Annotated in this window: 47 protein-coding genes, 2 tRNA genes, 3 pseudogenes and 1 riboswitch (2 of these 53 running past the window's edge); of the genes and pseudogenes, 30 read left to right on the forward strand and 22 right to left on the reverse strand. The window is 70.0% G+C overall.

What is annotated here, in order from left to right; translation table 11 throughout:
• From ACZ7OU_RS16870 to ACZ7OU_RS16900, 7 genes and pseudogenes are all read left to right on the forward strand, one after another.
• On the forward strand, positions 1 to 708 hold the 3' portion of the coding sequence (locus ACZ7OU_RS16870) for a medium chain dehydrogenase/reductase family protein (protein ID WP_470255947.1). Its footprint begins 312 nt before the window's first position; 708 of the gene's 1,020 nt are visible here — the last part of the coding sequence; the start codon falls outside the window, past its left edge; the stop codon is at positions 706 to 708.
• Between the two features lie 59 nt (positions 709 to 767).
• Positions 768 to 1,277 (forward strand): nuclear transport factor 2 family protein, encoded by a 510-nt coding sequence (locus tag ACZ7OU_RS16875; protein WP_470255681.1) that lies wholly within the window; start codon positions 768 to 770, stop codon positions 1,275 to 1,277.
• Positions 1,278 to 1,414: 137 nt separating this feature from the next.
• Positions 1,415 to 2,803, forward strand: coding sequence for a serine hydrolase domain-containing protein (locus tag ACZ7OU_RS16880; protein WP_470255682.1), 1,389 nt, complete (start codon positions 1,415 to 1,417; stop codon positions 2,801 to 2,803).
• 37 nt (positions 2,804 to 2,840) lie between these two features.
• Positions 2,841 to 4,433, forward strand: a complete 1,593-nt coding sequence (locus tag ACZ7OU_RS16885; RefSeq protein WP_470255683.1) for an ABC transporter substrate-binding protein — start codon at positions 2,841 to 2,843, stop codon at positions 4,431 to 4,433.
• 19 nt (positions 4,434 to 4,452) lie between these two features.
• Positions 4,453 to 5,448 carry an ABC transporter permease gene (locus tag ACZ7OU_RS16890; protein ID WP_470255948.1) on the forward strand — a complete coding sequence of 332 codons (996 nt, stop codon included), beginning with the start codon at positions 4,453 to 4,455 and terminating at the stop codon, positions 5,446 to 5,448.
• 3 nt (positions 5,449 to 5,451) lie between these two features.
• A complete protein-coding gene (locus tag ACZ7OU_RS16895; protein ID WP_470255684.1) occupies positions 5,452 to 7,371 on the forward strand; it encodes a dipeptide/oligopeptide/nickel ABC transporter permease/ATP-binding protein in 1,920 nt (639 codons plus the stop codon).
• Positions 7,368 to 8,084 (forward strand): annotated as a pseudogene (locus ACZ7OU_RS16900) (ABC transporter ATP-binding protein); the annotation flags it as partial. The gene ACZ7OU_RS16895 and the pseudogene ACZ7OU_RS16900, both read left to right, overlap by 4 nt.
• Before the next feature lie 62 nt (positions 8,085 to 8,146).
• On the opposite strand, the gene ACZ7OU_RS16905 reads toward ACZ7OU_RS16900, so the two are convergent.
• A complete protein-coding gene (locus ACZ7OU_RS16905; protein ID WP_470255685.1) occupies positions 8,147 to 8,815 on the reverse strand; it encodes a TetR/AcrR family transcriptional regulator in 669 nt (222 codons plus the stop codon).
• Here ACZ7OU_RS16905 and ACZ7OU_RS16910 point away from each other — a divergent pair.
• The 6 genes and pseudogenes from ACZ7OU_RS16910 (at position 8,808) to ACZ7OU_RS16935 (ending at position 18,041) form a co-directional block, all read left to right on the forward strand.
• Positions 8,808 to 9,911 carry an FAD-dependent monooxygenase gene (locus ACZ7OU_RS16910; RefSeq protein WP_470255686.1) on the forward strand — a complete coding sequence of 368 codons (1,104 nt, stop codon included), beginning with the start codon at positions 8,808 to 8,810 and terminating at the stop codon, positions 9,909 to 9,911. The genes ACZ7OU_RS16905 and ACZ7OU_RS16910 overlap by 8 nt on opposite strands.
• A gap of 899 nt (positions 9,912 to 10,810) precedes the next feature.
• Positions 10,811 to 13,018, forward strand: a complete 2,208-nt coding sequence (locus ACZ7OU_RS16915) for a glycoside hydrolase domain-containing protein (RefSeq protein WP_470255687.1) — start codon at positions 10,811 to 10,813, stop codon at positions 13,016 to 13,018.
• Between the two features lie 28 nt (positions 13,019 to 13,046).
• Positions 13,047 to 13,703, forward strand: a complete 657-nt coding sequence (locus tag ACZ7OU_RS16920; protein ID WP_470255688.1) for a M15 family peptidase — start codon at positions 13,047 to 13,049, stop codon at positions 13,701 to 13,703.
• A 57-nt stretch (positions 13,704 to 13,760) separates the two neighbouring features.
• Positions 13,761 to 14,096: a hypothetical protein gene (locus ACZ7OU_RS16925; protein WP_470255689.1), complete on the forward strand. Its 336-nt coding sequence runs from the start codon at positions 13,761 to 13,763 to the stop codon at positions 14,094 to 14,096.
• 693 nt (positions 14,097 to 14,789) lie between these two features.
• A pseudogene (locus ACZ7OU_RS16930) lies at positions 14,790 to 15,266 on the forward strand (glutamate-cysteine ligase family protein).
• Positions 15,267 to 15,389: 123 nt separating this feature from the next.
• Entirely contained in the window at positions 15,390 to 18,041 is a 2,652-nt protein-coding gene (locus ACZ7OU_RS16935; RefSeq protein WP_470255690.1) for an ATP-binding protein, read from the forward strand.
• 457 nt (positions 18,042 to 18,498) lie between these two features.
• On the opposite strand, the gene ACZ7OU_RS16940 is transcribed toward ACZ7OU_RS16935, so the two are convergent.
• The 5 genes from ACZ7OU_RS16940 to ACZ7OU_RS16960 all read right to left on the reverse strand — a co-directional run bounded on the left by ACZ7OU_RS16940 (position 18,499) and on the right by ACZ7OU_RS16960 (position 24,145).
• Positions 18,499 to 19,152, reverse strand: a complete 654-nt coding sequence (locus ACZ7OU_RS16940; RefSeq protein WP_470255691.1) for a DUF2278 family protein — start codon at positions 19,150 to 19,152, stop codon at positions 18,499 to 18,501.
• Between the two features lie 14 nt (positions 19,153 to 19,166).
• On the reverse strand, positions 19,167 to 20,810 hold the full coding sequence (locus tag ACZ7OU_RS16945; RefSeq protein WP_470255692.1) for a phospholipase D-like domain-containing protein: 1,644 nt from the start codon (positions 20,808 to 20,810) through the stop codon (positions 19,167 to 19,169).
• Positions 20,811 to 21,354: 544 nt separating this feature from the next.
• Positions 21,355 to 22,818: an MFS transporter gene (locus tag ACZ7OU_RS16950; protein WP_470255693.1), complete on the reverse strand. Its 1,464-nt coding sequence runs from the start codon at positions 22,816 to 22,818 to the stop codon at positions 21,355 to 21,357.
• 58 nt (positions 22,819 to 22,876) lie between these two features.
• On the reverse strand, positions 22,877 to 23,227 hold the full coding sequence (locus tag ACZ7OU_RS16955; RefSeq protein WP_470255694.1) for a fibronectin type III-like domain-contianing protein: 351 nt from the start codon (positions 23,225 to 23,227) through the stop codon (positions 22,877 to 22,879).
• Positions 23,228 to 23,587: 360 nt separating this feature from the next.
• Positions 23,588 to 24,145, reverse strand: coding sequence for a copper resistance CopC family protein (locus tag ACZ7OU_RS16960; protein ID WP_470255695.1), 558 nt, complete (start codon positions 24,143 to 24,145; stop codon positions 23,588 to 23,590).
• A 394-nt stretch (positions 24,146 to 24,539) separates the two neighbouring features.
• Here ACZ7OU_RS16960 and ACZ7OU_RS16965 point away from each other — a divergent pair, with 394 nt between their 5' ends.
• The 7 genes from ACZ7OU_RS16965 to ACZ7OU_RS16995 all read left to right on the forward strand — a co-directional run bounded on the left by ACZ7OU_RS16965 (position 24,540) and on the right by ACZ7OU_RS16995 (position 30,673).
• Complete coding sequence (locus tag ACZ7OU_RS16965; RefSeq protein ID WP_470255696.1) at positions 24,540 to 25,130, forward strand: hypothetical protein; 591 nt, start codon at positions 24,540 to 24,542, stop codon at positions 25,128 to 25,130.
• A 3-nt stretch (positions 25,131 to 25,133) separates the two neighbouring features.
• Positions 25,134 to 26,042, forward strand: a complete 909-nt coding sequence (locus tag ACZ7OU_RS16970) for a copper resistance D family protein (RefSeq protein WP_470255698.1) — start codon at positions 25,134 to 25,136, stop codon at positions 26,040 to 26,042.
• Between the two features lie 24 nt (positions 26,043 to 26,066).
• A complete protein-coding gene (locus ACZ7OU_RS16975; RefSeq protein ID WP_470255699.1) occupies positions 26,067 to 27,029 on the forward strand; it encodes a cupredoxin domain-containing protein in 963 nt (320 codons plus the stop codon).
• Positions 27,030 to 27,085: 56 nt separating this feature from the next.
• Positions 27,086 to 27,607 carry a YceI family protein gene (locus ACZ7OU_RS16980; protein ID WP_470255700.1) on the forward strand — a complete coding sequence of 174 codons (522 nt, stop codon included), beginning with the start codon at positions 27,086 to 27,088 and terminating at the stop codon, positions 27,605 to 27,607.
• Positions 27,604 to 28,227: a cupredoxin domain-containing protein gene (locus ACZ7OU_RS16985; RefSeq protein WP_470255701.1), complete on the forward strand. Its 624-nt coding sequence runs from the start codon at positions 27,604 to 27,606 to the stop codon at positions 28,225 to 28,227. Before ACZ7OU_RS16980 ends, ACZ7OU_RS16985 begins: the two co-directional genes overlap by 4 nt.
• A gap of 592 nt (positions 28,228 to 28,819) precedes the next feature.
• Complete coding sequence (locus ACZ7OU_RS16990) at positions 28,820 to 29,251, forward strand: MarR family winged helix-turn-helix transcriptional regulator (RefSeq protein WP_470255702.1); 432 nt, start codon at positions 28,820 to 28,822, stop codon at positions 29,249 to 29,251.
• Positions 29,252 to 29,311: 60 nt separating this feature from the next.
• On the forward strand, positions 29,312 to 30,673 hold the full coding sequence (locus ACZ7OU_RS16995) for an alpha/beta fold hydrolase (protein WP_470255703.1): 1,362 nt from the start codon (positions 29,312 to 29,314) through the stop codon (positions 30,671 to 30,673).
• A gap of 397 nt (positions 30,674 to 31,070) precedes the next feature.
• On the opposite strand, the gene ACZ7OU_RS17000 is transcribed toward ACZ7OU_RS16995, so the two are convergent.
• From ACZ7OU_RS17000 to ACZ7OU_RS17010, 3 genes and pseudogenes are all read right to left on the reverse strand, one after another.
• Positions 31,071 to 31,760: a sugar phosphate isomerase/epimerase family protein gene (locus ACZ7OU_RS17000; protein ID WP_470255949.1), complete on the reverse strand. Its 690-nt coding sequence runs from the start codon at positions 31,758 to 31,760 to the stop codon at positions 31,071 to 31,073.
• 48 nt (positions 31,761 to 31,808) lie between these two features.
• Positions 31,809 to 31,934, reverse strand: a pseudogene (locus ACZ7OU_RS17005) (VOC family protein); the annotation flags it as partial.
• A gap of 264 nt (positions 31,935 to 32,198) precedes the next feature.
• A tRNA-Lys gene (locus ACZ7OU_RS17010) sits at positions 32,199 to 32,271 on the reverse strand.
• Between the two features lie 166 nt (positions 32,272 to 32,437).
• On the opposite strand from ACZ7OU_RS17010, the gene ACZ7OU_RS17015 reads away from it, so the two are divergent.
• Positions 32,438 to 33,622: a L,D-transpeptidase gene (locus ACZ7OU_RS17015; RefSeq protein WP_470255704.1), complete on the forward strand. Its 1,185-nt coding sequence runs from the start codon at positions 32,438 to 32,440 to the stop codon at positions 33,620 to 33,622.
• On the opposite strand, the gene ACZ7OU_RS17020 is transcribed toward ACZ7OU_RS17015, so the two are convergent.
• A complete protein-coding gene (locus ACZ7OU_RS17020; RefSeq protein ID WP_470255705.1) occupies positions 33,619 to 33,957 on the reverse strand; it encodes a winged helix-turn-helix transcriptional regulator in 339 nt (112 codons plus the stop codon). The genes ACZ7OU_RS17015 and ACZ7OU_RS17020 overlap by 4 nt on opposite strands.
• Before the next feature lie 74 nt (positions 33,958 to 34,031).
• On the opposite strand from ACZ7OU_RS17020, the gene ACZ7OU_RS17025 reads away from it, so the two are divergent.
• On the forward strand, positions 34,032 to 34,718 hold the full coding sequence (locus tag ACZ7OU_RS17025) for an alpha/beta fold hydrolase (protein ID WP_470255706.1): 687 nt from the start codon (positions 34,032 to 34,034) through the stop codon (positions 34,716 to 34,718).
• Here the strand turns inward: ACZ7OU_RS17025 and proP are convergent.
• From proP to orn, 3 genes are all read right to left on the reverse strand, one after another.
• On the reverse strand, positions 34,715 to 36,145 hold the full coding sequence (gene proP / locus ACZ7OU_RS17030; RefSeq protein ID WP_470242375.1) for a glycine betaine/L-proline transporter ProP: 1,431 nt from the start codon (positions 36,143 to 36,145) through the stop codon (positions 34,715 to 34,717). The genes ACZ7OU_RS17025 and proP overlap by 4 nt on opposite strands.
• 176 nt (positions 36,146 to 36,321) lie before the next feature.
• Positions 36,322 to 36,397: transfer RNA gene (locus ACZ7OU_RS17035), tRNA-His, on the reverse strand.
• Between the two features lie 76 nt (positions 36,398 to 36,473).
• Positions 36,474 to 37,082 carry an oligoribonuclease gene (gene orn / locus ACZ7OU_RS17040; RefSeq protein ID WP_470255707.1) on the reverse strand — a complete coding sequence of 203 codons (609 nt, stop codon included), beginning with the start codon at positions 37,080 to 37,082 and terminating at the stop codon, positions 36,474 to 36,476.
• A gap of 102 nt (positions 37,083 to 37,184) precedes the next feature.
• Between orn and ACZ7OU_RS17045 the strand changes: the two genes are divergently transcribed.
• Positions 37,185 to 38,720, forward strand: a complete 1,536-nt coding sequence (locus ACZ7OU_RS17045; RefSeq protein WP_470255708.1) for a helicase HerA-like domain-containing protein — start codon at positions 37,185 to 37,187, stop codon at positions 38,718 to 38,720.
• Between the two features lie 70 nt (positions 38,721 to 38,790).
• Entirely contained in the window at positions 38,791 to 39,168 is a 378-nt protein-coding gene (locus ACZ7OU_RS17050; RefSeq protein ID WP_470241008.1) for a DUF3224 domain-containing protein, read from the forward strand.
• Between the two features lie 113 nt (positions 39,169 to 39,281).
• Here the strand turns inward: ACZ7OU_RS17050 and ACZ7OU_RS17055 are convergent, their stop codons facing one another.
• The 3 genes from ACZ7OU_RS17055 to ACZ7OU_RS17065 all read right to left on the reverse strand — a co-directional run bounded on the left by ACZ7OU_RS17055 (position 39,282) and on the right by ACZ7OU_RS17065 (position 42,547).
• Positions 39,282 to 40,334: a S1C family serine protease gene (locus tag ACZ7OU_RS17055; RefSeq protein WP_470255709.1), complete on the reverse strand. Its 1,053-nt coding sequence runs from the start codon at positions 40,332 to 40,334 to the stop codon at positions 39,282 to 39,284.
• 98 nt (positions 40,335 to 40,432) lie between these two features.
• The gene (locus ACZ7OU_RS17060; protein ID WP_470241006.1) at positions 40,433 to 41,755 is read right to left on the reverse strand and encodes a M20 family metallopeptidase; all 1,323 of its coding nucleotides are present in this window, start codon (positions 41,753 to 41,755) and stop codon (positions 40,433 to 40,435) included.
• Between the two features lie 39 nt (positions 41,756 to 41,794).
• Complete coding sequence (locus tag ACZ7OU_RS17065; RefSeq protein ID WP_470255710.1) at positions 41,795 to 42,547, reverse strand: class I SAM-dependent methyltransferase; 753 nt, start codon at positions 42,545 to 42,547, stop codon at positions 41,795 to 41,797.
• Positions 42,548 to 42,690: 143 nt separating this feature from the next.
• On the opposite strand from ACZ7OU_RS17065, the gene ACZ7OU_RS17070 reads away from it, so the two are divergent.
• From ACZ7OU_RS17070 to ACZ7OU_RS17080, 3 genes are all read left to right on the forward strand, one after another.
• The gene (locus ACZ7OU_RS17070) at positions 42,691 to 43,593 is read left to right on the forward strand and encodes a DNA-3-methyladenine glycosylase family protein (protein WP_470255711.1); all 903 of its coding nucleotides are present in this window, start codon (positions 42,691 to 42,693) and stop codon (positions 43,591 to 43,593) included.
• Positions 43,594 to 43,708: 115 nt separating this feature from the next.
• Positions 43,709 to 44,467 carry a M50 family metallopeptidase gene (locus ACZ7OU_RS17075; RefSeq protein ID WP_470255712.1) on the forward strand — a complete coding sequence of 253 codons (759 nt, stop codon included), beginning with the start codon at positions 43,709 to 43,711 and terminating at the stop codon, positions 44,465 to 44,467.
• A gap of 55 nt (positions 44,468 to 44,522) precedes the next feature.
• Positions 44,523 to 45,755 carry an aldehyde dehydrogenase family protein gene (locus ACZ7OU_RS17080; RefSeq protein WP_470241003.1) on the forward strand — a complete coding sequence of 411 codons (1,233 nt, stop codon included), beginning with the start codon at positions 44,523 to 44,525 and terminating at the stop codon, positions 45,753 to 45,755.
• 6 nt (positions 45,756 to 45,761) lie between these two features.
• Here ACZ7OU_RS17080 and ACZ7OU_RS17085 read toward each other — a convergent pair whose 3' ends face one another.
• On the reverse strand, positions 45,762 to 46,013 hold the full coding sequence (locus ACZ7OU_RS17085) for a hypothetical protein (protein ID WP_470241002.1): 252 nt from the start codon (positions 46,011 to 46,013) through the stop codon (positions 45,762 to 45,764).
• Positions 46,014 to 46,062: 49 nt separating this feature from the next.
• Here ACZ7OU_RS17085 and ACZ7OU_RS17090 point away from each other — a divergent pair, with 49 nt between their 5' ends.
• Positions 46,063 to 47,154: a dihydrofolate reductase family protein gene (locus tag ACZ7OU_RS17090; protein WP_470255713.1), complete on the forward strand. Its 1,092-nt coding sequence runs from the start codon at positions 46,063 to 46,065 to the stop codon at positions 47,152 to 47,154.
• Positions 47,155 to 47,211: 57 nt separating this feature from the next.
• On the opposite strand, the gene ACZ7OU_RS17095 is transcribed toward ACZ7OU_RS17090, so the two are convergent.
• The 4 genes from ACZ7OU_RS17095 to ACZ7OU_RS17110 all read right to left on the reverse strand — a co-directional run bounded on the left by ACZ7OU_RS17095 (position 47,212) and on the right by ACZ7OU_RS17110 (position 52,365).
• Positions 47,212 to 48,420 carry a chitinase gene (locus ACZ7OU_RS17095; protein ID WP_470241000.1) on the reverse strand — a complete coding sequence of 403 codons (1,209 nt, stop codon included), beginning with the start codon at positions 48,418 to 48,420 and terminating at the stop codon, positions 47,212 to 47,214.
• Positions 48,421 to 48,764: 344 nt separating this feature from the next.
• Positions 48,765 to 49,847: a sensor histidine kinase gene (locus ACZ7OU_RS17100; RefSeq protein WP_470255714.1), complete on the reverse strand. Its 1,083-nt coding sequence runs from the start codon at positions 49,845 to 49,847 to the stop codon at positions 48,765 to 48,767.
• On the reverse strand, positions 49,844 to 50,500 hold the full coding sequence (locus tag ACZ7OU_RS17105; RefSeq protein ID WP_470240998.1) for a response regulator transcription factor: 657 nt from the start codon (positions 50,498 to 50,500) through the stop codon (positions 49,844 to 49,846). Before ACZ7OU_RS17105 ends, ACZ7OU_RS17100 begins: the two co-directional genes overlap by 4 nt.
• Before the next feature lie 35 nt (positions 50,501 to 50,535).
• Entirely contained in the window at positions 50,536 to 52,365 is a 1,830-nt protein-coding gene (locus ACZ7OU_RS17110; RefSeq protein WP_470255715.1) for an ArnT family glycosyltransferase, read from the reverse strand.
• Between the two features lie 173 nt (positions 52,366 to 52,538).
• Between ACZ7OU_RS17110 and ACZ7OU_RS17115 the strand changes: the two genes are divergently transcribed.
• Positions 52,539 to 52,865 (forward strand): hypothetical protein, encoded by a 327-nt coding sequence (locus ACZ7OU_RS17115; protein ID WP_470255716.1) that lies wholly within the window; start codon positions 52,539 to 52,541, stop codon positions 52,863 to 52,865.
• On the opposite strand, the gene cobN is transcribed toward ACZ7OU_RS17115, so the two are convergent.
• Positions 52,866 to 56,429: a cobaltochelatase subunit CobN gene (gene cobN / locus ACZ7OU_RS17120; protein ID WP_470255717.1), complete on the reverse strand. Its 3,564-nt coding sequence runs from the start codon at positions 56,427 to 56,429 to the stop codon at positions 52,866 to 52,868. It abuts the gene before it with no gap.
• A gap of 49 nt (positions 56,430 to 56,478) precedes the next feature.
• Positions 56,479 to 56,591, reverse strand: a riboswitch (cobalamin riboswitch).
• A gap of 91 nt (positions 56,592 to 56,682) precedes the next feature.
• Between cobN and ACZ7OU_RS17125 the strand changes: the two genes are divergently transcribed.
• Positions 56,683 to 57,041, forward strand: partial view of a hypothetical protein gene (locus ACZ7OU_RS17125; protein ID WP_470255718.1) — the 5' portion only. The gene runs 370 nt beyond the window's last position; only the first 359 of its 729 coding nucleotides appear in the window; the start codon lies at positions 56,683 to 56,685; the stop codon falls past the right edge of the window.

The following is a 57,041-nucleotide window of genomic DNA, read 5'->3' on the forward strand; positions in this document are numbered from 1 at the left end:
GACGGCGTCGACGCGGACGACGCCGAGACGCTGATCGTCAACGGGTTGACCGCATACCAGATGCTGCACCGCACCGCGAAGGTGAAGTCCGGGCAGACGGTGCTGGTGCTGGGTGCGGGCGGCGGCGTCGGCACGATCCTGGTGCAGCTGGCCCGCCACGCCGGCGCCCGGGTGATCGGCACGGCCGCCCCACGCCACCACGAGGCGCTGCGCGAGCTGGGCGTGGAGCCGATCGACTACCGCGACCCGGACCTGGGCGCGAGGGTCCGGGCACTGGCCCCGGACGGGGTGGACGCCGTGTTCGACCACCTGGGCGGCGCGAGCATCGACCTGTCGTACCGGCTGCTCAACCGCACCGGAACGCTGGTGTCGTACAGCCTCGCGAGCAAGATCGACGAAACGGGCCCGGTGCTGCCGGTCTTCCTCAGACTGGTCACGAAGCTGGCGGCGTGGAACTACCTGCCGAACGGCAGGCACGCGAGCTTCTACAACGTCTGGGCCGGCGCGGGCAAGCCGGACTCGCCCAAGCGCGCCGAGTTCCGCACCCGCACGCGCACCGACCTGTCGCACATCTTCGCTCTGCTGCGCGACGGCGTGCTCACGGCGAAGATCGCGGCCCGCTTCCCGCTGTCCGAGGCGGCCGCGGCGTTGGAGCTGTCCGAAACTTCCGGCCGCACGGCGGTCGGCAAGATCATCCTGGTCCCCTGAGCCGCTCCCAACCGGCCGCCTACCGCTCGACCACTTCCGAACCCAGTGAGGAACCAAAAATGAAGATCTCCGTAGTGAAGCGCGTCCTGGCCGTGTTCGCGGCCGCCATCCTCGGCGTCGCGGCGGTGAGCGGCAGCGCCGCCGCCGGCCAGGGAAAGGACGGACGCGGGTCGTCCGGCATCGTGGCGGCCTGGGCCGCCGCGTGGAGCGGCACCGACCCCCAGGCGCTGGCCAAGCTGTTCACCCCCGACGCCACCTACACCGACTTCGCCGTCAACGTGGTCTCGACGGGGCGGGACGGGGTGGCGTCCTGGAAGCAGCGCACCGACCTGTTGATCGAGGACGTGCACGTCACGGTCAAGGATTCCTTCCGCGGCGGTGACCACATCGCCATCGAGACGATCTACTCGGGACACATCCACGGCGCCCCGGCGCCGTTCGCCGTGCCCACCACGACGATCCTCGAACTGTGGCACGGCCTGATCGCCACCGACAGGGACTACTACAGTCTCGCCACGCTGCTGGCCCAGTCCGGCCTGCCCGCCGACTGGACCCCGCCCGCCGCCTGACCTCGACCTCGCGCGCCCGATCGAGGTACCGCCCGCGCGAGCAGGGCTCCCGTTCGTCGGGAACCACCAAGTCGACGCCGTCCGCTCGTCGGCCAGGACGAACATCGGCATTCGTGTCATTCCTAGGATCGTCCGGCATGAGCAACCTTGACGACGTCCGCGCCTGGCTCGACGAGCGATTCCCTCTGCTGCTTCAGAAGCACGATGTCCCAGGTGCGGCGTGGGCCGTGCTGCAGGGCGACCGGGTGGTCGACGGCGCCGCCGGCTTGCTCAGCAAGGCGACCCGGGTCGAAGCGACCGCCGACTCGGTCTTCCAGATCGGGTCGGTCACGAAACTCTGGACCAGCACCCTGGTCCTGCAGCTGGCCGACGAGGCCGCGATCGACCTCGACGAGCCCGTGCGCACCTACCTGCCGGAGTTCCGCATCGCCGACGAAGCGGCGGCCGCGCGGATCACCGTCCGGCAGCTGCTCGACCACACCGCCGGGTTCGAGGGCGACATCTTCACCGACACCGGCGTCGGCGACGACTGCCTCGAGAAGTACGTCGCGACGCTCGCCGGGACGCCGCAGCTGTTCCCGCCCGGCGAGCGGTTTTCCTACAACAACGCGGGATTCTGCGTGCTCGGCCGGCTGGTCGAGGTGCTGCGCGGAAAGCCGTACGACGCCTGCCTGCGCGAGCACCTCGCCGCGCCGCTCGGGCTGACCCACACCGCGACCGGGCCGTACGAGGCGATCATGTTCCGGGCCGCGGTCGGTCACGTCGAGCCGGAGCCGGGCGCCGGGTACGTCCCGGCCCCGATGTGGGCGATGGCGCGGTCGAACGCGCCGGCCGGCTCGATGCTCGCGATGCGGCCGCGGGACCTCGTCACCTTCGCCCGGATGCACCTCGAAGACGGCGTGGCGGGCGACGGAACCCGGGTGCTGGCCCCGGGGACCGCCGCGCGGATGCACGCCAAGGAGGTGGAGCTGCCCGACCTCGGCCTGATGGGAACGTCGTGGGGGCTGGGTTTCGAGCGGTTCGACACGCCGGCCGGGACGATCATCGGCCACGACGGCAGCACCATCGGCCAGGGCGCCTTCCTCCGGATGGTGCCCGAGGCCGGGCTGGCCGTGGCCCTGCTGACCAACGGCGGTGACGTCGTTTCGCTGTACCGCGACGTCGTGGGCCACGTCCTCGCCGAGCTCACCGACTTCGCGTTGCCCGCGCTGCCGGCGCCGCCCGCGTCACCCGAGCGGATCGACGCCGAGCGGTACCTCGGCACGTACTCCGCCGACGTCTTCGACCTCACCGTGAGCCAGGACGACGACGGCCGCATCTGGATCGACCAGGTCCCCAAGGGGATCTTCGCGGAGATGGGCGCGAAGGCCGAGCGGACCGAGCTCGTCCACTACCGCGAAGACATGCTGATCCCCGTCCGGCCCGACCGCGGCATGCACATGCCGCACGCCTTCCTGGGCGACGACGGCTCCGGGCACGCCCTCTACCTCCACCTCGGCCGGGCCGTCCGCCGCGCCGGCGCCTGACCACCCCCTTCACCGGAACGCACGGAACGGAACCGCCATGAAGCTGACCACAGCAGGCACCTACGGCTTGTGCCTCGGCTTGGCCGCCGCGCTCACCGGCTGCGGAGGCGCCTCGGACCCCGCCGGGAAGGCCGCGGTCGTCGACGGCGGCACGTTCACGCTCGGGCTCTCCTCGGACCCGGGCAACCTCGATCCGCAGATGGGCGCGGGAACCTCGCTGTTCACCGTCACGCAGTTCGCCTACGACGCGCTGCTCAGCGTCGACGGCAAGACCGGGGAAGTCCACTCCGGACTGGCCAAGACGTGGAAGGCCGACGGCACCACGGTTTCCCTCACCCTGGCTCCCGGCATCACCTGCGCCGACGGGGCGAAGCTCACCGCCACCGACGTCGCGCACAACCTCGACTTCATCACCGACCCGAACAACAAGAGCCCGTTCCTCGGCACCTTCTTCCCACCGGGCGCCAAGTCCGTCGCCGACGACGCCGCCGGCACGGTGACGGTCACCCTGGCCCAGCCGGCACCGTTCGTCCTCAATGGACTGGCCAACCTGCCGATCGTCTGCCCGAGCGGCCTGGCCAAGCGGGACGCGCTGAAGACGGCCACGGCGGGCACCGGGCCGTACAAGCTCGTCGAAGCCGCGCCGGGCGACCACTACACGTACGCCCTGCGCGACGGCTACTCCTGGGGCCCTTCCGGCGCGACCACTGCGACCAAGGGAATGCCGAAGACGGTCGTGGTGAAGGTGGTGCAGAACGAGACCACCGCGGCGAACCTGCTGCTGTCCGGCGGCCTCAGCGCCGCGCAGATCGCGGGCCCCGACGCGGACCGGCTCGAGAAGGCGAAGCTGTACTCCGCTGAAACTCCGGCGCTGGTGGGAGAGCAGTGGTACAACCACGGCGCCGGCCGGGTCACCGCCGACCCGAAGGTCCGGATGGCGCTGACCCAGGCCCTCGACCTCGGCCAGCTGCAGAAGGTGCTGACGTCCGGCCAGGGCACCCCGGCGACGACGCTGGCCGCGAACGAACCCGTCGCCTGCCCCGGTGACTCGGTGTCCAAGGCCCTGCCGGCGAGCAATCCGCAGGCCGCGGCGGCCCTGCTCGACCAGGCGGGCTGGACGGCGGGTGCCGACGGCAAGCGCACCAAGGGCGGCAAACCGCTGTCCCTGGTCTTCCTCTACCAGAACAACAACGGCAGCAGCGGGGACGCCGCGGCCGAGCTCGCGGTGAAGCAGTGGAAGGCAGTCGGCGCCGACGCCACCGCGCGCAGCGCGGACGAGACCACGTTGACCAGCACCATCTTCGGCGCGGGCGACTGGGACGTCACCTGGGTCTCGCTCAACGTCAGCACCCCGGACCAGCTCGTGCCGTTCCTCTCCGGACCGGCGTCACCGCAGGGCAACAACTTCTCCGCGATCGCCGACCCCGACTACGACAAGGCCGTCAAGGCCGCGATGACGACCCAGGGCGTCGCCGGCTGCCGCGACTGGCTCGCCGCGGAGTCCGGCCTGATCGCCAAGGCGGACATCGTGCCGTTCGCCGGCAAGGTCGTGCGCACGTTCGGGAAGGCCGCGGAGTTCCAGGCACCCGGCCAGCTGATCCCGACGAGCATCCGCATGCTGGCGAAGTAGCGGGGACGGCGACATGTCGATGACGTCGGCGGCGCCGAGCCCGCCCGCGGCCCGGCCGCGGCTGGTGGCGCACCCCTGGGTGCGCTTCTGCGGGCGGCGCCTGACCCGGCTGCTGGTCTCGTTGTGGGTGCTGGTGACGGCGTCCTTCGCGATGATCCACCTCATCCCCGGCGACCCGGTGCGCGGAGCGCTCGGCCCCACCGCGCCGGCGGACCTGGTCGAGGCGCGCCGGCAAGCTCTGGGCTTGAACGACCCGATCCTCACCCAGTACTTCCACTACCTGAAGGGGTTGTTCACCGGCGATCTCGGCACGTCGCTCTCCTCGCAGCTGCCCGTGGCCGACGTCGTCGGGCAGCGGCTGCCGGCGACGCTGCTGCTGGCCGTGCTGGCATTCGTCGCCGCGGTGGTCGTGGCGATCCCGGTGGGTGTCGCCGCGGGCGTGCTGACCCGGCGGGGCCACGGGCGGCGCACCGAGCTCGTCTTCACCACGACCAGCATCGTCGTGGCGACCGTGCCGGACTTCCTGATCGGTGTCGCGCTCGTCTACGTCTTCGGGATCCGGCTCGGGTGGCTCCCGGTGGCCGGCAACGACAGCGCGGCGGCGTACGTGCTGCCCGTGTTCTCGCTGGCGATCGGGCCCGCGGCGATCCTCGCGCGCATCGTCCGCGTCGAGCTGGTCGGCGTGCTCGAAGCGGACTTCATCCGCACGGCCCGGGCGAAACGGCTGCCCGCGCGGACCGTCTACTTGGGACACGCGCTGCCCAACGCCGTGACCGCCGCGCTCACGCTGGGCGGGCTCCTGCTGAGCGCGCTGGTCGCCGGCACCGTCCTGGTGGAGAACGTCTTCGCGTGGCCCGGCCTCGGCAGCACGATCGTGCAGTCGATCCTCACCAAGGACTACCCGGTGGTGCAGGCGATCGTCCTCGTCTACGGCCTCGGGGTGCTCCTCACGAACCTCGTCGTCGACGTCGCCCTCGCCCTGCTCGACCCCCGTTCGAAGATCCGGGAGGACTGACGGATGCAAGGACGCTGGACGCGGGTCGTCCGCACCCCGCTGGGTTTCGCGGCGACCGTGCTCGTGGTCGCGACCCTCGCCCTGGCCTGCTTCGCGCCGCTGCTGTGGGGAGACGGCGCCGAGGCCGTCGACACCGACGGCATCCTGGCCCAGCCCTCGGCGGCGCACTGGGCCGGGACGGACAACCTCGGGCGGGACATCCTGCTGCGCGCGCTCGTCGCGACCCGGCTGTCGATCGTGCTGGCCCTGCTGGCGATCGTGATCGCCGTGGTGGCCGGTCTGCTGCTCGGGTCCGCGCCGTTCGTGCTCGGCCGGCGGACCGGGCGGACGGTGTCGGCGGCGGTCAACATCGCGGTCGCGTTCCCCGGGTTGCTGCTGGCGCTGTTCTTCGCCGTCGTGTTCGGGGCCGGCGCGACCGGCGCGGTGCTGGCCATCGGGCTCGCCGGCGCCCCGGCGTTCGCGCGGCTGACCCAGACGCTCGTGGCCGGGATCGCGGCCAGGGACTACATCGCCGCCGCCCGGACGGCGGGGATCGGGCGGCTCCGCATCCTCGTCCGGCACGTGCTGCCGAACATCGCCGAACCCCTGATCGTCAACGCCACCATCGGCGCCGGCAGCGCGCTGCTCTCCTTCGCGGGGCTGTCGTTCATCGGTCTCGGCGTCCAGTCACCCTCCTACGACTGGGGCAGGCTGCTCTACGACGGTATCGGCGCGATCTACGTGAACGCGTCCGCGGCGTTCGCGCCGGGCGCCGCGGTGCTGGTGGCGGGCTTGGCTTTCAACCTCTTCGGCGAGTCGGTCGCCAAGGGGCTCGGCGTCCCCGTCGGGATCGGCCTGCGCACGGTCGCGACGACGCGCACCGCGCGGGCGAGCAAGCCGGAACCCGCCGTCCACGGGGAGGCCGGCCCGGCCCGGGCGTCCGACGTGGTGCTCGACGTCCGCGACCTCGAAGTCACCTTTCCCGGGCCGGTCCGACCGGTGCGCGGGGTCTCCTTCGAGGTGCGCAGGGGCGAAGCGGTCGGCATCGTCGGGGAGTCGGGCTCGGGCAAGTCGATGACCGCGCTGGCGATCACACGCCTGGTCGCCGAGCACGGCCGCGTCGACGCCACGCGGCTCGAGCTGCTGGGCAACGACCTCCTGGCGGCGGACACCGCGGTGCGGCGCCGGATGCTGGGCACGTCGCTGGCGATGGTCTTCCAGGACCCGATGACCGCGTTCAACCCCACTCGCCGGATCGGGAGCCAGCTGGCCGAGGTGGCCACCCACCACCAGGGCATGAACCGCCGCGAGGCGATGGCCCGTGCCGTGGACCGGCTGGCCGCCGTCCGGATTCCCGGCGCGGACACGCGTGTCCGGCAGTACCCGCACGAGTTCTCCGGCGGGATGCGCCAGCGGGCGATGATCGGCATGGGGCTGATGGGGTCGCCGGCGCTGATCGTCGCCGACGAGCCGACCACCGCGCTCGACGTCACGGTGCAGCAGCAGGTGCTGGACCTGCTCGCCGCGATCCGGGCGGCGGACGACGTCGCGCTGATCCTGATCAGCCACGACGTCACGGTGGTCGGCGAGGTCTGCGACCGGGTCATGGTGATGTACGCGGGCCGGATCGTCGAGGACCTGCCGGCCGCCGAGCTGACCACCGCCGCCCGGCACCCGTACACCCGCGCGCTCGTCGACGCGGTGCCCGACATGGCCACGGACCCGGCGGAGCCGCTCGCGACGATCCCGGGCCGCCCGGTCGCCCCGGCCGACGTGCCGCCCGGCTGCGCCTACGCCGACCGATGTCCCCTGGCCGACGCCCGGTGCCGGGCCGAAGACCCACCGCTGGCGGCCGACGCGCGGCACCACCGGGTGGCGTGCTGGCACGCCGGCGAGCCGCTGCCCGCCGACCGCAGTCCCGACGAGCTGGTGGAGTCACCGTGAGCGAGCTGCGCTTCGAGAACGTCACGATCCGCTACGGCCGGACGACCGCGGTGGACGGAGTCAGCCTGACCGTGCCGGAGGGGACGGTGGTCGGGCTGGTCGGCGAGTCCGGTTCGGGCAAGTCCACGCTGGCCAGGGCCGCGGTCGGCCTCGCCCCGCTGTCGGGCGGCCGCATCACCCTCGACGGCGCGCCGGTCCCGACCCGAGGCAGGCCGCGCCCGCTGCAGATGGTCTTCCAGGACCCGTATTCCTCCCTCGACCCGCGGATGACGGTGGGGGAGAGCGTGGCCGAGTCGATGCCCCCGGGCGGTTCGCGAGCCGGGAGACGGGCCGAGGTCGCCCGCCTCCTCGACCTGGTCCACCTCGACCCGGAGTGCGCCGGCGCGGTCCCGTCCAGGCTGTCGGGCGGCCAGCGCCAGCGAGTCGCACTGGCCCGCGCGCTCGGGGCGCGGCCGAGGGTGGTGATCGCCGACGAGATCACGTCCGCACTGGACGTCTCGGTGCAGGGGGCGGTGCTCAACCTCGTCCGCGAGCTGCAGCGCGAACTCGGTCTGTCGATGTTGTTCATCTCCCACAACCTGGCTGTGGTCCGGTACGTGGCTTCGCACGTGGCGGTCATGCGGGGTGGCCAGATCGTCGAGCAGGGGCCGACGGCCCAGGTGCTCACCGAGCCGGGCCACGACTACACCCGCGAGCTGCTGGCCGCCGTACCCGGGCGGTCCAAAGCATGACGGTGCGGCTGTCGATCACGAGCCCGGCGGCGCTGCTGACCGTCCTAGGTGGTCGCTCTGATCCCCGCGAGCACGACGTCGGCGATGCGCTCGGCTTCAGCGCGACCGAACGGAACATCGACCCCACTGCGGCTGAGGTGCACCGGCCCGGAGACGAGCTGAGCGAAGAAAAGCGGGTCGACGGGCGGTAGCTCGCCACGTTCGGCAGCCCGTTCAAGCCGCACGCGCACGAGTTCGAGACGGCGTTCGAAGACACCGCGCACGGTCTGAGCCACGGCCTCGTGCTCACGGCTCTGCGCCGCACTCGTCAGGGCGCGCCCGAGCGGCGTGTCCAGCTCGGCCGCCAGGGTCAGCAGGAACTGCGCGAGGTCGGCGCGCAGGTCGCCGGTGTCGTCGAACGGAACCTCCCGGTCGGCAAGGTGGCTCAGAGCTTCGATGGCCAGCTCGTGGCGCTGCGGCCAGTTGCGATAGACGCTGGCTTTGTTCACCCCGGCCCGCTCGGCCACCTCCTCGTAGCGGAACCCCATGACGCCGTCCCGCGCGATCAGCTCGACGGTCGCCTGAAGGATCTGCGCGCGCACGCGAGCGGTGCGCCCGCCTGGCCTCCTCGTGTCGGTCACGGTCACCTCCTCGTGCGGTGATTCTTCCAGGTGCGCTACGCTACCATTAAAGCGACGAACCGTTGCTTTAAGCGGAGGGATCACGATGAACATCCTCATCTCCGGCGCGGGTGTCGCCGGACTCTCGGCCGCGGTCGAACTAGGAGCCCGGGGCCATCACGTGACGCTCGTCGAGCGTGCGTCGCACTTCCGGGTCAACGGCTCCCCGATCGACATCCGAGGCGACGCGATAGCGGTCACGGAAAAGATGGGCCTGCTGGAGAAGATTCGCGACAGGCGGCTGCGAATGACCGAGAACACGGTCTTCGTCGACGCGGAGGGCACGGTCCGCGCGGCACTGCCCCTAGCGGAAACAAGCGACTCCGACGACGACATCGAGATCGCCCGCGAAGACCTGGCGACGGTGCTGACGGAGGCCCTGCCCGCCGACGCAACGGTCCGTTTCCGCGACTCGGTGGAGCAGCTCACGGAAGACGGCACCGCCATCGACGTGCGCTTCGTTTCAGGCGGAACCGAGCGTTTCGACCTGGTGATAGGCGCAGACGGCCTCCACAGCACAGTGAGGCGCCTGACGTTCGGCCCCGAGTCCGACTTCGCCAAGCACCTCGGGGTGTACGCGGCGATCGCAGACCTGCCCTCAGAGGCCGGCCAGGAAGGTCCGAACCCGACGTACAACTTCCCGGGCCACATGGCAAGCATCATGCGCTACGGCAACCGCGCGCTGGCGGTGTTCCTGTTCCGCTCAGACCCGATCGACTACGACTACCGAGATCTGAGGGCCCAGAAGAAGATCCTCGCCGAGGCATTCGCCGGCCACGACGAGTGGCGAATCCCCGAGCTGATCGAGGCAGCGAAGGCGGACCCAGAGCTCTACTTCGACGCGGCAAGTCAGATCCACCTGCCAACCTGGCACGAAGGCCGAGTGGTCCTGATAGGCGACGCCGCCCACGCGGCGTCAGGCTTGTCGGGCAGGGGAACGTCCCTTGCGTTGCTGGGTGCGAGTTTCCTCGCGGAGGAACTGGACGAGTCTGACCTCACGGCAGGTTTCAAGCGCTACGAGAGCCGCCAGCGCCCGTACGTAGCGACCGCCCAAGCCTTCGTCAACGGCGGCGCGGACTTAGTGGTACCCGCAACATGGGAAGCGATCACAACCCGCAACGCGCGCCTCCAGACGGCCGCCAGGTCCTGACCGCCTGCGGCAGAAACCGTGTACCGGCAGCCAACGGCGAGGTTCGAGACCTACTCGGCAGAGTGGTGATCTTGAGGTTTCGGATGGTGCCGAGTGATGCCGGACAAGGTCGTTTCCTCGGTCGGCGAGTAGCGGCGGTGTCGGTCTGTGTCGGGGTCAGTCCGTGCGCTCTCGGCTCGCAAATGTCGGTCCGTGTCGCCTGGTCCAAGCTCCTCGTCAGCGCCGCTTGATCGGTCGGACGGGCGCGTTCGGGAAGCCCGCGAGCCCGCGAGCCCGCGAGCCGGCTTGCTCAAGTCCTTGCCCTGTCTGTCCAGTGCGCTTCGGCGCGGACGCGGTGGCGGCGTCGATCTGGCCGGAACGCGCTCGGCGGCGACGGGCGTAGCAACGACGTCTGCGAAAGCGATCGTCTACTCGGGTCCGCCGTCGTGATGTCGATATGCCGCTACTCCCGCACTGCCGCGACGCCGCCTTCCGTAGAGGCGGCATGAGCTCAAGCGCCTCGGCCGAGCATGCGACCCGCCCGCCGGAGGTGCGGAAGAGCCGGGCCAATCCGATACGGCGGCAGTGGGCACCGGCGAACGGGCGACATCGAAGGCGGTGGCCTATGGCGGTGCTCGCCTGTGGGTCGCCCAGACGAAAGCTGCGATGGACTCGCGAGTTTCGCCGAAACAGACATACTGGCACGTAACAGTCATTGTGCCAATAGGGGCGTTGTGATGACACTCGGTTGATTCAGCCGAATGCATCTACCCGGCCTGCGTAGTTGACCATAGATTGACAAGTGCGGGTGCGACGGGAGGCGCGCCCTTCTGATGCGGTCCCCACCAGGCGCACCCCCGGCGAATCACATCGAGGCTGATCGCCGTTTTCCTGCGCGCCCAAAAAGCCGAGGAACAACCATGGTCGACGAAGCCGTAATCAGGGCTCAGCAGTTCGTGAACTCATACACCGTGTCGGGCATCCCGCGTGTTGAAGAAAACGGGAAAACAAGCTGGTCGGTGATGTACGCCCTCACTCGAATCCTCCAGTACGAACTCGGGATAACCACGCTCTCCGACAACTTCGGCCCGACGACGATGTCAACCCTTCAGGCCAAGTACCCCGTCATCAATGCGGCTACCAACCACGTCAACCTCTACCGGGTGATTCAATCCGGCCTGTATTGCAAGGGTTACGACGGCGGCGAAATCGATGGAACCTACAACTCCCGGGTTTCTGCTGCGGTCCTCAAGGCGAAGCAGAACATGGGTGTAGCTGCCGTCTACTCCGTCGACGGAGTAACCCCCAAAGTCCTGAAGGCGTTGCTCAACATGGATGCCTACGTCGTCACGTCCGGCGGCGACGAGCAAACCAGGTCGGCGCAGCAGTGGCTGAATTCCAAATACATCAACCGAAGAGACTTTTCCATCATACCCTGCGACGGGAACTTCTCTCGTGACGTGCAGAAAGCTCTCGTGTACGCGATCCAGTACGAACTGGGGATGTCCGACGACGTTGCCACCGGAGCGCTCGGCCCGATGACCGAGAACGGTCTCCGCGGCCACGTGCTCGCCGTCGGCTCGACCGGTACATGGGTCAATCTGTTCAGTTCCGCCATGATCTTCAACAAGCGCCCGAACGTAGCGTTCTCGTCGACATTCACGTCGGAGATCTCAGCCGCGGTCTCGGCGTTCCAAAACTTCGTCAGACTGCCGGCCACGGGCAACGGCGACTTCCCGACCTGGGCCTCGTTGCTCGTCTCCCATGGTGACACCAGCCGCCGCGGGACCGCCTGCGACACCGTGACCCGGATTACCGACGAGAAGGCCCTCGCGTTGTTCAACGCGGGCTACCGGACAGTGGGCCGCTACCTCTCCAACGTTCCCGGATCGGCGCTGGACAAGGCGATCCACGAGGGGGAACTCGCGCTGATGGCCCGGTACGGGCTCTCCGCCTTCCCGATCTACCAGACCTACGGCGGCGAGGCCTCTTACTTCAACCGCTCCCAGGGGGTCGCGGACGCCCTGGCCGCTCTCGAACGAGCACGACACTTCGGTTTCCAAGGCGGCACACGGATCTACTTCGGCGTCGACTTCGACGCACTCGACTTCCAGATCACGGACAACGTCCTTCCGCACTTCACCGGAATCCGGGACACCTTCGCGAGATATGGCACCGTCTACGGCTACAGCATCGGCGTCTACGGCCCGCGGAACGTCTGCAGCAGGGTCGGGGCGGCAGGGTTGAGCTCCGCGAGCTTCGTGTCGGACATGTCGAGCGGATACTCGGGAAACCTGGGCTACACGATGCCGGCCGATTGGGCCTTCGACCAGTTCGTCACGCTCACCGCGGGGACAGGCGACGGGGCAGTGGAGATCGACAGTGACATCGCGTCCGGTCGAGACGCGGGGCAGAACAGGTACGACCCCGGGGGGTCGGACGTCGAACTGGACGTCTCGTTCGACAGGACCATGCGAAACGCGCTGCTTGCTGACGTCCAGGCCTATTTCGAAGGCCTCGGCGTGCCCGAGTCCGGGGGCTCGGGCGCCCAGGCTTTCACGGTGTGGACGACAACGCAGTCGCTGGACCAGGTCCTCAACATCGACTGGCTCGCGACCCGCCTGGCCCGGCAGTTCGGGATCCGCAAGGCGATGATCCAGTGCCCCTTGCTCTGGGAGCTTCGCGCGCTCCGCACCGACGATGCGGTCGCAGACGACCTCGTCATCGACCACTACTCCGGCACCGGCCTCAGTTCGAGCACGGACAGCAGTACCGGACCGGGCCAGATCTTCGCGGCGACCGCGATCAGAGCGCAGAACTTCTGCATCGGTCGCAATCTGATCTCGGGCACGTTGCTGGATCCGGCGAACGAGGCCGATCTCTGGCAGGTGTGGCAGCAGCTTCACAACGACGACGTATTCAACGTGAGCACGATTCCACTGGTCCTCATGCACGCGGCAAGTCTCATCAGCGTCCCGCTGCCGGGGCTGCACACCTCAGAGGAGGACATGCGGCAGATCATGGCTCGCTACAACGGCACCGCACCGAGCGCCCAAGGCTACGGAACGGTCATGCTCGGCCTGTATCGGATCTACGAGAAGTACTACGCGCCGCAGCGCGCCCTCTGAACCTTCCCGAAGCCAACCCGAGGACGAAATGAACCCATCAGCGAGACAGCTGCGCCGTCGCCTGGTCATCGGCGCGGCCATCGCGACCGTGTCGACGGCCGGCTGGGCGCCCATCGCCGCCGCGGCTACCGCTGCACCGGCGCCATCAGGCAAGCCGCGCGCCGCGGCAGATCCCACCGCGCTCAGCACCAACGGCTGGCCCATCGAACCGGCGGCCGACTCCGGCGGTGCGATCTGGACCAGGTCCGTACCCGGAACGGCTGTCGAGTTCGCCGTGCGGCTCGGCAGTGTGGCAGCCATCCTGATCCACGTCGTCCGGCGCTACCACTACGAGATCGACAACCTGATAGCAGGTGAGGTGGTGGGTCATCACCCGGTTGCTTCGATCCCCGCAGGGCCCGAAAGCAACTACTGCTCGGGAACGGCGGTGTCAATCCGGCCCGGGTGGTTCCCGCCCGCCGCGGCCGACGGCCACACCGCTCGCCAGAAACTCCTCATCGCCGACATCGTGTCCGAACTTTCCGCCGTGGTCCGCTGGGGCGGTACCTTCGACCGCGCGTGGGAATCGCACTTCCAGATCGACGTGGCTCCCGACGACCCACTGCTCGACGTCGTCGCATCCCGGATCAACAACTGGCGGGACCATCCCGACCAAGGCGCTGGTGCACTGGCGAAGGGAAGCTGACCGCGGCACGAGAGATAGCCGTCCGACGCCCGTTCGGCCGCCGGTAGGCTATCGAACGTGCGAGACGACGGCGCCCGGAGCGTAGGTGTGGCGAGAGCGGTGGTCCTGACGTCGGGTCTCGTCCTGATCGCTTTGGGAGTCGTCGCTTCGGGCGCGCTTCTTCTTTTCTTCGCGTTGGCGCACGGCGGTCGCGACTGGGCTGGTTCCCAGGCGACGTTCACGATGTTCATCGCGGGTGCGGGGTGGACGGTGATCGCCGGCGGGTTCGCGGTGTGGGTGTCGCGGCGGGCGCGTAGCCGTACGATCTGGCTCGCCGGATTGTCCTGCATCGCACTCGGTGCGATTCCTGCCGCCATCGTGGCGGTGGACCTGCTCTTCCTGCTCCCGCACTGATCTCCGAGATCGCGGCCTCACGGTGCCGGGCGGACGCGACACGGAAGCGGCTGGCCACGCGCGGTGGTGTGTACCGACGCGCGGGTAGCGCATTGGCGTGCGACCGGTCAGCGACCGCCGGTGGTGGTGTGGACAGCCCGGCAGACGGCAGAGTTCCTTGAGCATGCTTGTGGTCATCCGAAATACGTGCTGTATCTGACTGTCGCGTTGCTCGGGATTGCGGCGGGGCGAGGCGCCGGGCTGCGCTGATGCGACACCTGCACGACCTCGATGCCGGGGTCCGCACATTGGCGCTGGACCACGGCTTTGATGTCGACGTTGACCTGGGGAGACGCTCGGTGAGCGCTGTGTCTCTGCGGGCGACGGCCACTAGCGCGCCGAATAGCGTCAGTGGGGCCGTAGCCGCGAAGGCCGCGTGCTGCCGTGTAAGTCACCCGGCGCCGGCTGCCGGCCACCGGACAGGGTGGTTGCGACGGCGACGCCGACGCTGTCCGCGAAGCGGCCGGGGGCACCGTGAGCAGAGAGCCCGGAGGACAGTTGGAGCGGTCGGCGCCGCCGAGGACGGGCGTATCTGCAGCTGTTACCGCATCACGCGCCGACCTCGACCGTGTCCGGGCCACTGCTTCCGTTCAGGTCAACCTGGACGCGGCTCCGCGACGAGTCTGGCCGGACCAGGTTGCCCACGCCTAACGGCTGAGCCCCGCTCTCGTAGCGATCTCGGCCGCTTCGCCGTGGTTGCGCGGCGCGGCGACTGGGTGGCAGTCGTCGCGTCTGCGCGCGTAGCTCGGCCTGGACCAGCGGAGGTGTCGGCCCTTTTCGACGCCGAGAGCCGGAGGACAGCTGCCGACCCGGCGACCGCGTGGACCCAGATCGCGTGGCCGGTCGCCCACGGTCGCGGACCTCGACCTCCACCTGACCAAGGTTCCGCCAGTGCGGCTGCGCGGCTACCTCGAGCTGCGGTATCTCGACGCACTGCCCACCCGGTGGTGGCCCGCGGTCGTCGCCGTCCCCCCCCCCCCACGCTCATGGACGACGCCGTCGCCGCCGCGCGCCTGGGCCTGGCTGATCCACGTCTCGCCGACGCCGCCTCCGGTTGCCCGCACACCGCCGCCGACCGGCTGCCCACTGAACTGCGTCCAGCGGTCCAGTGGGAAGCGGCCATTCGAGTGAGAACAGCCCATTGGAGCGTGAATCACGTTCATCATTGTCCGAACGGTGATCTCGTGTGGGACCGGCGAAACCGGCGGGGGCAGGGTGATGACGAAATCGACGGCAGCGGTTCACCGTACGATCGTGGTGGTCGACGTCGAGGGGTTCGGCGCATGGCAACGGACGAATCACCACCAGCTCGCGGTCCGGCGCGGGCTCTACAGCTGCCTGCGGACCTCTTTCGACAGAGCCGGCATCCCTTGGGAATCCTGCGAAACGGAAGACCGTGGTGACGGCGTCCTCATCCTTGCGCCGCCGGAAGTGCCGAAAAGCCTCTTCGTGGAGTCACTTCCCGCCCGGGTGGTGGACGCATTCGCGGAGCACAACCACCTGCACGGGCCCGAATCCCGCATTAGGTTGCGGCTCGCGGTGCACGCAGGAGAAATCAACTACGATGACCACGGCGTCACAGCCACGTCAGTGAACCTGACGTTTCGCCTCGCGAACTCTTCTGAGTTGAGGGCCGTTCTAGCAGGGTCGCGAGGCATACTCGCACTCATAACGTCGAACTGGTTCTTCGACGAGGTGGTGCGGCACAGCATCACCGCCAGGCCTGACACTTACCGAAACGTGACTGTCTCAGCCAAAGAGACCGTTACTTCGGCGTGGATCGCCCTGCCAGACAACCCCTACAGCGGCATCGTCGACCCAGCGAGACAACCAAGTTCCGCAGCAGGCGCCGAACTCCGCGTGCTACCTGTACCCCGGCATCTCCCGGCGACCACCGCCCATTACACCGGCCGCCTCGCCGACATCGCAAAGCTCGACTCGTTGCTTGTCGGGCCCGGGGCGAGCGGGCCCGGAGAAACCACAATATGCCTGATCGTCGGCGCTGCCGGTATGGGTAAGACCGCGCTTGCCGTTCACTGGGCACACGCTGTGAGAAGCCAGTTCACCGACGGCGACATCTACATCGATCTGCACGGCTACGACCCGGTCGTGCCCACACCGCTCGAGCAGATCCTGGAACGGGTGCTCAGAGCGCTGGGTGTCGCCACCCGGAACATGCCGGCGGACCTCGAGGGACAGACGGGGCTCTACCGCTCGCTGCTGGCCGACCGGCGTGTCCTGATCGTTCTCGACAACGCCGCCACACCAGAGCAAGTCCGCCCGTTGCTCCCCGGATCGGCCACGTGCCGAGTGCTGATCACCAGTCGCCACCGGATGTCCGGTCTGGTCGCCCGAGAGGGCGCCGCCCGGTTGACTCTCGATCCGCTTCACCCGACGGAGGCGTACTCCCTCCTCGAGCAAATCGTCGGTGAAGACCGGGTCGCAGTCGAGGGTGCTGCGGGTGCCGAGATCACGCGCGCATGCGCATACCTTCCGCTCGCGCTGCGCATCGCCGCCGAACGCGTCGCCGCGCACCCCAGACTTGCCCTTGCCGAACTCGCTCGCCAACTGTCCGGCGAACGCGACCGGCTAGACCTGCTGGCCGCGGACGACGACGAGAGCACGGCCGTGCGCGTCGTGTTCTCCTGGTCCTATCGGGCGCTGCCGCCGGCCGTTTCCCACGTGTTCCGCTTGCTCGGCTTGCACGCCGGCCCGGACATCTCGATCCCGGCCGCCGCGGCGCTGACCAACCTCACCATCGAGCACACTCAGCGCGACCTTGACGCTCTCGCCAGCGTGCATCTCGTGGAGGAGGTCGACCACAACCGCTACCGTCTCCACGACCTGCTTCGGTTGTACGCTGCGGAACGCGCCAGTGAGGACGAAACCGAAGCCGACCGCAGTGACGCCAAACTGCGTCTGCTGACGTGGTACCTGCATTCCGCCGACGCCGCCGACCGTCAACTCGCACCACGTCGACGACATGCCCCGCTCGGCGAACCACCCGTCGGCTGCCGTCCTCTGACCTTCGAAACCCAGGGGCGGGCTTGGCAGTGGTGCGAGGCAGAACGCCTCAACCTCGTCGCCGCGACTCGACAGGCCTCGGCCGAGTCGCACCTGGACATCGCTTGGCAACTCCCGACCGCGCTATGGGGCTATTTCACCTTGCGCACTCCCTGGGTCGACTGGATCAGTGCCTACCGTATCGGGCTCGCCGCGGCTGAGCAGCAGGCCGCCCGGAGCGGATACGCGTGGCTGCTCGCGGGTCTGGGAATCGCATACCGCAACCTCCGCCGGTACGACGATGCGATCGACAGCTTTGAGCACTCACTCGATGTTTGGCGCGAACTGGGCGACCGTTACGCCGAGGCGTGGACCCTGGGAAGTCTGAGCATCGCCTTGTGGGAGCTGGAGAGGTTCACCGATGCCTTAGCCCGTTCCCAGGAGGCTCTCACCCTGTTTCGTGCAGTAGACAGCCCGTACGGCGAGAGCCAGGCCCTGCACTGCTTCGGCGACGCCTGCCGCGGTCTCGGACGGTACGTCGAGGCGATCGACTATCTCCAACAGGCACTGCACTTGCGACGTGGGAGCGGCGACCCGGGCGGTGAATCCCAGATCCTCAAAAGCCTCGGGGACACCTACCGGGACCTCGACGAACTCGACAAGGCCGAAGAGCACTACCGGCAGGCGCTCGGGATGTGGCGTGAGGTCGGCGACCGCTGGAGCGAAGCGAGAAGCCTCACCTCCATCGGTGACATAGCGAAGATCCTCGGCAACATCGACACGGCGGTTGAATGCTGGCGGGCAGCACTTGCGATCTGCGAGGAACTCGGCGCCCCACAGACCGCGGAGATCCACGCCCGGCTGAAACACGCGGCAAACGCATCTTCGGACAAGAGGCAATGAAATGACGAACCGGACCCGATATCGAGAAGCTGGCCAAGACTTCATCATGTCCGCTCATCGACCTGACCGGACGTTCAGGAGCGGATCTCCCTCGGACAAGCACCAGATTCAACGGTGTGGGCTCGCTCCGTCGTTTGTCCCGTCCGGGGACCCGGAGCTACCGGACCGGCCGCACAGGCGAGCCTTCGCCGCTGTTCGAGCTAACCGAACCGGTGTCAGTCCGCGTTGGCGGGGAGTTGGTCGGCGATCTCCTCCGCAGGCGTGAGGAACACCGCAGCGAATCGGACCCGCAGCGGACAACGCGATGTTCAAGCGCATCCGACCACTCGGCGACCTGTCGGCACAGGGCGTCAGCCACGGGACCGGGAGGCCATCGCCCCGCGGTCGTGGCCAGCCGGCGGACTACCCGCGTCATGAACGAGCACAGCATGCCGCCAGGCCCGCGATGAATCGTGCTTCAGGCAGGAAGACCGTTGTCGTCGGTGTCGAGGACCTGGGTCTTGAACTTCGTCAGGAACGCGGTGAGCTCGCCGGTCACCGACTGGATGATGGTGCCGCCGTCTTGCCAGATGCCGTCGAGGTGCTGGAATTGCCCGGGTGGGTCGCCTTGGTTGTAGTGGATGTCGTGGACGCCGAGCCCGTGGCTGTAGGGCGCGCCGAAGACGTAGACCCGTTGGCAGCCGGTGAGCCGCTGTTCGAGCAGGTTCAGCGCGTTGTCGGCGGTGCTCTCGACCCACCCGAACCGGGGTGAGCGCAGGATCGCGTTGACCAGCGTGGCCAGCGGACTGGCGATCAGCGTCAGGCAGCCGCGGCCGCGCAGCAGCGGTGACCGGAGATAGTCGAGCGCGCCGGAGGTGGCGTCGCGAGTCAGGCGATGCCAGCCGAGTCCGAGGCCGGAAACCGTCGCGAACAGCGTGGCATCGAGGTTGCGCACTTCGCGGTACTGCACCGGAACACCGCTCGGTGTCGACACGTCGACCGCACACTCGTACTGGCCCTGCGGCGTCTGGATCAGCATTTTGCCGTGGTACCAGGACCCGAAGTCGGTGGGGTCTTCGCGGGTGAACGAGATCAGCGTGCCGATCAGGACGCCGTAGTCGGCCAGCGGCATCGTGGCTCCTCGGGTCAGCGGAACAGCAGGCGTTGGCGGTAGCTGGGGGTGGCCGGGTCGTAGTAGCGGTGGGTCCAGCTGTCGTCGGGGGCGAGGTAGGCGGTGTCGCGCTGGGAGGCGTCGTGGAGTTTCTGCTGGAGGTAGCGGAAGTAGTAGTGGTTGAAGATGCGCATGAACTCGCCGAGGTAGATGTCGGCGACGCGGGTGTCGCCTTGGATCATGAGCATGTTCTCGTCGTTTTCGTGGACCGAGGCGTCGCTGAAGTTGCCGGAGCCGGTGATGACCAGCGGGTCGTCGCCGAGGGGGTCGACGAGCATGAACTTGGTGTGGGTGTAGCGGACGTGGACGTCGAGGCCGGTCAGCTGTTCTTTGGTCCAGCGGTCGAGGATGTCCGCGCTGAGCAGGGATCCGACGGCGACTTTGACGTCGTGGTCGCGGGTGAATTCGACGTCTCCGGTGTCGGGCGGTTCTTCGAGGACGAGGTAGCGCAGCACGTCGGACTCGGGGGCGATGGCGTCGGCGATCTTGTCGTGCACCCCGAAAGCCGCGGTCATGAAGAACGACTTCTGGGCCCGCCCGGCTTGGGTGGCGTACCAGTCGATCAGGTCGAGGGTGGTTCTCGGGCTGACCGCGGGGGAGATGCCGGCCGGTGGCGGGGTGGTCGGCGTGGGTGTCGCGTCGGTGTTGGCGGACCGGATCTCGGCGTAGTCCGGGTCGGCCGACAGGCGGGTCCAGTAGTCGAGGTACTCGGCGGCGACGTCGCCGTCGCGGACGAGGTGCCCGACGTTGGACTGTCCGAACAGGCCGCCCCAGGTGATGTTGGTCGATCCGGTCCAGACGGCTTGCGGCTTGCCTTCCTGCAGCAGGACGAGGAACTTGTTGTGCGAGATGGCGCTGTTGGTTCTACGCGGGATCATGCACGGGTCCAAGCCGGCGGTGGTGACGGCGGGCTCGGTCTGCTGCCAGACTTTGGCGCGTTTCGGGTCGCTGCTGGCGCGTCCGCGTCGGTCGTAGACGATCTTGACGTCGACCCCGCGGTCCGCGGCGGCCTTCAGCGCGTCGAGGACCGGCGGGTAGGAGAATTCGTAGACCGATCCGCGCAGTGCGAACTCGGGCCCGGTGGCGGAGGCGATGTAGGTCAGGAGCGCTTCCTCGAGTCCGCGGGAGAGCCAGTCGTAGGCGGGGTCGGTGCGGTCGTCGGTGCGGGGTGGGCGGCCGAACTCCTGTGCGTAGGCTTGGCTGGCGGCGACACCGCGGTTGAAGTGGATCGCGTGGGTGCCGGCGTCGACTGGTTCCGTCCGGACGGTGACGGTGACGTCACGGCCGATGGTGAGGTTCTTCGGTTTTCCGTAGAGCGCGACGACGCGGTACTCGTAGTCGTGGTCCGGCTCGACGGTGTAGTCGCCCCATTGGAAGGACTGCAGTGGGTGCTCAAGAAGGCTGACAGACGAGCCCGGCGGGATCCCGCGGGAGGTCTCTTTGAACACCTTCATGCCGCGAAGCCAGTAGCGTTCTGCTTTGGCCGGGTCGGACCGTTGGATGGCGAAGCCGAGCAGGTCTTTGGTGGCTTGCTCCGGGAGGTCGATTCCGAGCAGCACGACGTAGGAACCGGCCACGGCGTGGACTTGCAACGAATCAGCGGTGTTGCGGCTGCGCATGGTGGTGCCTCCACGCTCGCTGGGCCCGGCTGCCATCCCGGCACTCATGGGTCGCAACGGACACGTCGGCTGTTACCGGATCGGCTTCATGAGCAGGGCACGCAGTCGTTGGCCTCGGCGTCGACGGAGCGTTCGCGGGCGGTCGCTGGAACAAGACATCTCCTGCTCGGAGGAGTTTCGGACAGTGTGTCGAATGCCGACATGTTCCCCTCCCGTGCACGGCCACCAGGCCGTGGTGGAACACAGGGCGCCGAAGACGCGCCGTCGGGGTGTCGTGATCGCGTGCGGCGCGTTCGGCCGGGTGACTACCGCAGTCGTTGCGATGCTGTCGGTCTCGGGCTCACCGCCGGCGTCTGGCCCGGTGTCGACCTCGAGCTTCGCATCTCGGACCGCAAGTGGCGTGGCCTGACCGATGTGATGCGGCAGGCACCCGTGCGGTGTGGGTCGCCGCAATCATCGAAATCGCGGCGGCGCGTGTCGGTCGATGTCGTCGCCGACGCCGCGAAGGGCTGTCCACTCAGTGCTGTGCTCAGCACTCCGACGATCAGATGTCAGCGTGTGCCGAATCGAAGGCGTGCTGCGGACGATTGTTGCGTCGCACCACGATCGCGGCCAGCGCGGCCATGACCGCCGTTACGATCCCGAGGACAGCGAGCGCGCCCCGGATGCCGCCGGTGCCGGTGCTGATCGCCGAGAGCGCGAGAGGGGAGGCGAACTCGCCGAGGAACAGCGTGCTCGTCCACAGACCGGTGCCGCGGCCTCGTTGCTCGAAGGCGAGCCGCTTCACCGCCCAGGTCACCAACGTGGGCAGCAGCATTCCGGTGCCGAAACCGGTGAGTACCGCGCCGATCGTGATGATCACCGGGGATGCGGATGCGAAGACGAGGAGAAAGCCGGCGGCGGACAGCCCGAACTCGAAGGGCAGCAGGACGCGCGGGGATTTCCCGGCCAGGGGACCGAACACGATCGAGCCTGCAGCTGTTCCCAGGGACATGATCACCGAGACCAGCCCGATCGTGGCCGTGGAGGAGACTCCGACGTCGGTGAGCACGAAGGACAGTTCGACGATGAGGGCGTAGAAGACGACGCCGCCGAAGAGCGTGACCAGGCATGGTGCGGCCAGTTGTCGCCAGGGGAGCTTCGGGAGGTGCCTGGTCGCGCCCGGCTGGTCCGGGGACTCAGGCTGCCACAACTTGAGCGCCATCGGGAGCGCGAGCGGCGCGGCGATGGCGTACATCCAGAACGGCGTCCGCCAGCTCGACGCGCCCAGCACCCCGCCGAGGGCCAGGAAGGCAGTGGCCGACAGCGTGGCGACCAGCGTCTGCAGGCCGAGGTAACGCGCCCGGCGCGCGCCTGACCAGTAATCACCGATCAGCGTCGTGCAGCAGGTCATGATCGCGCCTTCGCACAGTCCTACCAGGACACGGCTGGCGAGGACGGCCCCGATCGAGTCGAGGTAAAGCGGTGCGGTGCCGAACAGGGCGTAGGCCAGCATCGCCACGATCAGCAGGCGCTTCCGGTCGATCTTGTCGACGGCGATGCCGGCCAGCGGCGCGGTGAGGCCGATCAGCAGGGCCGGCGCGGTCAGGACGAGGGGGACGAGCACGCCGGCGCCGGGGGTGTCCGCGAACGTCTTGGTCATCTGCGGCAGCACGGGGGCGATGAGGACGGCTCCGAGCACGGACATGCAGCTGCCGGAAAGCAGCAGGAGAAGCTGGGTGGTCCCGGCTGATCGTTCCGTGGATCTGCCCTGCCCGGCAGCATGATGCGCACGTCCGGTGGTCGGGTCCGGTGGCAGGTTCAGCGCGGGGCTGTCGGGCATGTCGGCACCTAGATTCGTCGTTGGTCCAGGAGGGCGGCGCGGCCACCGTGCGCCGGCGTCGCTGCCGGTTCGCTGTCGAAGAAGTGTGAGTTCCGAGGCCCGGGAACGGAAATCACGATTCGTGAAGCGGCCCATCACCGCGATGGATGGCGGCGATTCACCAGGTGCCGAAGTGGAAACGGGCACGTTGCGACCGGGAGTCGCCAGGTCCCGGTCACAACGGTGCGCCGGGGTCAGGCGAGCGTCAACCCGCGCTGGACCGGAAGCGACCGGGACGATGTCCCGGCCCAGAAGGTCTCGCTGCCTTGGGGCAGTACTCAGCACTGGTCGCCGAGTTCCAGATCGACAGCGCGGGAGCGGGAGCGGTGATCGTAACCAGTGTCCGCGCGCCCGGGGCGAGGTTGACCTTGGCGAAACCGACCAGGCGCCGGATTTCTGCGTTGGCTGCCAGGGGAAGGCCGGCGTAGAGCTGGATGGTCTGCCGGCCGGCGCGGGATCCGGTGTTGGCGACCGTCGCCGTCGCGGTGAGCGTGCGTGCAGTCGATTTGTAAGTCGTGTTCAGTTCGCCGATGGCGAAGGCGACCGCGGACCGCACTCGGGCTGGACACCGACCTCGCGACCATCATCGACGACGGCGAGGCTTACGGCGCGGTTCTCGCGGCGATCGTGTCCATCGACTCGGAACGAGCCGCTGCCTTCCGCCGCACGACCCGGTGGATGCCGGGTCGTCAGCTGCGCGATCCCTTGAGCCACACGCCTCTGGACATCGTGGAGGCCATCGAGAAGGCCCTCGCCGCGCTTCCCGCGAAGGAACTCAGCGCGGAGGAGCGGTACGGGTTCTTGAGGGTTCCGGCTCCACGGTGCGTCCGGCTCACGGCTGGTGGCCCCAGCTTGACCGTCATGCCCGGGCCCTCCTTGGACCGAAAGGTGCGGTACTGCACGCACTCTGGGCGGTTCAGCGGTTCGAACTCGTTGCCCGTCCGGTGGGATGCGCCAAGCGCCGGGCGACCGCGAAGCCGGTGCCCAGCAGGACCGCGCCGCCGGAAAGCCAGGGCCAGAGCGGCATCGAACTGTCGCTGACCGGACCTGCCGTCATCGCTGCCGCCGGTGTCGCGGCTCCCGGCCCCGCGACCGTGAGCTCGAAGGAGACGGACCCCGACACCGGATGGCCGTCGGCGGAGGTGACGCGGTACCGGATCGCATAAGCACCCGCCGGGCCGAGCGGGCGCAGGGGTGCGGAAACCCGTGCGTCCACAACGGACGCCGGACCGGCCTCCCAGTGCGACTTGCCGTCCGGCCCGAGGACCGCGAGCTCGGTGAACGAGTTCTCCACCGGCTCGTCGAAGACGAGCACCGCCTCGGCCGGCGACGTGGGGATCGCCGCGCCCCCGGCCGGCGAGCTGGACACCAGGACGCTGTGCGCGTCCGCCGTGGGGGCGTCGAGCAGGACCGCGCAGCCGGCGGCCGCGAGCACGGCGGCGATCCGGACGGGAAAAGGCAAGCGGGCAGCCATGTTGTCCTCGCGTTCTCGGGAATTCGAGCAATACGCGGACCGTAGCGAGCGCGAAGCGCGCGACAATCGGAGTCGTGAAACGGCTGCGTTAAGCAATTCTCACCGCCGGCGGGAGCCGCTCGTCGTAAACCGGGCAAAACGGGCGGCTGTGCCACTGGTTTGCCGACACTCTCACCCGGACGGCCTAGTGAACCGGCTGTCCGGCGTAGCAACTCACCGTGCCGGTCCGGCTGACGGCCGAAGGACTTTACGTGGGCTTCATGTGAGGATCACGCCCGGAAACGTGGCAGCTGGTTTTCTGCTCCCCACATCCCGTTCCTGTTCCCTTGCCCCGCATTCCGGCGGATCTCTTTTACCGGCAGGGCGAATTCCCGTTTCTTTGGAGGACGAAACCGTGCGAGGACCCGCACTGCGCCGCGACCACGTCATCGCCGCGAGCCTGGCCGGCGCGGTCGTGGTCGTCGTCGGCTACGCATCCGGCATCGGCCTGCGACCCGGCAGTTCCGCCGACGCGGCCACGCCGCCCGTGGTCGCGGACGGTGGACACCAGTCGACCCCGGAAACGCCGGACACGCAACAACTTCCGTCGGCGATGCCACCGTCGGACGTCCCGGTGTCCCCGCTGCCCGCCGTCCCGGTCGGCGACCAACCGATCATGACGACGCCTTCGATGCCCGCCGACGTCGTCGTGACGCCGGTTCCGGATCCCGGGCCTCCGGAACCGACCTCTCCGCCGGAGTCGACGACCCCGCCGGGAACCGACGTCCCCGCCTGTCAGCCCGGTGCGGCGCAACAGGTCCTGGACACCGTCGGCGGGCTGCCGCTCCTCGGCGCCGTGACCACCGGCCTCGGCGTCACCGGCCCGGACGGGCTCGGCGCGCTCGTCCTGGGCTACTGCCGCACCGCCGACGGCAGCCTCGAACCGGCGATGGTTCCCGCCGATACCGTGGGCATTCCGCCCACCACCGTCGCGAGTGGACGGTGACGCGTGGACGACGTCAAGGCGTGGTACGTGTTCGCGCGCACCGTCGACTACACCGGCCTGACCCTGTTCGCCGGCGGCCTGCTGTTCCTGGCCGCGCTCTGGCCCGCGGGCGCCGGCCACCGAGGCGCCCGGTCGGTGCTCGTGACGGGCTGGCTGCTGGGCCTGCTCGGTACGCTCGCCGGACTCGGCCTGCAGGCGGCGTGGGCCGCGCAACGGCCCGCCGGTGACCTCCTGACCTGGGACCTGCTCGGCCAGGCGCTGGACAGTCAGTTCGGCCGCATCTGGTTCGCCCGGGCGCTGCTGTGGCTGCTCGGCGGGGTGGTGCTGGCCTGGCTGCTGCAACGCGGCCACGCCGCCGCGACGGCGTTGCCCTGGCGCGTCGGCACCGGTGCCGTACTGCTCGGATTGCTGCGCACGACCGGCCTCACCGGCCACGCCGTCGAGAGCACTTCGCCGTGGCTGACCCAGCTCGCGGACCTCGCCCACCTCGCCGGCGCCTCCGCGTGGATCGGCGGCCTGGCCGTGCTCCTGTTCGGCGTCCTGGCCCGCCGCGACCCCGGCGAACTCGCCGCGGTGATCCCCCGGTACTCGAAGCTCGCCATGACCTCGGTCGCCGTGGTCGTCGCGGCGGGCGTCGTGCTCGCCTGGCAGACCATCGGCAGCATCGGCCGGGTCTTCAGTACCGCGTACGGGCAGACCCTGCTGGTCAAGCTCGGCGTGCTCGCCGTCGTGCTCCTCGCCGCCCAAGCCAGCCGCAGCTGGGTCGCCCGCCGCCTCGACTTCGCCGTCGTCCTGCGCGGGGTCGCCGGCACCGTCCGCCCGTTCGTCTACTCCGTCGCCGCTGAGACCACCCTCGTCATCGTGGTCCTCCTCGCGGCGAGCTTCCTCGTCACGGCCAGCCCCGGCCGCTGATCACCCCCTCGAAAGGAATCCTCAGTGGACAACCCCACCCCCGCCACCCCCGAGCAGCCGGAGGCGGTGCGGCGACGACGGAACTGGCCCGTCGCCGTCGCGATCGTCGCCCTGGCCGCCGCCTTGTTCAGCCTCGCCACGCTCCGCGGCGGGCAGAGCGAGCAGGCCGCACCGGCGGCAGCCACGAACGTCGACCTCGCCGCACTGGCCAAGCAGAGCCCCCTGGCCGTCCCGCTTTACCAGGGCCTGTCCCAGGAGCAGGCGGGAGGCGCCGCGGCGCCATCGACGAAGTCCGTCGAGGCGATGGGCTACAAGTTCAGCCCGGCGAGCCTGACCATCTCGCTCGGCGACACGGTCACCTGGACCAACCACGACACCGCACCGCACAACATCGTCGTCACCGACGGCCCGGAGAAGTTCACGTCCCCGACACTGCAGACCGGGCAGACCTTCAGCCACACCTTCACCCAGGCCGGGACCTACTCCTACTACTGCGCCATCCACCCGGACATGAAGGCCACCATCACCGTCACCGGTGCGGCCCCGACCAGCGCCCCGCCGACCACGGCTCCGACGTCCGCCCCGACGTCGGAACCGACCCACTCGATGCCGATGCCCTCCACCCCGGCCGGTGGCGGCTCGTGCGTGCCGAAGGCGGTCCTGCAGCCGATCATCGACCACATCAAGAGCGCGCACCTGGAGACCTCACCGGGTCAGCAGGTGCAGGACATCCTCAACCTCGACCAGTACATCAAGACGCACACGGTGTGGCTGGAAACCGTGCTCGCCCCGGCGCTCGACGGCTCGGCGGACAAGGTCGTCACCGACACGCTCGCGCCGATCATCGCGCACATCAAGAGCGCCCACCTCGAAACGTCGCTGGGGCAGCAGGTGACCGACCTGCTCAACTTCGACCAGTACATCAAGACGCACACGGTGTGGCTCGAAACCGTGCTCACACCGCTGCTGAACCAAGCCGGCTGCTGACCGACGCGGTGGCCCGCCCGGCCGGGCGGGCCACCGCACCCCGGACGGAGACACCCATGCCCGACACCGAAGTCCTGCCCGCGGTCGGCGAGCCCCCGTCCGTCGCCGCGGCCCGCACCCTGCGCCGCGACCGCTGCGTCGTCGAGCCCTCGCTTCGCCTGGCTCGTGTTCCCGTGCTCCGCGGCCGCCTCACCGCGACCGGCGGCCACCTCGACCTCGACGCCCGGCGGCTCTCGCTCGTTCTCGACGCGACCTCGTTGCGGCCCAGCATCACGCTGCTGCGCCGCGCGCTCACCAGGGCGCTGAGCGCCGGCGACCACCCGGACATCACCTTCACCAGTGAGGACATCGAGATCGACGACGTCATCGACATCACCGGCAAGCTCGACGTCGCCGGCACCACCCGGGAACTGCGTCTCCGAGGCGACCTGCGCCACGTCGACGACGACCGAATCGTGCTGTGGGCCAGGGGAATCCTTCCCGCGCCGCGCCGCAAGCCCCGTGGCCTCGGGCTCGTCCCGCGGCTGCTCGCGGCCCGCCGGATCCACGTCGAGATCGCCGCCGAGTTCGTCCGATGAGGCGCGCCGCCTCGCTGGCCGCGGCCGGGCTGATCGGTCTGCTCCACGGAGTCCTCGTCACGACACCGGCGCAGGCCGCCACCCAGCAGGTCATGATGGCGAACTACGCGTTTTCGCCGGCGGCGCTCACCGTCCACGTCGGCGACACGGTCACCTGGATGCAGCACGACCAGGCCCCGCACGACGCGACCACCACCAGCGCGCCGGTCTCGTTCCGCAGCCCGCAGCTGTCCCCGGGACAAAGCTGGAGCTACACCTTCCGCACGCCCGGCACCTACGCGTACTACTGCTCGGTCCACCCCGACATGCGCGCCACGGTGACGGTCCTGGCCGCCGCCACGTCCACACCCCCGCCGAAGCCCGCCCAGGCGCCGGCCGCGCAGAACCCGGTAAAGCAGAAACCGGCGGCCACGGCCCCGGCGACGAGGAGCAGCTCGGCGGAGCCGCCCACGTCGTCGTCTGCCGCGCCACCCAGCGCAGGCGATCCGCCGCCGTCCGTCGCCCAGCAGGCCTCCGCGGCCGTCGGGCCCACGCTGGACCCGATGCTTCTCGTAGCCGGGCTGGTGACTGGAGTCGCCATCTTGTGCCTGCTGCTCCTGGGCTCTCGGCGCGCGTCGTGACCAGTCCGCCGGGATCAGCGGGGAGTCGTGATCCGCCGGTGCGAGACCGAACTACGCCGGACTTTCACCGGGTGGTCTCGGGATGCTCGGCGGCTGCGGGGTCTTGGTGGTCGAGGATGATCGACGGCGGGCACGCGGTCTGCCCGCCGAAGTGACCGCCGCGGGAGTGGCTCTTGGTCCTGCCGCGTTGCGGCAGGTTCCGTTTCACATTTCGATACCGCGACCATCATCGTCGATTGTTTCCGAGGTTGATTCTTCGGAGCTCGCCCTTCCGGTGTCTTTTCTTCGACGGCGGTGTGGACGGATATCGGCTGCGCGGAGGCCGATGCGGGAGCCGAGGTGGCCGCGAGCACGCCGAGACCGACTGCGGCACCGACTCCGGTGGTGAGTACACGTCGTCGGCTGAGTGAATTCGACACGCGGGAACCTCTCTGCTGGCTGGTGAAGGTCGTACACCCGGGATCACGAGCACTGTCCACTTTGGCGGCCCGGCCCGCCGCGGCGGTCGGTGCCGGGCGCAGGACCTGCCAGGTCGCGGAAGTCGGCCGTCGGCCACTATGGACCGGTGTCTCCGCGCTTACCTTCCCCCGATGTGGCCGGGCCGGGCTTGCTGTACCTGGTGAAGCAGCTCGAACTCGCCGTACGGGCCCGGCTGGACGAGGTCCTCCGCCCGGTCTCGCTCACGCCTCTGCAGTACACCGCGCTCACCGTGCTGGAACGGCGGTCCGGGCTCACCACGGCGGAGCTGGCTCGGAATTCGTTCGTCACCGACCAGGCGATGGCCGACATGGTGGTCGCGCTCGAGCGGCAAGGCTTCATCGTGCGACACGGTGATCCGCGCGACCGGCGGCGGCGGGTGATCCGGCTGACCGGTCCCGGAGTCGAGGTCCTCGACCGGGTGCGTGCTGACGTCGCCGCGCTCGAACAGCGGATGGTTTCGCTCTTGGATCCGCGCGACGCGGCTCGCTTCCGCGAGTTCGTCGTCACGTGTCACACGGCGCTGTCGGACCGGCCGGTGCACTGACCCCAGTAAAAAGCACAGGAAACCTGTACATCTTCGGGGCTGCGTGACACGCTGCTCGCCATGAGCATGCGCAGATGGGGTGGCCGTGTCCTGGCGCTGGCCGGCTCGGTCGTGGTGGCGATCGGCTTGACCGTGGGAATCGCGGCCGGGACCGACGGCGGGCACTACACGGGCCGGCTGACGGACGGTGCCACCTGGGTCGCTGACGTGCCGCAGTCCTGGAACGGCACGACGATCCTCTACAGCCACGGCTTCGGCCCGCTCAACGCCCAGAACGCACCGAACGACGCGACGAAGCAGGCGTTGCTCGGCAGCGGGTACGCGCTGGTCGGTTCGTCGTACAGCGGCCCATCGTGGTGGGCGCTCGCGTCGGCCGTTCGCGACCAGTTCGGCGCGTTGTCGGCCGTGGAACAGCTCACCGGACGCCCGCGGCGCACGATCGCGTGGGGCACGTCGATGGGCGGGCTCGTGAGCGCGCTCGAAGCCGAAGACGCGGGCCGGCGGCTCGACGGGGTGCTGAGCACCTGTGGGCTCGTCGCGGGTGGTCTCAACCTGAACAACTACCAGCTGGACGGCGAGTACGCGCTCGCGCACCTGCTCGCGCCCGGGCAAAACGTCAAGCTGGTCCGGTTCGCGAGCCCGGACGAAGCGAACGCGTCCGCCGCGGCTCTGACGAAGATCGCCACCGACGCCCAGGGCACGCCCGCCGGCCAGGCGCGGATCGCACTGGCCGCGGCCCTGATGAACGAGCCGACGTGGTTCACCGGTTCGGCGCCGCCCGCGCCTGCCGACTACCCGGGCCAGGAAGCCCAGCAGCAACAGGAACTGGCACAAATGGTGCTCGGGTTCGTCGTCTCCGGCCGCTACCAGATCGAACTGGCTGCCGGCGGGAACACGTCGTTCACCGCGGGCGTCGACTATCGCGCGTTGGTGAACGGCAGTACGCATGCTCGGCAGGTCCGGGCTCTCTACCGGGCGGCCGGCCTCGACCTGGACGCGGACCTCGCGGCCCTGACCCGCGACGCTGACATCCGGCCGGACCCACCGGCCGTCCGCACGCTGGCGCGTACCTCGATGGTGACCGGCCGCCTGCGGGTGCCGACCCTGGACATCCACACGACCGCCGACCAGCTCGTGCCCGTGGAGCAGGAAGACTGGTACCGCGAGCGGGTGCACCGCGCCGGCAGTGGAACATCCCTCCGTCAGGCCTACGTCGACGGAACCGGGCACTGCGCTTTCCAGCCGGCGGAGTCGATCGCGGCGCTGCACGCGCTGGAGTCGCGGATCGACACCGGCCACTGGGGTGACGTCGCCGAGCCGGAGCGGCTCAACGAAGCTGCGGCGGGACTCGGTGGTGTGGGCCGCTACGTCCGGTTCGACCCGCCGCGGCTCACCGGTGGTCTCGGCGAACCGGGGCGCTGAGCGCCGCGTGCCGATCCGGCGACGGCACGGCTGGAACGTTCGTGCGGCAAGGCTGCCCTGAACACTCTCGTCCGCGCTGCGGGCCCGAGGCTGCCGGCCCGTCCGGTGTGGAAGGTGGTGGGGCGCGGTCGGGGACTGTGGCGGCTTCTACGACCGCGGGCAGATGGTCGACGACCTCGCCGGTCCGATCGTGTCCGGGAGGAAAGCGGGCTGCCGGGCCGGATCATGACCGCGCCGCGGTGGTTGCCGAACCTGCGGGGGCCGAAAGAGGCCGTCAGGGGCGGAGTGTCGCTGGGCCGACCGCGTTGAGGTGGCGTCGGGTGGCCGAGAGGGCGAGGCGGGCGTGTTCGCTCGCGCCGACCTGGGCGACGAGCATGGCGCGGGGAATCTCCAATGTTTAAGGGATTCCGGGTGGGAGCGCGGCGAGGATGCCAGGCACGTCGAGCCCGCCCTCGCCGGGTAACAGGCGCTCGAAGCGGGCCGTGTAGATCAGTCCGGCGGTCGTGGCCGGGATTTCGCCGGGCGCGTCGCAGACGTGGGCGAAGTGGAACCATTCACGGGGTAGCTCGCGGAGTTCGGCGATGCTGGAGCCGGAGCGGGCGAAGTGCAGTACGTCGATCAGGAGACCCGCGTTGGGCCGGTCGGCGGCGCGCAGGACGCGGACGGCCTCGGTGAGGTCGCCGGTTTCGGTCCAGGACGGGAACTCGAGGTCGAGGGTCAGGCCGAGCGGGCGGCCCAGGTCGCACAGTTCGGTGAAGTGGTCGACCTTGCGGACCGGATCGGGGTCGGGGAGCTGCGTGATGACGTGCCGTGCGCCCAGTTCGGCGCCGGCTTCGAGGACGCGCAGGAAGTCGCGTGGCTTGTCGGTGGGGCCGAGCCGGGCGAGTTCTATGTCGAGGACTTCGATCCCCGTGGCCGCGAGGCGTGCCTTCGTCGCGCGCATGAGGGCGGGATCGGTGGCCAGCGGGTAGTGCGGTTCCTCCCGGGTCACCCGGGTCAGGCGCAGGCCGACGTAGCGATAGCCGCCGTTCGCCGCCGCGGCCACGAGTTCGGGCGGGGACAGGCTCAGCGCGGTCAGGTGGGCCACGGAGTAGTCATGTCCGTGGTCGTGCGCGGCCGCCGTCTCCCGGAGAGCGCTCAGCCGGCTGCGGCGGTGCGCGGCCATGCGCACGGGGGTGTTGGCCGCGCCGTACCCGGCGTAGTCGTCGACGCGTTGCACCACTTCGAAGAACACTCGCGAGCCGACGATCTCGGTGTAGAAGATGGGGTGGACATGAAGGTGATCCAGCACATGCTCCGGCACTCGTCGATCGAGGTGACGATGGATCTCTACACCAACGTCGGTGAAGAAGTGGCTGCCGACGCTGCGCGGAAGCCGGCTGGGGCAATCCCGCGGAAGGCTGTGCACCCGGCCTGCGCTCTCGGGCTCCCGAGCGACCACTGTGGACAGTGCGCAAGCGGACGAAGAGCTTCCAGATACCACAAAACCCCAGGCCGATGAGCATCGACCTGGGGTGGTGGGGTGTGCGCCATCAGGGACTCGAACCCCGAACCCGCTGGTTAAGAGCCAGCTGCTCTGCCAATTGAGCTAATGGCGCCGGTGTCTGCCGGAGGTTTCCCTCGGCGACGTGGAAAAGATTAGCACCCGGTTCCGAGGCCCCTCTCAGGGGGGTCCCGTCTACGAGTTCGGGCGTTGCCGCCCCGGTGTCGCGGCTGGTCGGGCACACTGTAGTCGGACATCGACGGCGAAACAGGCGGGTGGGCATGACGAGTGCTGGGGTGCGGCTGCTGGTGGCCGCGGGGGTGATCGGCCTCACGGTGGCCGGCTGCAGCAGTAGCCCTTCGGGTGAACCTCCGAAGGAGACGGCGTCCTCGAGTGCGCCCAAGCCCGCGCCGAAGGCCGCCGTGCTCACCTTGAGTCCTGCCAAGGATGCCAAGGACGTCGCGCCCGGGGAGCCCGTCAGCGTTGCCGTTGCCGATGGGAAGGTCGGCGAGGTCAAGCTGACCGGGGCCGATGGGAAGGTCGTCGCCGGGAAGGCGCGGGCCGACGGCTCGGGGTGGGACTCCGCCGAGCCGCTCGGCTACAACAAGGCCTACCGGCTCACCGCCGCCGCGACCGGCTCCGATGGGAAGCCGGTCAGCGCCGAAACGAGCTTCACCACCGTCAAGCCCGCGCGGCAGCTCGGTGTCTCGGTGAACCTCGACGACGGCGAGACCGTCGGCGTCGGGATGCCGCTGATCTTCACCTTCAGCGGGAACGTCGCCGACAAGGCCGCCGCCGAGAAGGCGCTCAAGGTCACCGCCGAGCCGGCCACCGAGGGAGCTTTCCGCTGGTCCGGTGACAAGCAGGTGACCTGGCGGCCGAAGGCCTACTGGAAGAGCGGCACCAAGATCACCGTCGACGCCGCCGTCTACGGCAAGGCGCTCGGCAAGGGCAGCTACGGCCGCGAGGACAAGAAGCTCACCGGCACCATCGGCGACAAGCTCGTCGCGGTCGCCGACGGCCAGACGCACCAGATGACCGTCTCGATCAACGACAAGGAGGTCAAGACCATGCCGACCTCCATGGGCAAGCCCGGCCACAACACCCCGGCCGGCACCTACACCGTCATGAGCGAGCACACCGGCTACACCATGAACTCCGCCACCTACGGCGTCCCCGAGGACGCTCCCGGCGGCTACAGCACCTACGTCCAGTACGCGATCCGCCTGTCCTACAGCGGCATCTTCTACCACTCCGCGCCGTGGTCGGTGCGGCAGCAGGGGCACAGCAACGTCAGCCACGGCTGCCTCAACCTGTCCACCGATAACACGAAGTGGCTGATGGACACGTCGAGGAAGGGCGACATCGTCACCGTCCAGAACAGTGGCGGCCCGAAGCTCGAGCCCACCGACGGCTGGAGCGTCTGGCAGCTGTCCTGGGACGAGTGGACGACGGCCGCGAACTAGCGGTCGTCGTACTCCGCGCGGGCCTCCGCGATGAGCGGCATGTGCGTGATGCTCCACTCGAGCAGCGGCGCGGTCGCTTCGCGCAACGTCCGGCCCATCGCCGTCAGCTCGTAGCTGACGTGCGGCGGCATGACGGCGACGACCGTGCGGGTCAGGATCCCGTCGCGCTCGAGGTCGCGCAGGGTCACCGTGAGCATGCGCTGGCTGATCCCGTCGATCGACCGCTTGAGCTCGGTGAAGCGCCGCGGCCCGTCCTTGAGCATCCGCACGACCAGCAACGCCCACTTGTCCCCGACGATCCCGAGGACTTCGCGGGCCCGGCACGGGTCCTCCATGGTTACCTCCTGAGAACCGGGGCACCAATTAGTGCCGTATTGCCTGGCGCGCCGCGAGTGAACAAGATCGTTCCATGTCCACATTCTTGCTGGTACACGGCGCTTGGCACGACGGACGCTGCTGGGACCGCGTGGTCCCGCTGCTGGAGTCGGCCGGGCACCGCGTGATCGCGCCCTCCCTGACCGGCTACGGCGACCGCGCCCACCTGCTGAGCCCGGAAGTCGGGCTCGGCACCCACATCGACGATATCGCCGGCCTCCTCGAGAGCGAGCGCGACGTCGTGCTCGTCGGCCACAGCTACGCCGGGATGGTCATCTCGGGAGCTGCCGACCGGCTCCCGGAGCGGATCGCGCGCCTGGTTTTCCTCGACGCCATGGTCCCCGAAGACGGCGAGACCGCGGCCGACGTCATCCCCATCACGAAACAGCTGATCGACGGCGCCGTCGACGGCTGGCGGGTGCCCCCGATGCCGGCCGGGCCCGCCGGCTTGTTCGGCGTCACCGATCCCGACGATGTCGCCTGGCTGCGCTCGATGCTGTCCGACCAGCCGGTGAAGTGCCTCACCGAACCGGTCCGGCTGGACAACCCGGCGGCCAAGGCGATCCCGCGCACGCACATCCACTGCGTCGGCGGCCAGCCGTCCGGCATCACCCGGCGACCCGTGCCGGCCGGCGAGCCGGTGCGGGAGCTGCCGACCGGGCACGACTGCATGATCACCATGCCCGCCGAGCTGGCCGAACTGCTGATCGACGCGGCTTAGTCCTTCGCGGAGTCGCGGACGAGCTCCCGCGCCTCCGCTTCGGTCGCCACCGCGGGCCCCGAGCCCCAGAGCGGCTTGTTCGCCGTCTCGCGACTGAAGTAGACCGCGACGGCGCCGATCGCCCCGGCGGCCATCATGTACCAGGCGGGCCAGAAGTCGTGGCCGGTCGACGAGATCAGCGCCTGCATGACCAGCGGGGTCGTGCCGCCGAAGAGCGACACGGAGATGTTGAACGCGATGGACAGCGCGCCGTAGCGGATTGCGGTCGGGAACAGCGCCGGCAACGCCGCGGGCATCGAGACCTCGAAGCAGAGCAGGAGCAGGCCGAGGCCCATCAGGCCGAGGAAGGTCAGTACCAGGCCGCCGTCGTGGACCAGCAGCATCAGCGGCCACGACAGCACGAGGAAGCCGACGCAGCCGGCCATCATCACGGGCTTGCGGCCGACCTTGTCGGTGATCCGGCCGCCGACCAGGATGATCAGCATCATCACGACCATCACGACGATGATCAGCAGCAGGCCGTGCGTCGCGTCGAGGTGCAGCTGCTCGGACAGGTACGTCGGCATGTACGACAGCAGCATGTAGTCGGTGACGTTGAACACGAGCACCAGGCCGACGCAGATGAGCAACGCGGGCCAGTAGTCGGTGAACATCTTCCAGAACGGCTCGCCGGAGCGGCCGCGCTTCTCGGCCTCTTCGGCGTGCTTCTGGAACGCCGGCGTCTCCTCGAGCTTGAGTCGCATGTAGAGGCCGATGATGCCGAGCGGGCCGGCGACCAGGAACGGGACGCGCCAGCCCCAGTCGAGCAGCGTCTCGTGGGGGACCCAGGCCTTCATGCCGGTGACGACGGACGCGCCGAGCACGTAGCCGGACAGCGTGCCGAACTCGAGCCACGAGCCCATGAAGCCACGGCGTTTGTCGGGGGAGTACTCGGCGATGAAGGTCGTCGCGCCGCCGTACTCGCCGCCGGTGGAGAACCCCTGCACCATCCGGGCGACCACGAGCAGGATCGGCGACCAGACCCCGATGGAGGAGTACGACGGGATCAGCCCGATGCTCAGGGTGCCGATGGCCATCATGATCATGGTGACGGCGAGGACCTTCTGTCGCCCGATCCGATCACCGAGGGGCCCGAAGACCAGCCCGCCGAGGGGGCGCATGAGGAAGGCGGCGGTGAAGGCCCCGAAGGTGCCGATCAGCCGGACGCCGGGAGCGACGGTGGGCGGGAAGAAGACCTCGGCGATGGTGTCGGCGATGTAGGCGTAGACGCCGAAGTCGAACCACTCCATGGCGTTGCCGAGGGCCGCGGCCCCCACCGCCCGCTTGAGCAGCGATCGGTCGATGACGGTGATGTCCTCGTACCGCAGCTTCTTCTTCCGCCTGGTCTTCGGTGCTGAACGTGCCACCAGAACACGGTGCACCGGCAACCGGCGCCGCGCACGCTGAGCCATCCGGTCGTGAGGGTTGCCACCAACGGTGCAACGCGACCACGCACGACGGGGGTCCGGGAGCGAGCCCCCGGCGGGGTGCGGGGCTCGGCCCCGCAAAAAGGCGAAACCCCGACCATGGGGAGGCCCGTAAGGGCCCGACCACGTCGGGGTGTTGGGGTGAGCGACGGGTTTCGAACCCGCGACCTCCTGGACCACAACCAGGTGCTCTACCAGCTGAGCTACGCCCACCATTACCGAGGGATCCGCTTGCGATCACCTCGCTGGGAGTAATCGTAGCGGGTGTCCTCAAGCGGATTGCAGGGGGTTACCTCTGCAACTGTTCCTGCACTTCAGCGGCCGCGGCCTTGGCTTCGTCGCTGGTCGGGCCGGGCTGCGGGACGAACGCGACGCGCCGGTAGTAGTCGAGCTCGCCGATGGATTCCTTGATGTCGGCCAGCGCCCGGTGCGCGAGACCCTTCTCCGGCTTGGCGTAGTAGATCCGCGGGTACCAGCGGCGGACGAGCTCCTTGACGGAGGAGACGTCGACCAGGCGGTAGTGCAGGTAGGCGTCGAGCGCCGGCATGTCGCGCGCGATGAAGCCGCGGTCGGTGGCGATCGAGTTGCCGGCGAGCGGCGCGGTGCCGGGCTCGGGCACGTGCTCGCGGATGTACTCGAGGACGCGGCGTTCGGCCTCTTCGAGGGTGACGCTCGAGGCGCGGACCTCTTCGGTGAGGCCGGAGTGGGCGTGCATCTCGCGGACGACGTCGGGCATCCCGGCGAGTTTTTCCTCGTCGGCGTGGATGACGATGTCGACTCCGTCGCCGAGCACGTTCAGCTCCGCGTCGGTGACGAGGGCGGCGATTTCGATCAACGCTTCCTTGCCGAGGTCGAGCCCCGTCATTTCGCAGTCGATCCAGACTAGGCGGTCGGTCACCTGGTGACCCTAACCCGACACGGGGATAAGAGGGGCGTTACCTGCGCGTACGGCGCGTTACGCTCGCGGTGTGGTGCAGGACACACGATCGGGGAGCTGCGAGTGACGGATCAGGGGTCGCCGGCGAGCGAGATCGCCGCCGGTTATGCGAGTGAGGGTGCCGCGCTGGAGCTGGGTGCGGTGGTGATCGACGGCAAGACGGACGCCGCGGCCGCGGTGCGCCTGCCGCTGGCGACGCTGAACCGGCACGGCCTGGTCGCGGGGGCGACCGGGACGGGCAAGACGAAGACGTTGCAGCTGATCGCGGAGCAGCTGTCGGCGGCCGGGGTGCCGGTGGTGCTCGCGGACGTGAAGGGCGACCTGTCCGGGCTGGCCGCGGCCGGCGAGGCGAACGACAAGATCGGCAAGCGCTCTCAGGAGCTGGGCGACGACTGGGCGGGCACGGCCTACCCGGTCCAGTTCCTGTCGCTGGGCACCGGCGGGAAGGGCTCGCCGATCCGGGCGACGATCACGAGCTTCGGGCCGGTCCTGCTGTCGAAGGTGCTCGGGCTGAACGAGACGCAGGAGTCGACGCTCGGGCTGATCTTCCACTGGGCCGACCAGCGCGGTCTCGCGTTGCTGGACACGAAGGACCTCCGGTCGGTGATCACGCACCTGACCAGCGACGAGGGCAAGGCGGACCTCAAGGGCATCGGCGGCGTGTCGGCGGCGACGGCCGGCGTGATCCTGCGTTCGCTGTCCAACCTCGAGGCCCAGGGCGGCGAGGACTTCTTCGGCGAGCCCGAGCTGGACGTGCACGACCTGCTGCGCGCGCCCGAGGGCAAGGGCATCGTCACGCTGCTGGAGCTGGACAACCTGCAGGCGAAGCCGGCGTTGTTCTCGACGTTCCTGATGTGGCTGCTGGCCGAGCTGTTCGAGGAGCTGCCCGAGGAGGGCGATCTCGACAAGCCGAAGCTGGTCTTCTTCTTCGACGAGGCGCACCTGCTCTTCAACGACGCGTCGAAGGCGTTCCTCGAGCGCATCGAGCAGACCGTGAAGCTGATCCGGTCGAAGGGCGTCGGCGTGTTCTTCTGCACGCAGCTGCCCACGGACATCCCGAACAACGTGCTCTCGCAGCTCGGCGCGCGGATCCAGCACGCGCTGCGGGCGTTCACGCCGGACGACCAGGCGGCGCTGGCCAAGACGGTCAAGACCTACCCGAAGACGAAGTTCTACGAGCTCGACACGGCGTTGACGTCGCTGGGCATCGGCGAGGCGATCGTCACGGTGCTGTCGGAGCGGGGTGCGCCGACGCCGGTGGCGTGGACGCGGCTGCGGGCGCCGCGGTCGAAGATGGGCTCGATCGGCCCCGAAGCCGTGGCCGCCGCAGTCGCTTCGTCGGACCTGCACGCGAAGTACGCCGAGACGATCGATCGCGAGTCCGCGTACGAGAAGCTAGCCGCGAAGATCCCCGAGGCCGCGCCCGACGCTTCGCCTGCTCAGGCGCCCGCCGAGGCTCCGGCTGAGAAGGCGAAGGACGATCCGGGGTTCATCGAGTCGGCGATGAAGAACCCGGCCGTGAAGTCGTTCATGCGCTCCGCGGCGAGCGCGCTGGGCCGGGAGATCACGCGCGGCCTGTTCGGCAACCGGAAACGCTGACAAATACCTGACGCTTCCTGTCAGGTATCACTGCGAAGCTGGCGCTACCTTCGAGACAGGGGAATCCGCCATGACCAGCACTGCCACCGCGTCGTTCGTGCTCGACAAGTGGGAGCCGCAAGCGACCGACGAGGCCGCGGGCACCGAGTTCGCCCGGGTGGCCATCGGCAAGACGTTCACCGGAGCGGTCGAGGGGACCAGCACCGTCGAGATGCTGACGGCGTCCAACGCGACTTCGCGCGCGTACGTCGCCTTCGAGCGTCTCGCCGTCTCGGTCGACGGCCGCAAAGGTGCCTTCGTCCTGCACCACTCGGCCGACGAGTCCGGCCTGACGCTCAAGATCCTCACCGGCTCGGGCTCGGGCGAGCTGGCCGGGATCTCCGGCACCGCGAACATCGAGATGGACGCGGAGCAGAACCACACGCTGGTCCTCAGCTACGAACTCTGAACAGCGCGAAGGCCGTTTCGAGAGCCCCCGATTGACTCTCGAAACGGCCTTCGCCGTCCCCGCTCCCCGAAGCGGGTGAGGACGGACCGCCCCGACCACGGCCCGTCCGCGTCTTAGTTGTTCACGATCTGGTCGACGATCTTCTTGGCGTCGTTGATCGGGATGGCGAAGCCGATCCCGACGCTGCCGGCCGAGCCGTTGGCCGAGGCCGTCGGGCTGTAGAGCGCCGAGTTGATGCCGATGACGTTGCCCTGGGCATCGACCAGCGCGCCGCCGGAGTTGCCCTGGTTGATCGAGGCGTCCGTCTGGATCGCGGTGTAGCTGGGCGAGTCCGCGGACTGGTTCGAGGTGCGGCTGAAGGGCGACTGCTGCTGTTGCTGGCCCTGGCCGATGTCGGACAGGTTCCGGTTGAGCGCGCTGACGATGCCGGTCGTGACGGTGTTCTGCAGCCCGCCCGGCGAGCCGATCGCGACGACCTCCTGGCCGACGACGAGCTTGCTGGAGTCACCCAGTGACGCCGCAGTCAAGCCGCTCGCGTTCTGCGCCTGGACCACCGCGATGTCCGCCTTGGTGTCCGCGCCGACCACGCTGGCCTGGTACTTCTTGCCGTCGGACGTGGTGATCACGACGCTCTGGGCGCCGTCGACGACGTGCGCGTTGGTCAGGATCCGGCCGTCCGCGGTGAGGATGACGCCGGAGCCGATGGCCTCGCCCTGGTCGGTGGTGACGTTGATCTGGACCACGCTCGGCGTCACCTTCGCCGCGACGCCGCTGACGTCGCCGGAGGTCGAGTTCGCGACCGTCTGCCCGCTCGCGGCCGGCGTGCTCACCGACGTCGTCGCGCCGTCCGCCGAGTTCGTGGTGAGCCCGACGATCGCGGCGCCGCCGACGCCACCGACCAGCGCGGCGCCGAGGGCGGTCGCGCTGACGATCATCGCGACGCGGCCGCCCTTGCGCGGCTTGGTCTTCAGCGCGGTGGGCGCCTGCCCCGGCTGCTGGAGCGGCGGCGGTTGCGGCGTGAACAGAGGGTTCGGCGCGGCCTGCTGCTGGTAGCCGTACTGCGGCTGCGGCTGCTGCTGCGCGTACGGCCCGTACTGCTGGGTGCTGTGGTGCGGCTGGTGCCCACCGGGTGAGGCGGGGCCGGGCCGACTCTCGTTCTCGGTCATGGGTCTAGATTCGCGCCCGTGCTTGTGAGCAACCTGTGGAAATACCTCAGGCTTTGCTGAGAAGAATCAGCTGAGAAAACTCAGCTGATCCTCAGGTGTCAGGCGAAGAACGACGGCACGTCCAGTGCTCCTCCCGCCGCCTCGAACTCGTCGTGGACGGCCTGCCGCAGCTCGGCGTCACCCAGGTAGTCGGCGGCCGTCAGGGCCAGGCCCAGCGCACCGTCCCGGACTCCCGCGTCGCCGGTCTCCGAACCGGCCGCGGCCGCGAACTCCTTGGTGTGCAACGCGACCGTCGGGCCCGAGACGGCGAGCATCGGGTGCAGCGCGGGCATCCGGTACGACAGGTTGCCCAGGTCCGTCGATCCCGTGAGCGACTCCGGGACGATGCCCGGCGGCAGTGGCTTGCGGCCGGTGCCGGCCTGGTTGGCCGTCCACCGCCCGGCGAGCGTGGTGTTGAACCGGATCGGCAGGTAGGCCGCCTGGGCGTCCCACTTCAGCTCGACGCCGCAGCCGGTCATCGCCGCCGCGCCCTCCGCGATCGACGTCATGCGCGCGGCGAGGTCGCGCAGGGTCTCGGGGTTCTGGGAGCGCAGGTAGAACAGCAGCGCGGCCCGGGCCGGGATGACGTTCGGCCGGGCGCCGCCGTCGGTGAAGACGCCGTGGACCCGGTCGCTCTGCGGGAGTTGCTGGCGCAGCGCCGAGACGCCTTGGTAGGCCGCGACGGCGGCGTCGAGCGCGTTGCGGCCCATGAACGGCTGGGCGCTCGCGTGCGCGCCGACGCCGTGGAAGACCATCTCCAGCTGACGGCGGCCGAGGAACGGGTGCAGCGCGATGTCGTGGCTGAACGGGTGCAGCATGATCACCGCGTCGACGTCGTCGAACACCCCGGCGCGGGCGAGGATCTCCTTGCCACCACCGCCTTCTTCGGCCGGCGTGCCGATCAGGCTGACGCGGCCGCCGAGCCGCTCGGCGACGGTCGCGGCACCGAGGAAGCCGCCCGCGGCGGTCGTGCAGATGACGTTGTGGCCGCACGCGTGGCCGAGGCCGGGGAGCGCGTCGTACTCGGCGAGGACGGCGATGTGCGGGCCGTCCTGTTCGGGCGTGCTGACGCGCAGCGCGGTGTCGAGCCCGCCGACGCCGACGGTCGCTTCGTGGCCATGGCGCTTCAGGAGGTCCGCCAGGGCTCGCACCGAACGGTGCTCGGCGAACCCCTCCTCGGGATGGGCGTGCAGATCTTGGCTCAACGCCACCAGATCGGGTGAATCGCGCTCGACCGCGGCGGTCACCTCGGCGCGCGTCGCCTCGTCCGCGCCGGTGTGCGGCGAGGACAGCGGTTCGGCGGCCGCGACGGCGTCGGCGGTGGCCTCGACCAGGGAACGCAGGTAGCTGTCGTCGGGCGGGACGGGCTCGTGGTGGGTCATGGGGCGATGCTAACCGCAGGCTCCGACAATCCGCGGTGCTCAGCTCAGCCGGCCCGCCACGATCTGCGTGACGCCGGCGTACCGCTCGGTGATGTCCGTGAAGCCCCGGGCGCGCAGGCTCGCGGCGATCTCGCCGCGGTCGAACATCCGCTGCCCGCTCAGGATCCCGCCGACGGACTCCGCGACCCGCGCGGGTTGCCAGCCGCGCCGGGCGCTCGTGAGCAGCACGATCCGGCCGCCGGGCTTCAGCACGCGCGCGAAGGAGTCCAACGCGGTTTCGGGCTCGGCGAACATGTGGAGGGCGGCGAAGCAGCAGACGCCGTCCACAGTGGACTCCCGCAGCGGGAGGCGCACGGCGTCCGCGCGCAGGTAGGCGACCGACGCCGGCCCGTTCTCGGCGACGGCTTTGGTGAGCATCGTGCGCGCGCCGTCGAGGCCGATGGCGAGCCCGCCCGGGCCGACGGCCGCGCCGAACGCGCGCGTGAACCGGCCGGTGCCGCAGGCGACGTCGAGCGCCGTGTCGCCGGGGTTCAGGTCGAGGAGCTTCGTCGCGAGCCTCACTTCGCCGGCCATGCTCGGGCCGAGCGGGCCCTTGAGCGCGCGGCCGAGGGCGGGGCGCCAGTACCGCTCGTAGACCTGCGGGAGGAGGGTGGTGCGCATCAGGCGCTGGGTGAGGCCGGTCGGCGGGCCGGCCTGGCTGGCGGTGCCCAGCAGGTCGAGATAGCCGTCGTCGGTCTTCGCGGGCGTCTCGAGCAGGTCTTCGAGGCGTTCGGTCGCGGTCTTGGTCGGCATTGCTCTCCTCTCGGATACCGGCAGTATGTCAAATCTGTGCCACTCGAACGAGTGAAGAATCTGCGGGCTCAGGCGTTCGAGGCCCGGAATTGTCGGTGGTCCTGCCTAGCGTCGCAGACAAGGTTCCGATCCGAGGAGGACAGATGACGGTTTCCCTGCTGGGCAGCGAAATCACGGTACGAGGAGAGTTCGACCTGGCCGCGGCGGCCCGGTTCTTGACCGGCTTCGCGCCCGCCGGCCAGCCGGAAGCAGAGCCCGGCGCGCTCCGGGTGGCGTTCCCGCTCGACGGCGAGTGGACGCCGGTGGGAGCGGTGCTGCGGCAGAGATCGCCCGGCGAGATCGCGGTGGAGGTCCACGGCCCGCCGTCGCTGACGGAGGCGGTCGGGGCGCAGCTGCGGCGGATGTGTTCGCTGGACGTCGACGGCACCGCGTTCGCGGAGGTCGGCGCCCGCGATCCGGTGGTGTCCCTGGTCCAGGGCATGCACCCGGGCTTGCGGCCGGTGCTGTTCGCCTCCCCGTACGAGGCGGCGTGCTGGGCGGTGCTGAGCCACCGGATCTGGATGACGCAGGCGGTCCGGCTGCGCCGTCGCCTGGCCGAGCGCCACGGCACGGAGGTCGACGTCGGCGGCAGCGTGCTGACGTCGTTTCCGGCGCCCGCGGTGCTGGCGAGGCTGGAGTACCTGCCGGGTCTGTCGGGCCCGAAGATGCAGCGCCTGCGAGGAATCGCCGAGGCAGCGGCCGACGGCCTGCTCGACGCGGCGACGTTGCGGGCGATGCCGGCGGACGAGGCGCTGAAACAGCTGCAGGCCCTGCCGGGGATCGGCCGCTTCAGCGCGGAGCTGGTCCTGATACGTGGCGCCGGCCACCCGGACGTGTTCCCTCGGGCGGAGACCCGCCTCCACGAGATCATGCGCGACGCGTACCACCTCCCGGACGCGGGAGTGGACGAGCTGGCGGCGATCGCCGAGGCGTGGGCGCCGTTCCGGAGCTGGGTGTCGTTCCTGTTCCGCGTGGAAGGCGAGGCCCGGATGCGGGAGTCCCGATGACCTGACCGCCGGCACCACGAGGAAGGAGACCGTATCGACCCAATACCGGAGCGGCCGGAACCCGCAGCGGTGGGGACTCACAGTAGCCAGATATCGCCTGTGGTGAGGTGTCCGGGTGAGCTCGCCCGTTCAACTCGCGTTCGGCGGTGCCGGTGCGGCCCTCCGTGCGGCCGCCACCACTCCGTCGCTGCTCGAGCAGGCCCAGACCCCGGCCGTGATCACGCTGGTCGCCGGTGGGGTGGCGCTGCTGGTCGTGCTGGTCGGAGGCAGCCCGTGGCGGCTGGCGCGCAACGGCATCACCATCGTGCACGAGGCCGGGCACGCCCTGGCCGCCGTGCTGGTCGGGCGGCGACTGCAGGGGATCAAGCTGCACTCGGACACCTCGGGTGTCACCGTCTCGCGCGGCAAGCCCGAGGGGCCGGGCATGGCCTTCACCGCGATGGCCGGCTACCTGGCGCCGTCGGTCCTCGGGCTGCTGTTCGCCAGCCTGCTGGGCGCCGACCTGGCCGGCACGGTCCTGGTGCTGATCGCGTTGCTGCTGCTCGGCGTGCTGGTGATGGTCCGCAACGCCTACGGGGTGTTCACGGTCGTCGCGAGCGCTGTCGTGCTGGCGCTGGTCGCGTTCGTCGCGCCGGTCGAGGTGCAGGCTCCGTTCAGCTACCTCGTGACGTGGTTCCTGCTGTTCGGTGGCGTGCGGCCGGTGGTCGAGCTGCAGGTCAAGCGGCGGCGGGGCCACGCCAGGGACTCGGACGCCGACCAGCTGGGCCGGCTCACCGCGGTGCCGCCGGTGCTGTGGGTGCTGGTCTTCGTCGTGGCGACGGTCAGCTGCCTCATCGCCGGCGGACTGTGGCTGCTGGAGCCCCTGGCCGCCTAGCCGCGCCCATGCGGCAAACTGGTCTCTCGCTGGTCCGCGCGGAGGGAGACGAACGATGGACGAGGTCGCCAAGGCCGTGGAGGAGTGCGCACGGGCGGCGAAGCTGGCCGCGCCGTCGCTCGCCGCCGCTTCCGCCGAAGCCGTCGACGCCGCGCTGAGCGGGATGGCCGAAAGGCTGCTCGCGCACCGCGACGAGATCCTGGAGGCGAACCAGGCCGACGTCGAGCGCGCGAAGGCCGAGGGGATGAGCGCCGGTCTGCTCGACCGGCTCACCATCACCCCGGAGCGGCTGACCGGCATGGCCGAGCAGCTGCGGCTGCTCGCCGGCGCCCCGCACCAGGAGCGCTCGGTGGACGTGTCCACGCTGGACGGCGGCCTGAAGCTGGTCGAACGGCGACGGCCGGTCGGCGTGATCGGCGCGAACTACGAGGCACGGCCGAACGTGACCGTCGACGTGGCGTCGCAGCTGGTCAAGTCGCGCAACGGCGGCGTGCTGCGCACCGGCTCGGCCGCGCTCGGCTCGGCCCAGCGGCTGCGCGAGGTGGTCATCGCCCCGGCGCTGACCGAGGCCGGCATCGACGCGGACTGCGTCCAGCTCGTGCCGCGGGTGGAGCGCGAGGCGGCGTCCGCGCTGGTGCGGCTGCCGAACCTGGTCCCGCTCGTGATCCTGCGCGGCAGCGGCGACAGCACCCGGGCGCTGGCCACCGAGGCGGCCGTCCACGGCGTGCGCACGCTGGCCCACGCCGACGGCGGGGGCGTCCTGTACGTCGACCGCGGGGCGGACGTCACGAAGGCGCGTGACCTCGTCTACGCGAGCCTCGACCGGCTGGGTGTCTGCAACCGGCTGAACCTGCTGCTCATCCACGAGGGCATCCACGACGACGTCTGGCCGGGCATCGCCGACGCGCTGGCCGAGCGGGGGGTCACGCCTTCGCTGGCGCCGCACGAGCACGCCATCGGCTACGAGTGGGCGCTGGACTCCGACCGCGAAGCGACCGTCACGGTCGCCAAGGTCGGCGCGCTCGCGGACGCCGTCGAGATCGCCAACGAGCAGACGTCGGGCCTGGCGGCGGGCATCGCCACCGACGACCCCGCGGCCGCCGACGCCTTCTTCGACGGCTACACCGGCACGGGTGTCTTCTGGAACGCCCCGACCCGCCTCCTCGACGGCTTCAAGCTGCTCGCGGTCCCGGAAACCGGCATCAACCTGGACAAGGTCCCCGGTCCCCGCGGCCCGGTGACGTACACGGACCTCTACGTCCGCCAGTACGCGGTCCTGCCCGCCTGAGCCCGGTCAGATCCGCGGCGGCACGCTCGCGAGCCGCCGCAGCACCTTCACGGTCTGCTCGGTGTTGTCCAGCAGTTCGGTCCGGTTCTCGGTCTCGTTGGCGTAGCGGAAGATCGCGGTCGGGCCGTCGCTGATCGCGATCGCCGCCACCAGCCGGCCTTCCGGGTCGCGGGTGAGCCCGGTCGACACCTGTACCTCCCGGCCGACGGTGTCGACCGTGGTGAGGGTCCGTTCGTGGTACCAGCCGCGCGTGCCCATGCCGGATAGACGCCGCGATCGCCGGGCGTGTTACGGCATACTGGGCGGGGTGATCACCCGGCCGCACGTCCTGCTGTCCGCCGCGCAGTCGCTCGACGGCTTCCTCGACGACACCTCGCCCGAGCGGCTCGTACTGTCCACTGAGGACGATTTCGCGGTCGTGGACCGGTTGCGGGCGGAGGCCGACGCCATCTTCGTCGGGGCCGGGACCGTCCGGGCGGACAACCCGCGGCTGCTCGTGCGCTCGCCCGAGCTGCGGCGAAAGCGGCTGGAGCAGGGAAAGCCCGAGCAACCCGTCAAGGTCACCGTCACCACCCGCGGGCTCGACCCGGACGCGCAGTTCTTCACCGTCGGGGACAGCGAAAAGATCGTCTACGCGCCGCCCGGAGCCGCCGACGCGCTGAAGCACGTCGCCACCGTCGTCGACGCCGGGGATCCGTCCGACTTCTCGCGCGTCCTCGACGACCTCGGGGCGCGCGGCATCGGGAACCTGCTGGTCGAGGGCGGCGGCGGGATCCACACCCGGTTCCTCTCCGAAGGCCTCGCCGACGAGCTGCGGCTGGCGATCGCGCCGTTCTTCGTCGGGCAGCCGGACGCGCCGCGGTTCGTCGGGCCCGGGCTCTACCCGCGTCCGCTGACGCTCGTCGGCGTCGAAGACCTTCAGGGGATGGCGATCCTCCGCTACCGGGCCGCGGCCGAGCCGACCGGCCGGGACGTCCGGCGGCTGCGGGAAGCCATCGCGCTCGCGGCCGAGTGCCCGCCGAGTCACACCTTCCGGGTCGGGGCCGTCGTCACCGACGCCGAGGGCGAGGTCATCGCGACCGGGCACTCCGGCGAGGGCGATCCGCTGAACCACGCCGAGGAAGCGGCCCTGGCCAAGTGCGCAGGCGATCCCCGGCTGGCCGGGGCGACGATGTACAGCTCGCTCGAGCCGTGCAGCCACCGCAGCTCGCACCCGCGCAGCTGCACCCGGCTGATCCTCGACGCCGGGATCCCGCGGGTCGTCTTCGCCTGGCGGGAGCCGCCCGTCTTCGTCGACGCGCAGGGCACCGAACTGCTGCGGCAGGCCGGGCGGCACGTCGTCGAGGTGCCCGCGCTGACCCCGGAGGTCCAGCGCGAGAACACCCACCTCACCTTCTAGAACCGAAAAGCCGGACCGACCACCGCGAGGTGGCCGGCCCGGCTCGGTCAAGATGATCTAGCAGGCGCCGTTGTCGACCCAGACGCCCCATTCGCCGGTCGTGCCCGGCTCTTCGCCCTGGGTCCACCACTTCGCGGTGAACTTGTGGCTGTTGTGCTTGACCACGTCGTCCTTCACGTAGACCTTGGTGCGATCCCATTCCGCCGCGGTGCAGGAGCCATTGCCCGGCGTGGTCGGCGTGGTGGTCGGCTGGGTCGGCGTCGTCTGCGGCGGGGTCGCCCCGGCGAAGCGGACGCTGAACTTCGTGAAGTCCCAGTCGTTCTGCGGGACGTTGCTGCAGACGCCGTTGTCGGTCGTCCCGACGCACGCGCGGTCGCGGTTGACCGACCAGAACGTGAAGCGGCCGAGGCCGTGGCTGGTCGCGTAGTCGTAGACGGTCTGGAAGTCCGCCGTGTAGAACATCTCGGAGGCGTCCGACTTGCCGTTCATGCCGGAGAAGCCTTCGTGCGAGTAGGCGGTCGCGCTGTCCCAGCCCATGTGCGACATCAGCAGGCCGTGCAGGCCTTCGAGCGCGGACACCTGCGACGAGCCGCCGTTGAAGCCGCCGTCGAACGGCATGATCGAGAAGTTGTTGGGCGTGAAGCCGATCGACTTGGCCTGGTCGAGCAGCTGCGTGCCGAACCAGCCGGTGCCGGCCGCGGTGCCCGGCATGGTCACCGACACGAAGAGGCCGGGGTTGTTGGCCTGCAACGTCTTCGCGGCGCCGAGCTCGTTCGCGATGGCCGCGGTGTTTTCGTACTCGGGCTCTTCGAGGTCGAAGTCGATCGCCTTGAGCGAGTACTTGGTGATGACCTGCTGGTACGCGGCCGCCGTCGCGGCGACGTTCCCGCAGGTCTGGCCGAGCTTCGTGCCGCCGTAGCCGCCGACGGACACCGAGACGTCGCCGCCCGCGCCGCGGATCCGCGAAATGACGTTCGCGACGGTGGTGTCGGACGAGACGGCCGAGGTGCCGTCCCAGGTCGGGCTGCAGCCGCCGCCGTTGGGCGCCAGGATGAACGCGAGCTGGAAGGCCTTGAGCCCGGTCGCGTTCATCACGGTGATCGGATCGGGCGGATTGTTGCTCACGGGCATCAGATACGGCGCGGCGGCGTACCAGTTGTTGCTCAGCGCCGCTGTCGCGGAGGGCGCGCCGATCACGAGACTCACAGCTGTACCGATGAAGGTGGCGGCGGCGAGCCCGATGGCGGCCAGTCTGCTTCTGCGCATGATCTGTCCTCCCGGTGGGGTTCGAGGGTGGACAAACTATTGGACTAGACCATTGATGAAGTCAAGACGCGAAGGCAGGATAGCGGGAATCGAGGGGCGAAAAGCGCCGTAATATCCGATATTCGTCGAGGATTGACGGCCCGCGGGTGAGTTCGAGGCGGCTCAACGCGGTGGAGCCAGGGGGAGAGTAAGGCGCCGACCGGATTCGTGCGCGCCGAGACGAGGTTCATCGGCACGGACGGGCAAACGGCGGCGGAGAAACGGGCAGGTGCCGTGAGGGGACCAACGCCGGCGAGTAGCGGTCGAACCGTCCTGCATGCCGCAGCGATGCAACCCGCGAACCCTCACGCTGACGGCAGCGTCACGATCACCACCAGACCGCCCTCCGGCCGAGCTGTCGCCGCCACCTCCCCGCCGTGCGCGTGGGCCACCGAGCGGACGATCGACAACCCCAGCCCCGCGCCCTCCGCCGCCACCCGGGCGCGCCGGTGGAACGGGTCGAACAGGGCCGGTACCTCCTCCGGTGGGATCACCGGGCCGCTGTTGGCCACCTCCAGCTCCACCCGCCCCGGCGACGACCGGGTCGTCACCCGCACCCAGCCGCCCGGCACGTTGTGGCGGACTCCGTTCTCCAGCAGGTTGTGCGCCAGCCGTTCCAGCATCAGCGCGTCGCCCAGGGCCGTTGCCTCACCCAGGTCCTCCGTCACGCCCGGGGGGACCACGTGCGCCACCACCGCCGCCAGGTCCACCGGGCAACGCTCCGTCAGCGCGCTCTCGGACCGGGCCAGCAGCAGCAACCCGCTGATCAGCTTCTCGTGCCTCGCGTTGATCCGCAGCAGCTTGCCGCCGAGCTGCCGGACGTCGTCGGAGGCCGTGCGGCGGTGCATGGCCACCTCGACCAGCGAACGGTTCAGCGTCAGCGGCGTGCGCAGCTCGTGCGACGCGTTCGCGACGAACCGGCGTTGCGCGTCGAACGACCGGTCCAGCCGCTCGACCATCACGTCGAACGCGTCGGCGAGGCTCTTCACCTCGTCGTCCGGGCCGCGCAACGCGATCCGCGAGTGCCCGCCCGGATCCGCCGTCGCCGCGATGCGGCGCGCCGTGTCCGTGACCTGGCGCAACGGGGCCAGTGCGCGGCCCGCGACCAGCCAGCCCAGCCCCGCCGCCAGCACCGCCACCGCGCCCAGCGCGATCGCGCCCTGGGTCAGCAAGGACGTCGCCGCCGCTTCGCGCACCTGGCGCGCCTGCTCGTCGAGGACCTCCGGGGACGGCAACGGCGGCAGGCCGGACGGCACGGTGCCCGCGATGTACGTGACCCGCCGCCCGACCTGCTGCGTGAACAACAGGTACGTGACGCCCAGCAGCGCTCCGCCCGCCAGCAGGAACAGGCCGCCGTAGAGCACGGTCAGCCGCAGCCGGAGGCTCATCGGAGCCGGTAGCCGACCCCGGTGACCGTCTCCACCAGCGGCGGGTCACCGAGCTTGCGGCGCAGCTTGAGGATCGTGAGCCGGACCGCGCCGGTGAACGGGTCCGCGTGCTCGTCCCACGCCTTCTCCAGCAGGTGTTCCGCGGACACGGCGGCGCCGTCCGCGCGCAGCAGCTCGGCGAGCACGGCGAACTCCTTTTTGGACAGTGGGAGGTAGCGCCCGTCGCGGAACACCTCGTGCCGCGCCGGATCCAGCGTGACGCCCGAACGCCGCAGGATCGGCGGTGCCGCCGGCCGGCAGCGCCGCCCCAGCGACAGGATGCGTGCCGCCAGCTCGGGGAAGGCGAACGGCTTCGTCAGGTAGTCGTCGGCGCCGAGGGACAACCCGTCGACGCGGTCGGTGACCTCGACCGCCGCGGTGAGCATCAGCACCCGTGTCGCCGCGTCGGAGGCGACCACCTGACGGCACACGTCGTCGCCGTGCACGACCGGCAGGTCCCGGTCGAGCACGACGACGTCGTAGTCGTGCACGGCGATCCGCTCGAGCGCGGCGCCGCCGTCGGGGGCGATGTCGACGGCGTGCGACTCGTCGCGCAGCCACTCCGCGATCGCGTCCGCGAGCATCGGCTCGTCCTCCACCACCAGGACCCGCATGCCGCCATGATCGCCGCGGCGGTGTTTCCTCGCCGTTAGCGGCACCGGTAGAGGGTGTCCGGGCCGCCGGCGACGCGTCGCGGACCGGCGCCGTACGCGGCGGGGTCGACGACCGTGCAGTGCCGGTCGATCCAGCGCCGGCGTTCGTCCTGGACGGGACTCCGCCGCGGCCCGGGCGGGGTTCCCGCGCCGCTCAGCACGAACCGCAGCTTGCCCTCGGCCAGCCAGCGGTCGAGCTGCGCGACGGACGGCGCGTCGTCACCGCCGCCGAAGCCGCCCATGCCGATCACCGTCGCGTCCGAGTCGATGAGGAACGGCGCGACCGCCCCCGCCTCGGCGTTCACCGCCAGGGTGATCTCGGTGCCGTCCCGGCGGGCGTAGTCGAGGATGCGGCGCTGCTCGTCCGACAGCTCGGTCGTGCCGTTTCCGCCCGCGAGCACGAGCTGCGGCTGCGGTCCGCCGGGCGACGTCGGCGGCGGCGCGGCGGGACCGGTGGCCGGCCCCGCGGCGGGCAGCGTCCCCGACGACGTGCTCTGAGCGGCGGCGAACGACCAGACGGCGGGCGTGAGCAGCAGCGGCACGAGACCGGCGACGAGTGCGCGTCGACCGGGGGCCACCGCCAGCCAGGTGATCGCGAGCAGCGCCGTCCCGAGCACGGCCCAGCGCGTCCAGCCGTGGAAGGACGTGTCGCGCGACGTCACGACGAACGCCCAGGCCGCGCTGAGCGCGATGGCCAGGGGGAGCAGGGTCCGCCGGTGGTGCCGCCACAGCAGCGCGAGCCCGGCGGCCGAGATCGCGGCGACGGCGGGGGCCATCGCCGTCGTGTAGTACGGGTGCCAGATGCCGCCGGCGAAGCTGAAGACGGCGGTCGTGATGAGCAGCCAGCCGCCCCACAGCAGCCAGCCGGCGTCGCGCCACCGGCGTCCGATGACGACCAGGACGAGCAGCGCGAGCGGCAGCAGCCACGAGATCTGCCCGCCCACGAGGTCGTTGAACATCCGGCCGGGCCCGGGGTCGCCGCCGAACGACGTCGTGGTCTGCTGCCCGTCGCGCATGATCATCACGCCGCCGCCCTCGCCGTCGCCGGAGAGGCGGCCGAAGCCGTTGTAGCCGAAGACGAGGTCCCAGGCGGAGCCGTCCGTGCTGCCGCCCATGTACGGCTTGGCGCCGGGCCACCAGTCGTGGAGCGCGATCCACCAGAACGACGAGACGGCCAGCACGGCGCCGGCGCCGAGGACGTCCAGCAGCCGGCGCTTGAGCGGCCCGGACGTGCCTGCGAAGTAGGCGAGAACCAGGGCGGGCACGATGATCCACGCCTGCAGCATCTTGGTCAGGAAGCCGCAGCCGACGAAGAAAGCGCACCACCACAGCCATTTCCGGCCGTCTTCGAGGGAACGGGTGAGCGCGTACGCGGCGGCGACGAGGAAGAGGACGAGCAGCGTGTCGGGGTTGTTGCCGCGGTCGATGATGACGGTGACGGGCGTCAGCGCGAGGATCGCCGCGGCCAGGAGGGCGACGTTCTCGCCGGCCCACCGCCGGACGGTGCGGTGCAGCAGGAAGACCGCGGCGACGCCTTCGAGGACCTGCGGCAGCAGCAAGGCCCAGCCGTGGAAGCCGAAGACGAGGACGGAGATCGCTTGCGGCCACAGGGCCATCGGCGGTTTGTCGACCGTGACGACGCCGTAGGGGTCGAAGGAGCCGAAGAGGAAGTTGGTGAAGCCGCTCGTCATCGACTTGACGGCGGCCGAGTAGTAGGTGTTGCCGAGCTGGCCGTCGCCGATCTTCCAGGCATAGAGCACGGCGGCACCGAGGCAGATGAGCGGAAACGCCCAGGAGCGCGTCTTCGGAGGAGCGGCGGTGATCATGCCGCCACCCAACTCCGGCCCGCGTTTCCCGGGCGTTTCCGCGCCGCGCTCGATTACTTGCCCCGTGACGCGTACCTGGCCGCAGTCCTCCGGCACGCACAAGGCGATCGGCTGATCGTGTAGCCGGACGCGACGATCGCCTCGCCGCTAGCGAGTACCTCGCCGTCACCGCGATGGCCGGAGCGCGGACGCCGCTGCTGCTCCTCGTGCTGGGTGCTCCGCCGCCGGTTTCGATCAGGGGGCGGCGCGGGCGTTTCGAGGTCGCTGACGCCGTGGCCGCGAACCTCGAGACCGTCTATGCGAAAGCAGCTCCGCACCCGTGGCCGTTGGCCGAGCTTCAGGCTCGGCTGGCGGACTCCTGCGCCTGGCTGACGTGGGACGAGCTGGCCGACCTCGTCCTCGCCGAACACGCGCGAGGTCGGCACTCCGGGACGTTCGCCGCCGGTACCGTCGATCGTCTCGTCGGGACGATCACCCGAGCCGTCCGGTGGCACGGTTAGTCACTCCGCCTCGAGGTCGCCTTCCAGGGACAGGTACACCTCGCGCATCTTCGCGAGGAGCTCCGGGTCCGGCTCCTCCCACAGCCCGCGGTCCGCGGCCTCGTTCAACCGCTCCACGATCCCCCGCAGCGCCCACGGATTGGCCTGGCGCAAGAACTCCTGGTTCACCTCGTCCAGCACGTACGACTCGGTCAGCTTCTCGTACATCCAGTCGCCGACCACGCCCGCCGTCGCGTCGAAGCCGAACAGGTAGTCCACCGTGGCCGCCAGCTCGAACGCGCCCTTGTACCCGTGACGCCGCATCGCTGCCAGCCAACGCGGGTTGACCACTCGCGCCCGGAACACTCGCGCCGTCTCCTCGCCCAATGTCCGCGTGCGGACCGCGTCCGGTGACGTGCTGTCGCCCACATAGGACGTCGGCGCCGTGCCGGTCAGTGCCCGGACCGTGGCGATCATCCCGCCGTGGTACTGGAAGTAGTCGTCCGAATCCGCGATGTCGTGCTCGCGCGTGTCCGTGTTCTTCGCCGCCACCACGATGCGCTTGTACGAGTTCTCCATGTCCTCGCGCGCCGGACGGCCGTCCAGGTCGCGGCCGTACGCGAACCCGCCCCAGACCGCGTACACCTCCGCCAGGTCCTTGTCGTCGCGCCAGTTTCCGCTGTCCATCAACGGCAACAACCCCGCGCCGTACGCTCCCGGCTTCGAACCGAAGATCCGGGTCGTCGCGCGCCGGTCGTCGCCGTGGGCGGCCAAGTCGGAAGAAACGTGCGCCCGGACGAAGTTCTCCGACAAAGGCTCGTCCAGAGCCGCCACCAGCCGGACCGCGTCGTCCATCATGGCGATCACGTGCGGGAACGCGTCGCGGAAGAAGCCACTGATGCGGATCGTCACGTCGATGCGCGGCCGGCCCAGCTCGGCCAGCGGGATCGCCTCGATGCCCGTCACGCGCCGGGATGCCTCGTCCCACACCGGCTGGACTCCCAGCAGCGCCAGGACTTCCGCCGCGTCGTCGCCGGACGTCCGCATCGCCGACGTCCCCCACACCGACAGCCCGACCGACTTCGGCCAGTCGCCGTTGTCCTCGCGGTACCGGCGCAGCAGCGAATCCGCCAGCGCCTGCCCCGTCTCCCAGGCCAGCCGGCTCGGGATCGCCTTCGGGTCGACCGTGTAGAAGTTGCGTCCGGTCGGCAGCACGTTCACCAGCCCGCGCAACGGCGACCCGCTCGGCCCGGCCGGGATGTACCCGCCGTCCAGCGCGTGCAGCACCGCGTCGAGCTCGGCGGACGTCCCCGCGAGCCGCGGGACGATCTCGGTGGCCGCGAACGCGAGCACCCGCGCGACCTCGGGATCCGGCGCCACCGACTCGACCGCCGTGGCGTCCCAGCCGCGCATCTCCATCGTCTGGACGAGCTCGCGCGCCGTCTTCTCGACAGCGTCCACTTCGGACGTCGACGCGTCTTCCTTCAGACCGAGAGCCGACCGCAGTCCCGGTACCGCACCTTCGCGACCGCCCCAGATCTGCGACGCCCGCAGCATCGCCAGCACGAGGTTGACGCGCGCCTCGCCGACCGGTGCCGCGCCGAGGATGTGCAGCCCGTCGCGGATCTGGGCGTCCTTGACCTCGCACAGCCAGCCGTCGATGTGCAGCAGGAAGTCGTCGAACTCCGCGTCGTGCGGCCGCTCGCCGACGCCGAGGTCGTGGTCCAGCTTCGCCGCCTGGATCAGCGTCCAGATCTGGGCGCGGATCGCCGGCAGCTTCGCCGGGTCCATCGCCGCGATGTTCGCGTGCTCGTCGAGCAGCTGCTCCAGCCGCGCCATGTCGCCGTAGGACTCCGCGCGCGCCATCGGCGGGATCAGGTGGTCGACGATCGTCGCGTGCGCCCGCCGCTTGGCCTGCGCGCCCTCGCCCGGGTCGTTGATCAGGAACGGGTACACCAGCGGCAGGTTCCCGAGCACGGCGTCCGGCGCGCACGACGCCGAGAGCCCCGCCGTCTTGCCCGGCAGCCACTCGAGGGACCCGTGCTTGCCCAGGTGGACGACGGCGTGCGCCCCGAACTCCTCCTCCAGCCACCGGTACGCGGCCAGATAGTGGTGACTCGGCGGCAGGTCCGGGTTGTGGTAGATCGCGACGGGGTTCTCGCCGAACCCGCGCGGCGGCTGGATCATGATGATCACGTTGCCGCTCTGCAGCGACGCCAGCACGATGTCGCCGTTGTCGACGTACAGCTCGCCCGGCGCCGGCCCCCAGTGCTCCTCGACGCCCGAACGCAGCTCCGCGGGCAGCGCGTCGAACCACGCCTGATAGCGCGCGGCCGGCACCCGGATCGGGTTGCCGGACAGCTGTTCCTCGGTCAGCCACTCCGGGTCCTGGCCGCCCGCGGCGATCAGCGCGTGGATCAGCGCGTCACCGTCGGGCTGGTCGGTGCCGGTCGGGTCGACGCCCGGGAACGCGTCCGGTCCGAGGTCGTAACCCGAAGCGCGCATCCGCCGCAGCAGCTCGATCGCCGACGCGGGCGTGTCCAGCCCGACCGCGTTGCCGATGCGAGAGTGCTTCGTCGGGTACGCGGACAGCATCAGCGCGATCCGCCGCTCGGCGGGCGGCGTGTGCCGCAGGCGGGCGTGCGACAGCGCGATGCGAGCGACGCGGGACGCGCGCTCGGCGTCCGGGACGTACCGGGGCAGGCCGTCTTCGTCCAGCTCCTTGAACGAGAACGGCACCGTGATGAGCCGCCCGTCGAACTCCGGGACGGCCATCTGGTTCCCCGCGTCGAGCGGCGAAAGACCCTCGTCGCTGGCGGCCCACGCCTCGCGGTCGCTGGTCAGGCAGAGTGCCTGCAGGATCGGGACGTCGAGCGCGGCCATCTCGGCGACGTCCCACGCCTCGTCGTCGCCGCCGGCGCCCACCTCGGACGGCTTCGTGCCGCCCGCCGCCAGCACGGTGACCAGCAGAGCGTCCACGGAAGCCAGCTCGGCCATCATCTCGGGCTCGCGCGTACGCAGCGAAGCGGTGTAGATCGGCAACGCGCGCCCGCCCGCGGCTTCGATCCGGTCGGCGAGGACGTGGACGAAGTTCGTGTTCCCGGACAGGTGATGCGCGCGGTAGTACAGGATCCCGATGACCGGGCCCTCGGCTTGGGAAGGCCGCTCCAGGATCCCCCACGTGGGTTGGGCCGCCGGTGGCTCGAAGCCGTCGCCGGTGAGCAGCAGCGTGTCGGAGAGGAACCGGTGCAGCTGGGTGAGGTTCGCCGGGCCGCCCTGCGCGAGGTAGGCGTGGGCCTCCGCGGCCATGCCGGCCGGGACGGTCGAGAGCTTCATCAGCTCGGCGTCCGGCGTCTGCTCCCCACCGAGGACGACGACGTGCGCGCCCGACGCCCGCAGCGTGTCGAGGCCTTCCTGCCAGCTCCGCGGGGTGCCGAGGATCCGCGCGACGACGATCTTGACGCCGTCCAGCAGCGCGGGCAGCTCGGCGACGTCGAGCCGGGCCGGGTTGCCGAGCCGGTAGTCGGCGTCGGCCGAACGGGCGCTGAGCAGATCGGTGTCCGAAGTGGACAGAAGCAGGATCACGAGGTTCCTCCTCGGGGTCCGCGCCCCGGGTCGACGGGCGCGCCGGCCGGAGTTCCTGGCTCCCGGAGAGCCCCGACGTACTCCCTCCCGCGGAGGGGACATCGAGCACAGCGCTCTCCGATGACAGTGGCGGGACCGCCCCGGACTCTCACCGGGTTCCTCCACCTGCCGACGCGTGGGTATCGGCTCCACTCTCCGGTGCCGGTCGAGGTGCGTCAAGGTGACGTTGACCGGCGCTCGGTAACCTGGCGGCTTGGAAGCCTTCCTCCGCGACTTCACCGCCGCCCAGTCGAGCCGCGGGCCGTACCGCACCGCGACCGCGGCCGAGCTGCAAACCGCCGAGACGGGGTTCGCCGCCCTGCTCGACGGCACCCCGCACCGCCTCGCTGAGCTGGGCTTTTCCGTCGTCGACGACAGTCTCGTCCGCCAAGAGCCGGGCTCCGAGCGGGCCTGGGGCCTGTACGTCATCGACCGGTCCGCGCCGCCATCGCTGGTGGTCGAGGCGCCGCACGCGTCGTCCGACCTGCGGACCGAGCTGATCGGCCTCGAGCTCTTCCGGCGGACCCCGGGCGCGATCCTCGCGGTCGGCGGCGCCCACCGGCGCCGGGAAGA

This window comes from Amycolatopsis sp. NPDC114505, assembly GCF_055633615.1.

Excerpts from the sequence above, each read along its gene's own strand:
- ACZ7OU_RS17025 (WP_470255706.1), top strand. The coding sequence starts at position 34,032 with ATGTCCACATTCTTGCTGGTACACGGCGCTTGGCACGACGGACGCTGC.
- ACZ7OU_RS16910 (WP_470255686.1), top strand. The coding sequence starts at position 8,808 with ATGAACATCCTCATCTCCGGCGCGGGTGTCGCCGGACTCTCGGCCGCG.
- ACZ7OU_RS17050 (WP_470241008.1), top strand. The coding sequence starts at position 38,791 with ATGACCAGCACTGCCACCGCGTCGTTCGTGCTCGACAAGTGGGAGCCG.
- ACZ7OU_RS16920 (WP_470255688.1), top strand. The coding sequence starts at position 13,047 with ATGAACCCATCAGCGAGACAGCTGCGCCGTCGCCTGGTCATCGGCGCG.
- ACZ7OU_RS16875 (WP_470255681.1), top strand. The coding sequence starts at position 768 with ATGAAGATCTCCGTAGTGAAGCGCGTCCTGGCCGTGTTCGCGGCCGCC.
- ACZ7OU_RS16885 (WP_470255683.1), top strand. The coding sequence starts at position 2,841 with ATGAAGCTGACCACAGCAGGCACCTACGGCTTGTGCCTCGGCTTGGCC.
- ACZ7OU_RS16905 (WP_470255685.1), bottom strand. The coding sequence starts at position 8,815 with ATGTTCATCGTGATCCCTCCGCTTAAAGCAACGGTTCGTCGCTTTAAT.
- ACZ7OU_RS17060 (WP_470241006.1), bottom strand. The coding sequence starts at position 41,755 with ATGACCCACCACGAGCCCGTCCCGCCCGACGACAGCTACCTGCGTTCC.
- ACZ7OU_RS17095 (WP_470241000.1), bottom strand. The coding sequence starts at position 48,420 with ATGCGCAGAAGCAGACTGGCCGCCATCGGGCTCGCCGCCGCCACCTTC.
- ACZ7OU_RS16895 (WP_470255684.1), top strand. The coding sequence starts at position 5,452 with ATGCAAGGACGCTGGACGCGGGTCGTCCGCACCCCGCTGGGTTTCGCG.
- ACZ7OU_RS16960 (WP_470255695.1), bottom strand. The coding sequence starts at position 24,145 with ATGGCTGCCCGCTTGCCTTTTCCCGTCCGGATCGCCGCCGTGCTCGCG.
- ACZ7OU_RS17055 (WP_470255709.1), bottom strand. The coding sequence starts at position 40,334 with ATGACCGAGAACGAGAGTCGGCCCGGCCCCGCCTCACCCGGTGGGCAC.
- ACZ7OU_RS16985 (WP_470255701.1), top strand. The coding sequence starts at position 27,604 with ATGAGGCGCGCCGCCTCGCTGGCCGCGGCCGGGCTGATCGGTCTGCTC.
- ACZ7OU_RS17110 (WP_470255715.1), bottom strand. The coding sequence starts at position 52,365 with ATGATCACCGCCGCTCCTCCGAAGACGCGCTCCTGGGCGTTTCCGCTC.
- ACZ7OU_RS17020 (WP_470255705.1), bottom strand. The coding sequence starts at position 33,957 with ATGGAGGACCCGTGCCGGGCCCGCGAAGTCCTCGGGATCGTCGGGGAC.
- ACZ7OU_RS16995 (WP_470255703.1), top strand. The coding sequence starts at position 29,312 with ATGAGCATGCGCAGATGGGGTGGCCGTGTCCTGGCGCTGGCCGGCTCG.
- ACZ7OU_RS16915 (WP_470255687.1), top strand. The coding sequence starts at position 10,811 with ATGGTCGACGAAGCCGTAATCAGGGCTCAGCAGTTCGTGAACTCATAC.
- ACZ7OU_RS16890 (WP_470255948.1), top strand. The coding sequence starts at position 4,453 with ATGACGTCGGCGGCGCCGAGCCCGCCCGCGGCCCGGCCGCGGCTGGTG.
- ACZ7OU_RS17100 (WP_470255714.1), bottom strand. The coding sequence starts at position 49,847 with ATGAGCCTCCGGCTGCGGCTGACCGTGCTCTACGGCGGCCTGTTCCTG.
- ACZ7OU_RS16980 (WP_470255700.1), top strand. The coding sequence starts at position 27,086 with ATGCCCGACACCGAAGTCCTGCCCGCGGTCGGCGAGCCCCCGTCCGTC.
- ACZ7OU_RS17065 (WP_470255710.1), bottom strand. The coding sequence starts at position 42,547 with ATGCCGACCAAGACCGCGACCGAACGCCTCGAAGACCTGCTCGAGACG.
- ACZ7OU_RS17085 (WP_470241002.1), bottom strand. The coding sequence starts at position 46,013 with ATGGGCACGCGCGGCTGGTACCACGAACGGACCCTCACCACGGTCGAC.
- ACZ7OU_RS16940 (WP_470255691.1), bottom strand. The coding sequence starts at position 19,152 with ATGCCGCTGGCCGACTACGGCGTCCTGATCGGCACGCTGATCTCGTTC.
- ACZ7OU_RS17080 (WP_470241003.1), top strand. The coding sequence starts at position 44,523 with ATGGACGAGGTCGCCAAGGCCGTGGAGGAGTGCGCACGGGCGGCGAAG.
- ACZ7OU_RS17105 (WP_470240998.1), bottom strand. The coding sequence starts at position 50,500 with ATGCGGGTCCTGGTGGTGGAGGACGAGCCGATGCTCGCGGACGCGATC.
- ACZ7OU_RS17015 (WP_470255704.1), top strand. The coding sequence starts at position 32,438 with ATGACGAGTGCTGGGGTGCGGCTGCTGGTGGCCGCGGGGGTGATCGGC.
- ACZ7OU_RS17070 (WP_470255711.1), top strand. The coding sequence starts at position 42,691 with ATGACGGTTTCCCTGCTGGGCAGCGAAATCACGGTACGAGGAGAGTTC.
- ACZ7OU_RS16880 (WP_470255682.1), top strand. The coding sequence starts at position 1,415 with ATGAGCAACCTTGACGACGTCCGCGCCTGGCTCGACGAGCGATTCCCT.
- ACZ7OU_RS17115 (WP_470255716.1), top strand. The coding sequence starts at position 52,539 with ATGGCCGGAGCGCGGACGCCGCTGCTGCTCCTCGTGCTGGGTGCTCCG.
- ACZ7OU_RS16945 (WP_470255692.1), bottom strand. The coding sequence starts at position 20,810 with ATGCGCAGCCGCAACACCGCTGATTCGTTGCAAGTCCACGCCGTGGCC.